The following is a 49909-nucleotide window of genomic DNA, read 5'->3' as shown; positions in this document are numbered from 1 at the left end:
GTACTGCAGGGGGGACCCTGTGGGAGAGTAGGACACCGCCGGACTTCCTTTAAACAAAGAAGCCACCCAACGTTGGGTGGCTTCTTTGCGTTAACCATCGGCCCTGAGTGCCGAGGCCCCGCGCGGGCGCACACATGGCATGCTCGGACGATGAGCAATGCACGTCTCGCCCGACCATCTCACTCCGGTGACCGACAAGGCATCGCGGTGACGCGGATTGCTGCGCGGTGGGTACTCGCGCTCCTCCTCGTGGCAGCAGGACTGTCTCATCTGACGTGGGGCCGGCGCGGATACCGAATCACCGTGCCGGACTGGGCGACCCGGCTGTTGCGCACGGACAAAGACATGATCGTCGTGGCATCCGGTGCTGTCGAAGTCATGCTGGGGGTCGCACTCGTCGCCTTGCCACGTGACCGGCCGAGAGTCGGTGGCATCGTTGCGGCGTTTTTCGTTGCCGTCCTTCCCGGGAACGTTCATCAGTGGCGCACGGGTCGTTCCGCACCGCTGCTCCGCACCGACGGCGCTCGGTTCATCCGGCTCTTCCTGCAGATCCCCTTGATCGCCTGGGCGCTGTGGTGCACTCGTCTTGACGCCTCGGATGAGTAGGATCGGCAACCGATGAACGACTTTCTTGCTGCCCTGGTCGATCGTGTAGATGCTGCTCGCATCATCACCGATGCTGAGGTGGTCACTCGCTACAGCCACGATGACGCCGAATGGGCGGACTATGTCTCGCCGAGCGCGGTCGTCTGCGCGGAGTCGTTGGACGATGTAGTGGCCACTGTTCGCTGCGCGGCTGAGTACGGCGTCGCGGTGGTGCCGCGCGGTGCAGGCACAGGACTGTCCGGTGGAGCGAACGCGGTCGCTGGGTGCGTCGTGCTGTCCCTCGAGCGTATGACGGCGATCACCGAGGTCAACCCTGATGAACGCTACGTCGTCGCTGAAGCTGGCGTGCTGAACGACGAGCTGCGGCGCCACGTCGCTGACTTTGGACTTTGGTACCCGCCAGACCCCGCCAGCTACCGGATCAGCACGATTGGTGGCAACGTGGCCACGAATGCGGGTGGCATCTGCTGTGTGAAGTACGGCGTGACCCGTGACTATGTTCTCGGCATGACCGTCGTGCTCGCTGACGGTCGTGTCGCGAGGCTGGGCCGAAAGACTGCGAAGGGGGTTACCGGTTTCGACCTCACGGGTCTCATGGTCGGTTCGGAGGGTGCGCTCGGGGTCATCGTGGACGTCACGCTGTCGCTCCGTCCGCTTTCGGGCCGGGAAGAGCGGGGGGTCGTCGGCTACTTCAGTTCTCTCACGGATGCCGGCGCAGCAGTGTCTGCTGTGTCGAAAGCGGGAATTGTGCCGTCGGCGCTCGAACTCATCGACCGCACATGTCTTCGCGCGGTCGCACAATGGCAGGAATGGGATGTGCCCGCGGATGCCGCGGCGTTGCTCCTGGCCGCGGTAGACGAACCCGGCGCTATCGGAGCGGGGCATGCCTCGGTTATCGCTCGGCTGTTCGGCGATGCGGGAGCTACCCGTGTCGAGCGCGCCGACGACGCGGCAGCGATGGAACAACTCTTCCTCGCGCGACGGCTCGCGTACCCCGCTCTCGAACGGTTGGGGCCTGTTCTTACGGAAGATGTGTGTGTTCCGCGTGCCGCTGTGCCCGAAATGCTCGCCCGAATCGAGGCGACAGCGATGGAGCACGAGGTGACGATCGCGAACATCGCGCACGCCGGGGACGGCAACCTCCACCCACTGATCATCGCACCAGTCGGCGATGACGCGGCGAAAGCGCGAGCCATGCGGGCCTTTGACCGTATTGTTTCCGACTGCCGTGAGCTCGGCGGGACAGTCACCGGTGAGCACGGTGTGGGCCTTCTCAAACTCGACGGCGCCCGCGAGGAGCTCAGCGAGGTCGTGCTCGATATGCATGGCGCCATCAAACATGCGCTCGATCCGCGGGATCTTATGAACCCGGGGAAGGCATTCCCCCGCGACAAGAAGGTGAGCCATCAGTGACGGCACTCACGACCAGTGATGGTGTGCGCATCGACTATCAGGAATCGGGCGACGCGACAGGTCGACCCGTCGTGCTGCTGGCAGGTTTCAAGGCCGCGGCCACGACATGGTCCGCACAAGTACCGGCCTTGGTGCAACATGGCTACCGCGTGATTTCCGTCGACCTTCGAGGGCACGGTGCGGCGGAGCACCCGGAGTCCGGCGTCGACATGAAACGTCGGGGCGCTGACCTACATGACCTGCTCGACGCTCTCGATCTGACCGACGTTGCTCTCGTGGGTGGATCGATGGGCGGGAACACCATTTGGGCATACATCGCCGACAACGGCGATGAACGACTCCGCTCCGTCGCGATCGTGGATCAGACGCCGAAGATGCTCAATACGGCCGACTGGCCTCATGGCTTCTATGGCTATGACGAGTCAAACCGTGACTCCTTTTTTGCCGAGCGGATCCCCGATACGGGTCGGGGCACGCCGATCTGGCGGCGCGGCCGGCGCCTGGTGCGGTTGTTGCGCGCGATGCGCGGCGCGGATCACGCTTTGTCGACGGGTGAACTCGCGCTGCTTCACGACCACGCCATCGCCGATTGGCGACCGGTGATTGCGAAGACCACAGTGCCGACCATCTTCATCGCAGGGGCAGACAGTGAGTTCTGGCCGAGTTCGCACGCGGCGGCGGCGGCCTCGTTGGCGCCGCGTGGCGAATCCAGCGTGATTCGCCACGACGGCCACGCGGCGAACATCGAGCAACCCCGGGCATTCAACACCGGGTTGCTCGCTTTTCTCGCTCGCACGTGACGAGCGCGCCGATGTCGGCGGAGTGTCGCACGTGCACGCTCGACACTCCGCCGACATGAAATGGCGCCGGCTATGTTCGTACGCCGCCGCCAGATCGTAGGCGGGAGACGGCGTCGACCGAAGCCGCGAGGATCAGCACAGCTCCGGTGACGAGCAGGTTGATGCCGGCCGGCAGATTGAGCAGGCCGAGCCCGTTGGTGATGACCGCGATGACCATCGCACCGATCGCAGCGTGCACCAGACGCCCGCGACCACCGAAGAGGCTCACCCCGCCGACGACGGCGGCTGCCACGCCGCTCAGGACGATGTCGCGCCCGACCGTGGCATCCACTGACCCCACGCGTGCGACGCTCAGGAGCGCCGACATCACCGCGAGTGCGGAACAGATGACGAAGGCCCACCACTTGATCCATCGCACCTTCACACCCGATCGGCGTGCGGCTTCGGCATTGCCACCGATGGCGTAGATGTAGCGACCGAATTTGGTGCGGTCGAGAACGAACGTGCCGACCCAGAGGATCAACAGCACCACGGGAACAATAATCGGCACACCCGCGACGACGTTTGCTGCGGATTGCCCACGGTTCTGGTTGAGGACGAACACGAACCCCCCGCCGAGCACGGCGATGACGCCGAGCTTGATCCACACCAGCGAGATCGCGCGGTTCGGCACGCCAGCCCGTGTTCGGCGCGAGCGATCCCAGAACGACGTCCCTGCCGAGATCAGGAGCATGACGGCGAGCATCGTCCACCCCGCCCAGACAGGCAGGTTGCCGTTCTGCAGAGCGATCAGTTCGGGAACCTCGAGGCGGTACAGGCCGCCGGGGCCGATGATGACCAGCGCCAGACCCTGGAACCCGAGAAAGAGACCGAGGGTCACCACGAATGAGGGAATTCCGACACGGGCGACGAAGAAGCCGATCAATGCGCCGGTGGCGAATCCGAAACCGAACCCGATCAAGAGGGCGAGTGGCCACGGGATGTTGAACTGAGAGGCGAGCACGACGAACAGGGCCATGCCGACTCCGCCGGTGACCCCGGCAGAAAGATCGATCTCGCCGAGGAGGAGGACGAAGACGAGTGCCATGCCGAGAATCACGAGGCTCGCACCCTGATTGAGCAGGTTTGCGAAGTTCCGCTCGGTCAGGAAGTACGGGCTCAGAATCGAGAACAGAAGTGCCAGGACGACCAGTCCGCCGATGGCGGGAAGTGCGCCCATGTCGCCGCTGCGTACGCGTTGCCACCATGCCTGAACTTGGTCGACGAGTCCGCCCTCGACGCCGCTGCCGATCAGGTCTGCTGCGACGGGGTCGGGAGCGGCGTCGGTACGGGGTGCGTTGCTGCTCATTCGTCGCCTCCGGTGCGAATCGTGGACGTGTTGATGATCTCCACGTCTCCGAGGGTCTTGGTGCCGGTGATGTAGCCCACGACATCGTCGCGAGTTGTCTCCGACGTGGCGATCTGCGCGACCATCTGGCCGAGGTACAGCACCGCGATGTCGTCGGCGACGGAAAACACATCTGCCAGGTTGTGACTGATGAGCACCACGGCGACACCCTGATCTGACAGCCGGCGCACCAGGTTGAGCACTTGCTCGGTCTGGGCGACGCCGAGCGCTGCTGTGGGCTCGTCGAGGATGACCACGCGTGCGTTCTTGAGTACGGCGCGCGCGATAGCGACCGTCTGACGTTGTCCGCCGGAGAGCGACGACACCTTCTGGCGCACCGACTTCACGGTGCGCACTGACAGCGAGCGCAGCGTATCGGACGCATCCTTTTCCATGCGGCCTTCGTCGAAGGTACCGTGGGAGAGCTCTTCGCGTCCGAGGAACATGTTCTGAACGATGTCGAGGTTGTCGCACAGAGCGAGGTCCTGGTACACGACCTCGATACCGAGGCTCGCAGCGTCTCGAGGTGCGTGCAGATCTCGGTGCTTTCCATCGATCAGCACCTCACCCGAGTCATAGGGCTGCACACCGGCCAGCCCCTTGATGAGTGTGGACTTTCCGGCTCCGTTATCGCCGACAAGGGCGGTGACCCGACCCGGGTAGACGTTGAGGTCGACGCCCTTGAGGACGCTCACCGGTCCGAAGGACTTCTTGACACCGACCAGCTGGATGATCGGCTCTGGGGGAGTGATGGTTTCTGACATACTCGCTTCCTCGCGATGCGTCGGGTCGCGCGCAGGGGGCGTCGCGCCAGGTGGCGTGACGCCCTCTGCGGCTGATGCCCGAATCGTTACTGGGTGACGCCGAACTCTTCGCACGCAGCCATCACGTCGGCGGTGCACACCTCGTCGTACGAGGCGTCGCCGGCAGCGATGACGTCCTTGACCTCGTTGGGTCCGACGAGGATGGGCGTGACCTGGATGTACGGCGTGCCGTCCTCCAGCGAAGCGTCCGTCGACACGGTCTCGCCATTGAGGAGCGCAATCGCCGTCTCCACCGCGGCGGCGGCCTCGTCAGCAACGGGCTTGTAGACGGTCGCCGTCTGCCAACCGAGGAGGATGTTCTGCAGACCTGCGACGTTGGCGTCCTGGCCTGAGACAGCGACACCCTCGAGGTTGTTGTCCTGCAGCACCTTGATGACGCCGGCGGCGTTGGTGTCGTTGGCAACCCACACGCCGTCAACCTGGCCATCGAGCGCCGTGAGGGCCTGCTCGAAGTTCGTCTGCGACTTGGCCTGGTCCCACGCCCCCGGGGGCTCGGCTGCGGGCTCGATACCGGCCGCTTCCATGACCTCGACGGCACCGTCGTGGAACATTGCCGCGTTGCCGTCCGTGGGGTCGCCGCCAATGTAGACAACGACGGCCTCGGCCGGATCGACGCCGGCCGCCTCGAGCCCGTTCAGCACCGTCTGGCCCTCCATGCGACCCACCTCGACGTTGTCGAAGGACACGTAGTAGTCCGCACCGGCGAAGGGGCGGTCGTACGCGATCACCGGGATGCCCTCGGCCTTGGCCTTCGTCGCCACCGTTTCGGCTGCGCCCTGGTAGTCCACCAGCAGCATCACGCCGCAGCCCTGAGTGAGCTGCTGGTCGGCGATCGTCGAGTACTGGTTGACGTCACCCTGCGCGTTCTGGATGTCGACCTCAAACCCGGCGCCTTCGAGTCCTTCCTGAAGGTACTTGCGGTCGAAGTTCTCCCAGCGCGGTGACGAGGCCGCGTCGGGAAGAATCACGCATGCGCGCCCCGCATCGGCGGTGGAGCCGTCGCCACCATCCGTCGTGGTGTCCGTGTCGCTCGAACCCGAGCATCCGGCAAGCAGCACAGCGCCGGCGCCCACGAGGGCAATCGTCGCTGCGAGAGATGACTTCTTCATCGTTCGCCTTTCATCATTGAAACCGACGAGAGCGCGGCATCCGTGCCGACTCTCTTGCGTTGTGTCGATCAAACTCTTTCCGCGCATTGGCGTCAAGTCTTGAACGTAACGCTTTTGCAACGCGCTGTGCTGTGCGTGATCGATGGCGCGAAGTGCGCATAATGCTGCGCAAATGTACGCGAGGATTAAGTAAATGCTCAGTGGTGGGGCGACTGTCGCGATTCCCGGCTTTTCCGTATGAATGAATACCAGCGCGGTAGTGTCAGGCTCTACCGTGTGATGCGCGCGTTCGGCGCGACATTGAGTCGACGATCACAGCGAGTACCAACACGGTGCCCGTCACGATGAAACGGATCGACGAGTCGAGATTGAGCAACGTGAGCCCAGACGAGATCGATTGGATGACGACGATCCCCAGGAGCGCGGAGAACGCGGAACCTCGGCCGCCGAACAAGCTCGCGCCGCCGATCACTGCCGCCGCGATCGCATTGAGATTCGTGTCGGCCGCGCCCGAACTCTGGTTCGCCGCGGCGAGTCGCCCTGCCGCGAGGATCCCACCCGCGGCGGCGAGTGTCGCGCACAGGCAGAACGCTGAGAGATAAATGCGATTCACGCGGATGCCGGCGCGGCGTGCGGCCTCTGACGAGCCGCCCACGGCGTAGACCGCGCGACCCCAGCGCGTGCGGGTGAGGGCGTAGTTCATCACCACCACGAGTAGGACGAATGACAGGAACATGACTCCCACGCCGCGTGACAGATTCAGGTACCACGAGACACCGAGGAGAAATACGAGCAACAGGATGGTGCGCAGGGCGATTGCGCGGTACCCCTCGCTGAGAAGATTCGCAGCGGTGCGGCGGCGGGCACGCGAGACGTGGACCCAGGCGAATCCTGCTGCGGCCGCGACCGACGCGGCGTATGCCATCCACGGGGGGAGGAACATCTGCTGCGCGAACTGAACCAGCCACGAGTCGAACGGAATGTTGATGGAGCCGGAGTCGCCCAACACCCATAGCTGCACGCCGAGGAATCCGAGGAGCCCCGCCAGGGTGATCACGAAGCTGGGCAACCCGAAGCGCGCAAAGAGCATGCCGTAGAGCGCGCCGATCAGGCATCCCACGATCAGTGCGACGAGGATCGCAACGGCGAGGGGCCAGCCCTGCTCGACGAACCCGACCGCGACGATTGCCGCGGCGAGCCCCGAAACGGATCCCACTGAGAGGTCGATCTCTCCGACGAGGAGAACGACGACGATGCCGAGTGCGATGGTGCCGATCGCGGCGCACTGCATGGTGAGGTTCACCAGGTTCACCGGTGACAGGAACACGGGATTGAGGATCTGGAACACGGTGCAGATCAGCACCAAGCCGATGATCACGGGCAGCGATCCCAGGTCGCCACCGCGGATGCGTTCCCAGAGGGAAGACGCGGCTTCGCCAACGACGGCTGATGCCCCGGTAGCGGGTGTAGATTCGACGGCGCTCGGGCGTTGAGAAGGGCGATCGGATGCCGTCATCGGGTGCCTCCGGTCGAGCCTCGCCGACCGCGACCGCGACCGACGAGCGAGACGATTCCTTCGGGCGGAGGCGTGTCATCCGGCGTTGCCGGAGTGCGGTCCGTGTGAGGCGTCGCCGGCATGGGCGGCGACAGGCTTGCCCCCGTGATAGCGGCGATGAGCGTCTCGCTCGTGACGTCGGCAACGTTGAAGATGCCGTTGTTGCGGCCGAGCCGGAGCACCACGACCCGGTCGGCGACAGCCATGACATCGGCCATGTTGTGACTGATCAGCACCACACCGTGTCCCCGCTCTCGCAACCGCACGATCAGATTCAGAACCTCGGCGGTCTGCGCGACACCCAGCGCTGCTGTCGGCTCGTCGAGGATCACCACACGAGGGTCGCCGATGAGCGATCGTGCGATCGCTACGGTTTGGCGTTGCCCACCCGACAGTGACGCGACGGGTGTGCGCACCGATGGCAGCTTCGCGGACAGTTCGCGCAACAGCATCCACGTGCGCTCTTCCATCTCGACTTCGTCGAGGCTGAGCCCATTGCGAAGCTCTTGACCTAGCCACAGGTTCTCGACCACATCGAGGTTGTCGCACAGCGCGAGATCCTGGAATACCGTGGCGATACCGAGGGCGTGCGAGTCGGCCGGACTCGGAATGTCGACGTCGACACCATCGAACTGGATGCGTCCTGCGTCGGGTGCGTGCACGCCAGCGAGGAGCTTCACCAGCGTGGATTTTCCGGCGCCGTTGTCGCCGATCAACGCCACCACCTCGCCTTCGTTGACCCAGAAGTCGACGTTGGTGAGGGCCTTGACGGCGCCGAAATGCTTGCCGATGTTCGACATCGTGAGGATGGGCTCGCGAGTGCGGCCCTTACGGACGGCGGTTGTGCGTGGGGTCGGCATTATTCGCTCAGCAATCCTGCCGTCACACAGGCCTCGCGGTACGCCGGCGTGCAGATGTCATCCAGCGTCCAGAACCCGTCCGCGACGACCGTGTCGGCGATGTCTTCCACCCGCACGGCGACGGGATCCAAGAGAGTGGTCGGGATGCCGTTGACCTGCATCGGCGCGTCCACAGCCTCCCCGCGCATGAGCGCGACCGCAACATCGGCGGCGAGTTCTGCCTGGGGACGGATTGCCTTGTACACCGTCATGTATTGGTCGCCGGCGACGATGCGCTGGATTGCGGCGAGGTCGGCATCCTGTCCGGTGACCGGGGGGAGTGGCGTGACATTTGCGGCGCGCAGGGCAGAGATGGCTCCGCCCGCGGTGGCATCGTTGGCCGCATACACGCCGACGATGTCGTCGCCGTATTGGGTGATCTGCCCTGCGACCCACTCTTGTGCGCGCTCGGGGCTCCACCCCGGCGTGTCGAACTCGGCAAGGATCGGCACGCCCGCGGCATCGATCACTTCGTGGGCGCCTTCGCGGAACAGTCGCGCGTTGTTGTCGGTGGGGGAGCCATGCACCATGAGGATCCCCTCGGCGCCACTCATCGTTCCGAGACGATCGAGAAACGCACTGGCTTGCAATTGACCCACCTTCTCGTTGTCGAAGGACACATAGTAGGCGATGTCGCCGCCGAGGATCAGACGATCGTAAGCGATCACTGGGACACCCTGCGCGTTGGCCGACAGCACGATCGACGCGGCGGCGGTCGAGTCGACAGGGTCCAGGACGAGTACGTCGGCTCCCGCCGTGATCGCCGATTCCGCTTGCTGTTGCTGCTGCGCGGCATCCTGATCCGCGTTCGAATACATCACGTCGTAGTCGCCCAGTTGCGCGACGCGCTCCTCGAAGATCGGGCGATCGAAGGTCTCATACCGCGCGGTCTTCGCATCGGGCAGAAGGAGGGCGATGCTGCCCGCGGTGGCGTCGCTCGTTGACGCGCAGCCGCTTGTGATGCTGCACGAAATCGCGAGAACCGCAACCACGAGAGTCACGCGCAACCCACGAGTGCCGCGCCGTCGCGGAATGAGATCAGGCATCGGGTCAGGCGGTGATCTCGAGGGCGTCTGCGTCGACCGTCACATGGTCCAGGGCGATGGCAATCGCGCCGCGGGTCTCGGCCCACTCGCCGAAGGATGCGCCGACAATTTCGGGGAGTCCATTTGCCGATCCCAGAGCGGTGCGCTCGAGGGAGTGCCGCATCGGCGCCATCAGAATCTCACCCGCTGCCGAGAGTTCGCCACCCACGATGATCAGCTCAGGATCGAACAGATTGCACAAGCTCGCAGTGGCAATGCCGATGTGGCGGCCCGCATCGGCGATCACACGGCGCGCGCTGCCGTCGCCGTCTTCGGCCGCCTGCAGCAGATCGCTCAGGCGTTGCATCCCCTCGCCGGCAGGGAAAAGAGAAAGCAACGCCGGTCCGCCCGCGTACGTCTCGAGACACCCGCGATTGCTGCACCGGCAGATGGGGCCGTTCTCGTCGATGGTGACGTGGCCGATCTGCCCTGACTTGCCGTTCACGCCGCGAAAGAGATCCCCGCCGACGATGAGCCCGGCGCTGATCGTGTGTCCGATGCGGATGAAGACGGATGCCGCGGCCTCACGCCCTTCGCCTTCGCGGGCTTCAGCCAGACCGCCGAGGTTTGCCTCGCTGTCGACGTAGACCGGCCGGCCGATACGTGCGGACATGGCCGTGGCGATGTCGACGCCTTCCCACCCGCGAAGGAGCCCCGGCGTCGAAACCATCCCGGTGTGGATGTCAATCGGCGCGGGGAGAGCGATCCCCACAGCCAGCAAGTCGGCAACCGTTCCGCCGAGGGTCTCCATCATGTCGCTGAGGAGCATAGACAACCGGTCGAGTTCGGCGTCATGGCGATGGTCGAGCGCGAGAGGTAGCGATGTCTGCGACACGACGGTTCGCGTGGCATCGGCGATGGCGATACGCAGTTGGCGTGAGCTGAAGTGGACTCCGGCGACGAGTCCCACCTGGCGTGCGAGTGAGACGAGCGTGGCGCGACGACCGCTGCGCGAGGTGAACGATGTGTGCAGGATGCCCGACGCGGTGAGCTCTTTGACGATGTTCGACACCGTCGCGGGCGACAGACCCGTGCTCCCGGCCAGTTCGACCTGCGTCAAACGCCCGTGCCGCTTCAGGGAATCCAGCAGGCGCGCGCGATTGGCTTCGCGAAGCGACGTCTGGGACCCCGGTGGGGCGATTCTGCGGACCACAGGCCCACTGTACCCGCGCGGGGCGTGCGAAGGGGAGAGCGCTCAGCGGCTATCGCTGATCAGGCGGATCTGCACGATGTTGCCGGATTCATCCATCTCGGCGACTTTCGGATGGGCTTTGACGAAGTCGGTGAAGCTCTTGAACCCGAGTGCCTTCTCGCTGAAAGCGGGGTCGAGACGCTTGATCAAGCTCTTCACCGCGGAGGCGTGTTGCCAGTCGATCCCACCCTTGTCGCTTTCCAGGCGCAGCGCACGCTGCAAGAGGTCGGCACCCGGGTCAGTCGATGTCTTCTTGCGCCGCGAGCGTGACGGTGCTTCCTGCTTCTTGTCAGGCTCGGGTTCGGGCGGGGTCACACCGGGGAGCGCGTCGTAGGAGTCGAACTGGTCGCATGCGGCGGCGAGGGACTTGGCCGTCGACCCGGCCACGCCTACACCGACGACAAATCGCCCCAGCCGCTTGCAGCGCTGGGCGAGAGGGACATAGTCGGAGTCACCGGCGACGATCACGACGTGCGTGAGGTCGGGGAGTCGGAACATGTCCTCCACCGTGTCGACGGCGAGGCGGATATCGGCGCCGTTTTTGGCATACGCGGCCGCGGGAAAAAGCTGCACGAGATCGACCGCACGGGCGACGAGCTGAGAGCGGTAGATCGCATTGACCGGGGAAGACCAGTCCGCGTACGCCCGCGTGAGAACGAGTGTGCCGAAAGACGTCGCGTAGTCGATGATCGCCCCGACATCGATCGTGGCCGCGGCGAGTCGCTCGGCGATCTCGGGATCGGTCGGGTCGGCCGAGATCTTCTGCCGGTCGCGAGAGTACGAGTTTCGACCGTGCACCCGGTCGTACCAACTCATGACGATGTTGTCGAAGTCGAGGTACACCGCCACGCGAGCGTCTTGCACGTCAGCCATCATTCTTCTCCGGGGTAGCGCACGCCGATCATTTCGCGAACTTCGTCGAGCGTTTCCATGATGGCGACGCTCTCGGCGATCGGAAGGAGGTCGCTGTCCAGCGCGCCCGATGCCACATACCGCTCGGCGGCGAGGGCTTGGAACTGCATGCCGCGCCCCTCGATGTCAGACACGAAGGTTTCGATCACTGTGCCGTCGGCGGCAACCACACGGAACGACGACGGGGTGTACCAGACGCGATCGATGTCGATGCGGGCATCCGTGCCGATGACCGAGGCGACGTTGGGTCCCGCCGACCGCGAGGCGGAGAGCGACGTGGAGAGAGCCCCGTTCATGTGGGTCATGATGGTGGCGACCTCGGCGTCGGCTCCGGTTTCACTCAGCCGTGCGGCAGCGGCGATGCCGACCGGCTCGCCGAGGATGTCCCACGCGAAGGAGATCGGGTAGATTCCGAGATCGAGCAGGGCCCCGCCGCCGAGTTCGAGAGCGTTGAGGCGGTGCGACGGATCACTGGAAATCTTCTGCGTGTGGTCCGCGACCACTGCGCGAATCTCGCCGAGCGTTCCGTCCTCGATGATCTCGCGGATGCGGATCATGTGCGGAAGATAGCGCGTCCACATCGCTTCCATGGCCAACAGTCCGCGCTCTGCCGCAGCGGCGCGGATCTCTTCGGCCTCCTCGGCGTTCAAGGCGAAGGGCTTTTCCACCAAGACGTGCTTCCCGTGGGTAAGGGCGAGGAGCGCGTGTTCTTTGTGCATCGGATGCGGCGTCGCCACATAGATGATGTCGACGTCGGGGTCGCCTGCGAGCTCTTCGTACGAGCCATACGAACGCGCGATGTCGAAGTGCGAGGCGAATGTTGCGGCAGCCTCGGCGCGGCGCGAACCGACCGCGACGACCTCTCGCCCCGCCGTGCGCAGATCAGAGGCGAACGCGTGCGCGATTCCTCCCGTGGCCAGGATTCCCCAGCGCAGGCCGGGCGAAGAAGGTGTCGTCATTGTTCGAGCGTACCGATCTCCCGGGCAAGGACGACGTGTGTGTGCACGGGTAGGCTCGCGGGGTGAGTTCCTCTGTCGACAGATTCCGTGAGATCCTGCGCATCCCTACGGTGTCGCACGCTGACGAAGGCCAGACCGACTGGGCGCCCTTCGCACTCTTCATGACGACCATCGAGAGGCTCTACCCGGCGACGCATGAGACCCTCGAGCGCGAGGTGATCGATTCTCACTCTTTGCTGTACCGGTGGCGCGGAAAAGAGAAAGCCGGCGCCACCGTCCTCATGGCACACATCGACGTCGTCGACGTTGTGCCAGGCGAATGGGAACACCCGCCGTTCGAGGCGCACGTGCTCGGGGAGGGGGTGGATGCCACGATCCACGCGCGTGGCGCGATCGATGACAAGGGCTCACTCGTCGCCATTCTCGAAGCAGTTGAAGAGTTGGCGGCGAGGGGCTTCGTCCCCGCGCGTGACGTGTACCTCGCATTCGGTCACAACGAAGAGGTCGCTGGCAGTGGCGCACGGCGGATCGTCGACGCCCTGCGCGAGCGCGGCATCCGACCCGACCTGGTGCTCGACGAAGGCGGCGCCGTTGTCGACGGCGTCGTTCCCGGGGTCACGGTTCCCACCGCGATGGTCGGTGTCGCCGAGCGGGGAGTCATGACGCTGCTGCTCACAGCCCGCGAGAACGGTGGGCACGCCTCGACTCCGCCAGCGATGCCCGCGACCGCCCGGCTCGCCCGTGCGATCGATCGTCTGCGACGCCGGCCGTTCCCGACGCGCATGGTTGCGCCCGTGCGAGCCATGCTCACCACGCTTGCGCCGCACACGCCTCAGCCATTGCGCACGTTGTTCGGCTCGCTCGCTCTCACCGGCCCGCTCGTCGCCGCGGTGTTCTCCCGTATGGGGCCTGAGATGAATGCGATCGTTCGGACCACCGCGGTGGCGACCGAGCTACAGGGGGCGCCGGGGGAGAACGTCCTGGCGACGACCGCGCGCGCGAGTGTCAACATTCGTTTGCTGACCGGCGACACCGTTCGCAGTGCCACGCAGCGCGTGCGGCGTGTCATTGCCGATCCGCTTGTGGAGGTTGAGGTGCGTCACGCATCGGATCCTTCGGCTGTGTCGCCGTGGCGAGGGGCGCAATGGCGCAGGATCGCCCAGGCCGTGACATCGACCCTCGGAGAAGACGTGGTCACAACGCCTTACCTACAGCTGGGGGCGAGCGACAGCCGATGGTTCACCGCGATCAGCGCGCACGTCTACCGGTTCACGCCGTTTCATCTCACTCGCGCAGAGCGTGATGCGTTGCACTCGCACAACGAGCGGATTCGCGTGGATGTGTGGCTGCGCGGCATCACCTTTTACCGTGCGTTGATCGAGAAGAGCTGACGACGCGAGCCGACGCGGGTGGTCAGCCGGCGGCGACGGAATCTCGGACGGCCACGGGAACAGCACGCAGGGCGCGGTCAAGGTCGGCGATGATGTCAGCCGGGTCTTCAAGGCCGATCGACAATCGTACGGTGGTCCAGCCGATGCGCGCCTCACCCAGTTGATCGGCAGACATGTGGCTGTGCGTCATCGACGCGGGGTGCGCGGCGAGGCTTCGTGCGTCGCCGATATTGGCGACCAGGTGCACCACTTCGAGGTGAGAGATGAACTCTTCCACGCGTGCGAAGTCCTCTTCGTCGTCACCGCTGGAGTGGAGGTCGAACGAGAACACCGAGCCCGCGCCGCGGGGCAAGTAACGTTCAGCGAGGTCATGCCAGGGGCTGCCCGCAAGAGCGGGGTGGTGCACGTGAGCGACGGCCGGATGCTCGGAGAGGAACTCGGCGATCGCGTGTGCGGACTGTGTGTGGCGGGCCATGCGCAGATCCAGCGTCTCGATGCCCTGCAACAGCTGGAAAGCGTTGAACGCCGACAATGACGGGCCCAGATCGTGGACGTACTTCGTCTTCACCAGCGTGATGTACGGCGAGCCGGTGGCGCCGAACCGTTCGACGAGGCTCTCCCCGTGCACGCGCGCGTACGGCTCGTTCAACTGCGGCCATCGGTCGGGCTCGGCGCCGAAGTCGTACGTGCCGAGGTCGACGACGACCCCACCCAGGGAGGTGCCGTGGCCGCCGAGGAACTTCGTCGCGGAGTGCACGACGATGTCGGCACCGACGTCCTTCGCGCGCTGTAGGTACGGCGTGGCCACGGTGTTGTCGATGACGAGCGGCACCCGCGCAGCATGAGCGATGTCGGCGACCGCCTGCACATCGAGCACCTGGGCAATGGGGTTGGTGATCGACTCGGCGAACAGTGCACGCGTATTCGGCCGCACCGCGGCCCGCCACGCGTCGAGGTCATCCTGGTCGACGAACGTGACCTCGATACCCCAATCCGCGAACGTGTCTTGCAGCAGATCGACCGTGCCGCCGTAGAGCTGGCGGGCGGCGACGATGTGCTCACCGCTCTTCGCGAGCGCGAGGAGTGCGACCGCGACCGCGGCCTGCCCCGACGCGACACCGGCCGCCGCGATCCCGCCTTCGAGCTCAGCGACGCGGCGCTCGAACACGATGACCGTGGGGTTGGCGGCACGGCTGTAGATGTTGCCGTCGCGCTTGAGGGCGAACAACTCGCGTGCCTGGGTGAGTGAAGAGAATTCGAACGCGTTCGACTGATGGATCGGGGGGATGGCGGTGTTCTCGGCGGCGCTGGGAACATAGCCAGCCTGCACCTGAGCGGTGGCGAAGGCGCGCGAAGTCTCGGACATGGCTCCATTGTCGGACGAGCACGCGCCCGCGCGTGCGGGTGTGTCGAACTGTTGCGCGAAGGAGAAGCTCAGCGCAACTGAGCGAAGTGCTCTGCCGCGCGCGTTTTTCCGACGACAAGGATGGTGTCCCCCTCGTGGAGCACCGTGACGTTGTCGGCGTTGTCCCAGACATCGTCGTGCTGAAAAGCAGCCACCGTGACTCCGTGGGTGCGACGAAGCTTCGTGTCGCCCAGGGGGATGCCCTGGATCGAGGAGGGGACGGGCGCCTTCACCATGGCGTAGCCCGGCGCGATCTCGATGAAGTCAAGGGCTGCGCCTCGCACCAAGTGGGCAACGCGACGCCCCATGTCCTTCTCGGGATAGATGACCTTGTGCACGCCGAGTTGCTCGAGGATACGCCTTCGCCGGGGTCAGGGACGCAGGATGATTTTCCCGCGTGTTCCCGACTCCACGAGCCGGTGTGCCTCCGCTGCTTCCGCGAGGGGGAGACTCGGCCCCAACTCCACCGTGAATGCGCCACGGGCGAGTAGCGCGAGCGTGACGGGCACGGCTTCCGAGCGCCAACGCAGCTCGTCGTCGGATAGCGCGCGTGCGGACCCGCCACTGTATGCCTGAATGCCGAATCCGGGAGCATCCGCCCCCCGCACCAGCGTTGCAATGCGGGAACGATCGCTCACGAGCGCCAGCGATGTCACGATCGCCTCGTCGGTGCCCGCGGCATCCAGGGCGACCGTGATCGGCCGAGGAGTGGCCGATCGCACGCGTTCTTCGAGGCCGGGTCCGTACTCGACAGGAGTCGCGCCGAGCGCGCGCACCTCATCGAAGCGGGCGGGGGAGGCCGTGGCGATCACGTCAGCGCCCCAAAGGCCGGCGAACTGGATTGCCGCTTGCCCGACGGCACCTGAGCCGCCGTGGAGGAGCAGCACGTCGCCGGCGCCGACAGCAAGGGAGCGCAGAGCCTGGTATGCCGTTCCCGCAGGAATCCCGATGGCCGCCGCCTGAGCGGGCGTCACCCCCGCCGGGAGGGGAAAGACCTGTGACGCGGGCACGGGGACGTGCGTGGCATAGGCGCCCTGGGCGCCGATGAACGCGACTGACTGGCCGACGCGAAAGCCGTTCACTTCGCTGCCGACGTGGATGATCTCGCCGGCACCGTCGGCGCCGACGCGACGCGGGGATGTGATGGCAGGTGTCGGGCGAATCCCGGACCGCAGCTTCGCGTCGATCGGGTTGACGCCCGCGGCCTGGACGGCGATGACGACCTCGTCGGGCCCGCCGATGACATCGGGAATGTCGATGATCTCCAGCACCTCGGGGGCGCCGATTTCACGGTATGCGATCGCTTGTGCCATGCAGGTTCCCAACACGCTCGGGCGGGTTCTATTCCTTCAGCGCGCGCGTGATTCGCTGAATCGAGACGGATTCGGCCGTACCCAATTGCTGCGCGAACAAGCTGATTCGGTACTCCTCGAGAAGCCAGCGGGCGTGCACGAGTCGGGCGGGAGCGCCTGCGGGTAGTGGGATGCTGCCGCCGGCCTCCTGGTAGAGGTTCGCGGCCCGTTCGAACTCGCTCATGCGCTGGCGATCCCGGCCAGGGTGATCGGCGAGCGCCCGCACGCGCTCATGCGCACCACGCAGGTACCGATGCACGTTCGGTAGTTGCTGTGTTCCGGTCCGCACGATGAAGCCCGGAAACAGCAACCCGGCGAGCTGCCCTTTGACGTCATTCAGCGCTCCGAGCAGAGTCAGCGAGTTCTGGTCACGCACGGCGCGTTCAACCTCGCGTGCGGCGGTGAGGATCTTCGCCGAGAGTGACACGGTTTCGAACAGGGTGTCGACGATGATGCGCGAGAGCTCATCTCGCACGGCCTCGAACTGCTGCTGCGTACGAACGCCGTCAGGGGTGACGCGCGCCATGACTGCGTCCGCGACGGCTGCGCGGGCGTCTTCGATCAGCGCCTTCGCCGACGGATATGGAGACGAAGCCAGCGCGAGCTTCTCGGGCGCCGTGAGGTGGTCGAGCACGTACGCGACGGGGGAAGGTACTGCGAGCAGGAGCAGGCGGCGAACGCCTGTTCGGGATGCCGCGAGGGCGGCATCCGGTGTGGACTCGATGCGCAGCGCGACCGAGTCAGCCGTATCGACGATTGCGGGGTAGCCGCGCACCACGCCACCGGCGACGCGTGTGTCGACGACGGCGGGGAGGTCGCCGAACGTCCACGACGTGAGCCCCGAGCGCTCGGAGAACGCCGAGTCGACCGCGCCCTCAGCGGGAGCGGCGGGCAGGCGAGGGCCGCGTTGTGCGGGCGGGCGCGAGAGCGACTTCGCCACCGAAGTGCGCGCTTTGGCGGCTAGACGTTGCTGGAGCGCGCTCAGGTCGCGGTCCGAACCGACGGTACGACCTCGCTCATCGACGGCCCGAAATGAGATCAGTAGGTGCGCTGGTACGCGTTCCATCTCGAAGTCCGCGGCCGTGACCGGGGTGCTCGCCAGTCGCTGGATGCGCGCAGCGAGGGCGTCTCGCAGGGTGAGGTCGGGTTTGCCCGCGTGCGATTCGGGACCCGAGTCTGCGAGCTCGGCGGAGAACTTCGCGGCCCAATCGGCGGCGGGCACGACGTGACGCCGCAGCGCCTTGGGGAGTGCACGCAGCAACGCGGTGATCAATTCGTCGCGCATGCCCGGAACCTGCCAGTCGAACCCGGTCGATGTGACCTGCGCGAGGAGTGCGAGCGGGACGATGGCGGTGACACCGTCGTCGGCTGCCCCAGGTTCGAACCGATACGCGAGGGAGAGGACCTGGTCGCCCTGATGCCAGCGGGCGGGAAAGTCCGCCGCATCCGATCGGGCGGTGTCATCGAGGAGGTCTGCTTCGCGCATGTCGAGCAGGCGCGGCGTGCGGTTCTGTGCGTTGCGCCACCAGGTCTCGAACGAACGGACATCGAACACATCGTGCGGGATGCGCGTGTCGTAGAAGCGGTAGACCGCTTCGTCGCCAGCGAGAATGTCGCGTCGGCGTTCGCGTTCCTCGATTTTCTCGAGGCGTCTTCGCAGTTCGAGGTTGCGCCGCTCGAACGCCGAGAGGCGCTTGTCCAGATGAGCGATGTCCCAATCGCCGTCGACCAGTGCGTGTCGCAGGAACAGCTCTCGTGCGAGGGGCCGGTCGAACCGCGCCAGTTGGACCCGCCGCTTCGGGATGATTTCCACCCCGAACAAAGTGACTTTCTCGTAGGCGGATGCCGCACCCGCGGTCTTGGACCAGTGCGGCTCGCTCAGCTGGCGCTTGGCGAGATCGCCGGCGAGTTCCTCGGCCCACGCCGGGTCGATCGCCGCGACCGTGCGTGCGAATAGGCGCGAGGTCTCGACGAGCTCGGCCGCCATGACCGCCTGCGGGCGCTTCTTCTTCAGGCCCGAGCCGGGGAAGATCGCGAAACGGGTACCGCGTGCCCCGAGATACTCGGCCCCGCGGCGGGCATCCGCCTTTGCCGACCCCGCGCGCGAAGCGGATGCCCGGTCGTCGATGATTCCGATCTGCGAGAGCAGCCCGGACATCAGCGCCTTGTGGATTGCATCCGGGTCGTGGGCGTCACCGGGCGCTCGGTCTCTCACGCGCATCAGGCTGGTCAGCTGCCGTTGCACGTCAGCCCATTCGCGCACGCGCACATAGTTCAGGTGCTCTGACCGGCAGAGGCGGCGGAACGCGCTTGATCCGAGTTCGTCCTGCTTTGCTCGCAGGTACGTCCAGAGACCGAGCAGGGACATGAAGTCGCTCGTCGGGTCGGCGAAGCGTGCGTGCAGACGATCGGCTGCCTCGCGATGCTCTTCGGGGCGCTCTCGGACGTCCTGAATCGACATCCCGGCGACGATGGGCAGCACATCACCCAGGACCCCGGTTCGCCGTGCCTCGATGAGCATGCGTGCGAAGCGCGGATCGATCGGTAGGCGCGAGAGTTCGCGTCCGATGTCGGTGAGAGACGGATGCCCGCCACGACCCGGTGACGTCGATACCGCTCCGAGTTCTCGCAGCAGGTCGAACGCGGCTCGCACACCGCGGGAATCGGGCGGCGTGAGAAAGGGGAACGACGCGATGTCGCCGAACCCCAGCGAGAGCATCTGCAAGATCACCGAGGCGAGGGAGGTGCGAAGAATTTCGGGCGTGGTGAATTCATCTCGCGTGGTGAAGTCGTCTTCGGCGTACAGGCGGATGGCGATGCCTGGGCTGGTGCGACCGGCACGACCCGAGCGCTGTTGCGCAGAGGCTTGAGAAATGGCTTCGATCGGGAGTCGCTGCACCTTGCTGCGGGTGCTGTAGCGCGAAATTCGCGCAGTGCCGGTGTCGATGACGTAGCGGATTCCCGGAACGGTCAGGCTCGTTTCGGCGACGTTCGTCGCAAGGATCACGCGGCGCCGCACGCCCGCCACCTGGGAGCGCTCGAACACGCGGTGTTGCTCGGCCGCGGAGAGGCGCCCATACAACGGAAGCACTTCCGTCGGGGCGGCATCCTTCGCGTACATGCCGCGCACGGCATCCGTTGCGTCTTTGATCTCGGCTTCACCGGGGAGGAACACCAAGACATCGCCAGCGGGTTCGCGATCGAGTTCGCGCAACGCGGCGGTGATGCCGTCGACATCGTCCTCGGCATCGTCGGTGCGGGGGCGGTAGCGCACCTCGACCGGGAACGTGCGCCCGGACACCTCGATGATCGGGGCAGGTTCATCGGGTGTACCGAAGTGTGCGGCGAAGCTCTCGGGGTCGATCGTGGCGCTGGTGATGATCACCTTGAGGTCGGGGCGTCGCGGAAGGATGCGCTTCAGATAGCCGAGGAGGAAGTCGACGTTGAGGGAGCGCTCGTGGGCCTCGTCGACGATGATCGTGTCGTAGCGGCGCAGGAGGCGGTCACGGTGGATCTCATTGAGCAGGATGCCGTCAGTCACCAGTGCCACTTTGGTGTCGGCCGACACCTTGTCGGTGAAGCGCACCTTGTAGCCGACCGCAGAACCCAGAGGGACCTGCATCTCGTCGGCGATGCGCTCGGCGATCGTGCGCGCCGCGATGCGACGGGGCTGAGTGTGCGCGATGGAGGTGCGGCCGAGCTCGAGACAGATCTTCGGCAGCTGGGTGGTCTTGCCCGATCCGGTGGCGCCGGCGACGATCACCACTTGATGCGTCTTGATGGCGTGCGCGATCTCGTCACGGGCCGCGCTGACGGGCAGCTCGGCCGGATAGACGATCACCGGTTCGATCTCGGGCATAGCCTTCGATCTTAACCGGCTTACGCTGGAGGGGTGATGATTCCACGCGTGACTCTCAACGACGGCCACTCGATTCCCGCCTTCGGCTACGGCGTCTTCAAGGTGCCCGCCGACGACACCGAGCGCGCCGTGAGCGAAGCCCTCGAGCTGGGGTACCGACACATCGACACCGCTGCGATCTACGGCAACGAATCCGGTGTCGGCGCGGCAGTGAAGGCATCCGGCATCCCTCGGGACGAGCTCTTCATCACGACCAAGCTCTGGAACGACCGCCACGACGGCGAAGAGCCTCACGCTGCGATCGCGGAGAGCCTGGAGAAGCTCGGTCTGGACCGCGTGGACCTGTATCTCGTCCACTGGCCGACGCCCGCGCGCGACAACTACGTTCACGCGTGGGAGAAGATGATCGAGATCCGCGAAGCGGGCTTGGCAACCAGCATCGGCGTATCGAACCACCTGGTGGAGTACCTGGACCGACTGGTGGAGGCGACCGGGGTCGTGCCCGCCGTCAACCAGATCGAACTGCACCCGGCCTACCAGCAGCGGGACATCACGCACTGGGCCGGTGAACACGGCATGAAGATCGAGTCATGGGGGCCGCTGGGTCAGGGGAAGTACGACCTGTTTGGCGCTGCGCCGGTCGTCGCGGCCGCTGAAGCTCACGGAAAGACTCCCGCCCAGACCGTCATTCGCTGGCACCTGGACAAGGGATACATCGTGTTCCCGAAGTCCGTGCGGCGCGAACGTCTGCAAGAGAACCTCGACGTGTTCGACTTCTCGCTCACAGCTGACCAGATCGCGGCGATCGACGCGATGGATCCCGGTGACGGCTCGGGTCGCGTGTCGGCGCACCCGACCGAACTGAACTGACCTCGCCTTTCGACTGGGTCTGTCGCTGCGTTGAGTGCAGCGTCAGACCCAGTCGAAGAAGGCGTCAGTGTGTAGGCGCCAGAAGTCATACGGAACAGACATCGCGGTGGCGAGCGGATACCAGAACGCCGCGACGGCGAGGCTGACCCAGAGGAAGACCCATACGAGCCGTTGACCCGTGAGCCGCCGGTAGCGGTCGGCATCGGGTGGACCCTTGATATCGCGCAGCGCCGTCGTCAGGGCGATGAGCACGAACGGGAGCATCAGCACCGTGTAGAACTGGAAGATCGTTCGGTCGGTGTAGAACAACCACGGCACGTATGTCATCGCCAGGGCCGAGAGGACAAGGGCGTCCTGCCATTGCCGCTTCACGATGAACCGGTAGATCAGATACAGCACGGCGAGTACGCCGGCGTACCAGACGAGTGGGTTGGGTGTGCTCAACACCGCCTGGGCGCAGCCGTTCGCCACCTCGCAGCCGTCCTCGCCGAACGCGTCCTGGTGGTAGTACATCGACGTCGGGCGCAGGAGCAACGGCCATTGCCACGCCGGGCTCGCATACGCGTGCGGCGAGGAGATGCCCGCCGCGGAGTTGTACATCGCGACGTGATCCAGCCACAGGCTCTGCAGGGGGAGCGGCACCCACGACCACACACCCTCGGCGGGGCTCGCGTCCGCTGCGTGCCGGTTGTAGCCGCCGTCGGTCACGAGCCACCCTGTCCACGACGCCAGGTACACGCCGAACGCCACGGGCACGAGCAGCGTGAAGGTCGCAACGCCCTGGCGCACGGCATCCGTCGGCCAGAACAGCACCCCCGCGTGCCGCCGCGCCAGAGCGTCGGTGACGACGAGGTAGATGCCGACACCGGCGAGTACCCACGCCCCGGACCACTTGACCGCGGTTGCCGCACCGAGGGTGGCACCGGCCGCGATGATCCATGGCCGGTTCCACAGCATCGGACCCCACGCCGGGGGGCTCGCGTCGTCGCACAGGGCGGCGAAGTGCGTGATGCGTTCCATCGTGCGTGTGCGATCGACGACGACGAAGAGGAAAGCCAGCAGCACGAAGAACGTGAGCGTCATGTCGAGCAGGGCGAGGCGGCTCATCGATATCGCGAGGGAATCCACCGCCATCAGCAAGCCTGCGACCACCGCAAACGTCGTCGAGCGGGTCATGCGTCGCGCGAGGAGCATCAGCACGAGTACCGTCGCGGTACCCAGTAGTGCGGTGGTGAAACGCCAACCGAACCCGTTGTCGGAGCCGAACAGCAGCATGCCGACGCCGATGATCCACTTGCCCAACGGTGGGTGGATCACGAAACTCGGATCGGTGAGGAAGACATCGGTCGCGCCTGCGAGGAACTGCTCATTCGCGCCCTCGGGCCACGCTGCTTCGTAGCCCAACTGCGTGAGCGTCCAGCCGTCCTTCACGTAGTAGGTTTCGTCGAACTGGTTCATCGCATCGTGCGGATGCGCCAGATTCACGAAGCGCAGCACGCCCGCAAGGAGCGTCACCAGCGCGGGGGCGAGCCATGAGTACAGGCGCGCGAACCGGGAGTCGGTGGCTATGCGTGCGACGAGCCTGTCGTACAGGCTCGGGCGACCGTCCTCGCGTGGAAGCAGCGTCGACCCGCTCGAATCGAGCGCGTCATCGGAAGGCCGGGGGGCATCGGTCACGGCCCAAGTTTAGGGTGGGGGAGTGATCATCCTCGCGGCGACCCCGATCGGAAACCTCGGCGATGCGACGCGTCGCCTCGTCGAGGCCTTGGAGAACGCGAGCGTCATCGCGGCGGAAGACACCCGGACCACCCAGAGACTGTTGGCGGCTCTCGGCATCTCTCATCGTCCGCGCCTGATCGCATTGCACGATCACAACGAGAAGGCGAAGGCGGGCGAGATCGTCGACCTTGCGCGCGAGCAGGACGTCTTGGTGCTGAGTGATGCGGGCATGCCCACCGTCAGCGACCCCGGCTACGGACTGGTTGCGGCAGCCGTGGAGGCGGGGGTGGCGGTCACCGCGCTCCCCGGCCCGAGCGCAGTGCTCACCGCGCTCGCCGTGTCGGGTCTACCCACCGACCGGTTCACCTTCGAGGGGTTCGTCCCCCGCAAACAAGGAGAGCGGCGCAGCGCCTTCGGAGCCCTCACGAACGAACCCCGCACCATGGTCTTCTTCGACGCCCCCTCGCGCGTGGCGGCGACCCTGCAGGACATGGCTCACGTGTTCGGAGCCGACCGCAGAGCCGCCGTCTGTCGCGAACTGACCAAGCTGCACGAAGAGACAGTGAGGGGCGGTCTCGCTGCGCTCGCGGAATGGGCGGCGGAAGGAGTCCGCGGCGAGTTGGTGATTGTTGTCGAGGGCGCCCCGCAGCAGAGCATCGACTTCGACACCGCGGTTGCGCAGGTCGGGGCGTTGGTCACTGCCGGCGCGCGCTTGAAGGATGCCGCCGGCGAGGTGTCAGCCCAGACAGGGCATTCGTCGCGGGAGCTGTATCAGGCTTCCCTCGCCGCGCGAGGGAAGCCTGATACAGCGGGGTAGGGCTCAGCCGCGCACCTTCACGGCGAGCTCCTTGCTCAGGGTGCTGCCCACTGAGTTGGAGAACTCCACGCGGTAGCGGTGCGTGCCCAGCGGGGCATCCGTCACTGTCACCGTCGCGCGCTGTGCGCCGGGCGTCTGCGCCGTCAGGGTGCCTTCGGCGATGACAGTGTTGCCCTCGAAGAACCGGTACGTCGTCGCGTTCGTACCCCACCACAGGTTGGCCGTGAGCGTGTAGGTGCCGTCCCCGTCATAGTTGTCGTGGCTGAGCACCGGCGTGCCGGGGTTCGCGTCCGTGACCTTCACCCGCATCGTCGAGGTCCGCGTTTCGCCCCGCGAGTTCACCAAGACTCCGGTGTACTCGTAGGTGCCGTTCTTCTTGCCGGCGATCGCCACCGATGCTGCCTGAGGGCTGAGCCCACCGAAGGTCAACGGCACGCGTGCGATGAGCTCGCCATCCTCGTACAGTCGCCACACGGTGGCGTTCTGACCCCACCAGAGGTTCATCGACACCGTGTAGGCGCCATCCGCAAGGCCGGTGTCGTGACCGTTGTCGTTCGACAGCACACCTCGTGCGGGCGCGGTCGATGCGGCGTCAGTGACGATCAGATCGGCCAGGGCTTCCTCGAGCGCTTCGGCTGCGGCATCCACCACCGCCTGCGAAGGCGACGACGCCTGTGCGACGATGTCCGCGCGCGCCGCCGCACGGTCGGCCGCCGCCAGCGACGTGGCCGTGAAGCCGTCGCGCGCGAGGTCAGCGACGCGATCCCGCGCCTCGGTCAGCGCCGAGGCATCGACGTCGCCGGACCCGCCACGCACCAGTCGGAAGTCGTCGACGGTGCCCCAGGCCCCGGCGCCCAGCGCGAAGCTCGCGCGCACCGTCACCGCGCCATCCGCCGCCACGGTGATGGGCGCGGCCACCGCCGTGCGGAACTCTTGCCAGTCGACCAGTTCGAGCGTGGCTTCGGCGGTGGAGTCGCCTGACGTGCCGCGCAAGGTCGCGGTGTACTCGCCCATCCCATCACCTTGCGTGGTCGCCTCGAGCGTGTAGTCGCCAGCCGGCAAACCATCGACGGTCTGCGAAACCTCGAAGGCGTAGTCCGCGTCAGCCCAGAACTCCACGGCTCGTGTCCCATCGGACGCGTTGCTGCTCGCAACGGCGGCAGCACCTGTACCGGTGATGCTCCACGCCGACGAATCGGCGTCTTCGAAGCTGGGGTTTGCGAGCCAATTGCGCTCCGTGACGGTGATCGTGGCGGTCGTCTTTACGCCCGTCGCGGTGTGGCCATCGATGCGGTAAGTCCCTGCTCCGGGGATCCACTCCATGCCCGGTGCCCACTCGATGTCGACCTGCTCACTGATGCCGTTGAAGGAATCTACTCGCACGCGCTCGGGGAGAGCGATCGGGTCGCCATCGGTCACCGTGATTGCCACCGGCGAGACTCGAATGGTCTCGACTCCCTCGCGGGCTTGCAAGGAGTCGAGGGCTGCGATGAGGAGGGATGCCGCTTCGTCGACCTTCTGCGCGGTCGGCGACACAGCGCCAGACACGATGCGCGCGATCTCGAGAGCATCGTCGAGCACCGCGAGAGTCGAGGGGGTGATGGCATCGCGGTCGACTCGCTCGGCACGCTCGAGGGCGTCGTCCAGCGCAGCGGTATCGGCCGGTGTGGCGTCGACGGAGATGAGCGCGATGTCGTCGATTGTTCCCCACGCCCCGGCGGGGAGCGTGGCGGAAACCGTCACGGTAATGGTGCCGCCTTCCCCGACAGTGACCGCTGACGTGCGGGGGGTCGACCAGTTGCGCCACCCGGTCATCGCGAACGCGGCGGACTGTTCGTCCGCGGCGGATGCCGCAACAATGCGCACGGTTCCGGTGTCGCCTTCGTCGTCACCCTGCAGTGCACCCGTGGCGACGTACTGCCCTGCCGGAAGAGCGGCAGACGTCTGCGACAGCGTGAACGAGAAGTTGGATCCGTCCCAGAAGTGCGCGGAGCGCGCCCCGGTGCGCGGGTCGTCTGTCGCGCGCAACGTGAGCGCGCTGCCGGAGCGCTGCCACATGCTGACATCGTCGTCTTCAAACCCGCCGTTACGGAGGAAGTTCCGCTGGGCAACGGTGATCTGAGCGCTCGTTGTCAGGCCCGAGGCAGTGGTGCCGGTGAGCGTGTACGTGCCTGCTCCGCTGATCCACTCGGCACCCTGCGACCAGGTAACCGGCTGCTCTTCGGTGGAGCCGTCGTTGTACGAAACCGTCACCGTGGCCGGCAGCGTGATGTCATCACCCTCGGTGAAGGTGAGCGCCGGGGTGGCAACACTGGTGACCTCGCGGGGCGCCACGGCACCGGTGCGAACGTACGAGAAGACGTTCAGTGACTCCAACGGTGTGCCGTCGAATGCGAAGAGTGCCTGGTTGTCCCACGCCGAACCGCCGAACCAATGGCCCGCGTCTTCGGGGTCGTACTCGCCGGCGAAACTCGACGCCCAACCTGAGCCGTCGCGCTCCCACAATGCCTTGTTCGCTTCGAGCGTGCTCGGGGGCCCGACGGGCAACCACGCGGGCTCCCAGTAGAAGACGCCGATGCCCGCGTCGCCGATGTCAGACACCGCCTGGATCACGTCGCGCACCGCGGTGGCCTGGCCCTGCACGCTCACGGGGTACTGCGTTGCTTCGCTGGGCAGGTCGATGACGTTGCCGTGGCCGTCCCCGTCTTCGAGCGTGTACGCCCACGAGGTCTCCGCGACCATCACGTCCTTTTGGTAGGTGTCTGCCACGCCCTTGAGTACGGAGGTGAGGTTTGCGGTCGAGCCGTGCCAGAACGGGTAGTAGCTCGAGGCGAACACGTCATAGTCGACACCGCGCACATCGAGTTCGCGCGCGTAGCCCGCGTAGCGGCCGGGCGTCTCGGGGTTTGTGAAGTGCACGGCGACGGCGGCATCCGGCAGGACATCACGCACGGCCGCCGAGCCTGCGGAGAAGATTTGCGCCATTCCTGTCCAGCCGGTCACTCCGGCCACGGCGTTGTTCGTCTCGTTGCCGATCTGCACCATCTCGACGTCGACACCGGCGGCAACGAACTGTTCGAGGGCCTCGGTCGTGTATTCGGTCACCGCTTCTGCCTTCTCGCTGACGGTGAACGATGCCCACGCCTTCGGGGCCTTCTGCTTCGCGGGGTCGGCCCAGAAGTCCGAGTAGTGGAAGTCGACCAGGACGCCGAAGCCGGCGTCCGTCGCCCGCTCGCCGATCTCGACGGCACGCTCCACGTCGTTGTTCCCACCGCCGTAGCCTTCGCCGGCGGCGGTGAACGGGTCGTTCCACACCCGGACCCGCACGTCGGTGACGCCCGACTCAGCCAGCACGGTGAAGAGGTCGGATGCTTCGCCCGTGGCATCCCGGAAGATCACCCCGGAGTCTTCGAGCGCGAGAGCGGAAGACACGTCTGCGCCCATGATGAAGTCGCCAGCGAGGCCCTCGACTTTCTGCACCACGATTCCGGCTTCGACGGGCTCGGTCTCATCTGCGTGGGCAGGGGAGGCGAGTGTGGTGACGGCTAGCGCGGCGACAATGCCGACTGTGACCGGTCTCAGGTTGCGGTATGAGGACATGGTCGATCTCTCCGATCAGCGTTGATGGGGATAGGGAAGGGGGGAAAGGATGTGGCGGATCAGCCCTTGACGGCGCCGCTCGTGAGGCCTCCGACGATGTATCGCTGAAGCGTCAGGGTGAGGATGAGGATGGGGATGGCGCCCAGCACGGCCCCGGCGGTGAACAAGCCCCAGTTGGACTGCAGCTGGTTCGAGACCCAGCCGTACATGCCCACCGCGAGCGTCCAGTTGTCTTCGCTGGTCATCACAATGCGGGCGATGAGGAACTCGGAGTAGGTGGCGATGAACGACAGGAGTGCCACGACAGCGAGGATCGGGGTGACCAACGGCATGATCAGACGCCAGAAGATCTGAGCGTGCGAAGCGCCGTCGATCTTCGCCGACTCATCGATCTCGATGGGAATCGTGTTGAAGAATCCGTAGAGCAGGAATGTGTTCGCGCCAAGGACTCCGCCGAAGTAGATGCAGATGAGCCCGATCTTCGAGTTGAAGCCGAGCGCCGGCACCACTTCGCCCAGGGCGAGGAGCATCAGGAAGATCGCTACGAAGGCGAGCGCCTGCGGGAACATCTGGATGATGAGCAGGCCCGTGAGGCTCGCCCGGCGCCCCGAGAATCGGAAGCGCGAAAACGCGTATGCGGCGCACGCGCCCATGATCACGGCGCCCACCGAGGTGGCGATTGAGATCACGAGCGAGTTGCCCATCCACGTCCAGTAGGCGGTGCTCGAAAGCGCGGCGAAGTTGCTGAACGTGATGTCGGAGAACAGGCCGGTCGCTGCGGACAGGCTGCCGCGCGGGTTGAGCGCGGCCGACAAGGTGTAGATGAGCGGGAAAGCGGCGTAGATGATGATCGCCACCGCGACGATGTACTTCCACCCGACTTCGAGCCACCAGCGGCGTCGACGCGCGCGCGTGCGGTCAGGGGTGGTCTCGTTCGGGCCGCCGGCGCCGGTGCCGCCGCGGGTGAGCGTGGGTGCGGTCTGCTCGGTCATCTCTAGAACTCCTCGAGTCGGCGGGTCTGGCGGAACGAGATCGCCGCGATGATGCCGACGATGATGAACACGATGATGGCCAGGGCGCTGGCTAGTCCGAAGTCGGCGGCGCCGCCGGACACCCCGGAGATGTCGTAGATCGCCGAAATCAGGATGTCGGTGTACCCGAGCGCGTACGGGGCGCCGGGGATCGCCGGTCCGCCGTTGTTGAACAGGTAGATGATCGTGAAGTTATTGAACCCGACGGCGAACGAAGAGATCGCCAGGGGCGCGGTGGACACGAGCAGGAGCGGCAGCACGATCGATCGGAAGCGACGGAACCTGCTCGCACCATCAATCTCGGCCGCCTCGAGAGCATCGGAGGGAATCGACTGCAAGGCTCCCGTGCACACCAAGAACCAGTAGGGGTAGCTCAGCCAGATGTTGACCCACAGCAATGACAGACGCGCGAGCCACGGGTCACCCAGCCAGTTGATGTTGGCGCCGAAGAAGAACAGGTCGTTGATCACACCGAACTCGGCGTTGAACATGCCGCGGAAGACGAGCGCCGACAGGAAGACAGGGAAGGCGTACGGGAGGATGAACAGCGTGCGGAGGGTCTTGCGGGCGCGGACGCGCGGATCGTTGTAGATCATCGCGAAGAGCAAGCCCAGGCCGAACGGGATTAGTACCGACAGGATCGCGAACGTGAAAGTCCACCCCGCGACGATGAGCAACGGCTCGGCGAGGTCGGGATTGGTGAAGATCTCGAGGAAGTTCGCGAACCCGACATTCACGTACCACCCGGCGGGAAGACTGCTGCCGTCGGCGGCGGTAAATGTGCCCTGGTCGGTCGCCTCATACACGGTGCCGGTGGTCGTATCGGTGATGGTTTGGTTGGTTTCGTCCCACACGAGCGTGGAGGTGTAGATGGCGCCGCTGCTGCCATCGCGCGTGCGGATCGAGCCGTCGTTCGGGTCGTCCGAGACGGGCACCCGCAGATCGATCACGGCTTGCTGGAGTTCTTGATCCGACAGCAGGCGAGCGCGATCGACGATCTGCCAGCCCGCGACTTCGGTCGGGGCCCCCGCCGAGACCTGGCCCGCTTCCGACAGCGGCTCGATCTCCGAGCCGACCATCACGGTGCCCTCATCGTTGATGGCGAAGCCGAGCTCGCCGATGCGCTCGACGACAGTGAGGGGATACGTGGGGGAGCCCTCGACGCGCCGCTCACCCTGGATGAGTGCGGCTTCGACGGCTTGTTCCTGCGTTCCGGCGTGACCGGTGCCGTAGTTCGTAAAGGCGATGTACGCGGTGTAGCCGAAGATGAAGATCTGGAAGGTGAAAAGGAAGATCAGACCCGGGAGAAGGTACTTCATCGGCAGCGCGCGCCGCGAGAAGTAGACGATGTCGGCCGCGATGACCAAGACGATCATCCCGCCGAAGATGAGCCACGATTCGGCCCGCCACGCGGAGAGGATCACCATGATTCCGAAGGCGTTGACAAGCGCCATCAGGATCAGCTTGACGATGAAGCCCCATCCGCGGCCGCTCCACCGGCGTGCGTGTGACTCGCGCGGGGCGCGGCCTCCATTCGCCGCGGGTGGCGGTGTCTCGGCGGTATCGAGGTTCGCAGACATGTGGTTCCTTCGTCGCCCGTGGAGTTATGGGCAGGTGTGTGCGGGACGTGGTGTCGTGCGGGCGGGGCCGTGAAGCGCCCGCCCGCACGAGAGTGTCAGCCGTTGAGGGCTGCGGTGAGGTCGTCGATCATGGTGTTCCACGTCGACACGGGGTCAGCACCGGTGATGATCTGCACCTCGGCGGCGTTCCAGTAGTCCCACACCGAACCCATCTCAGGGATGCTGGGCATCGGGACACCGTTCTGCGACGATGCGAGGAATCCGGCCGTGATCGGGTCGGACGCAGCCTTCTCAGCGACCGTGGACCACGCGGGGATGCGCGGGTCCTGGTCGTACAGAGCCTGCTGTGCTTCCTCGGTGCCGATGTAGTTCACGAGGAACTCGTTGGCCAGAAGCGTGTTCTCGCTCTGCGAGCTGAGGTAGAAGCCCTGCACGCCCACGAAAGGTGCAGCGGGCTCGCCGCCGGCCGACGGGATCGGGTTGACCTTGACGTTCACGTCGGGGAATGACGCGATCGCCCACGGGCCCTGGATCGTGTAGGCGGCCTGACCGGAGTTGAACAGCTCGTTGTTGGTGTCGTAGTCGATCGTGGTCGAGATGTAGCCGGTACCCGACTCGCCGTTCTCGCCGAGCCACGTGGCGAAGGCATCGCCTGCTTCGCCGCCCATGCCGATCTCGTTGGTGTACGAGCCCGAAGCATCCTGCACGAAGACAGGCGCGCCGAACGAGGTCTGCAGACCGTACATGGTGTAGCCGTCACCGGTTTGGCCGGCGGTGTTGATCACGACGGGGCGCTCGGCACCCGAGTCCAGACCCGCCTGGATCATGTCGTCCCACGTGGCGGGGGCGTCCTCGCCGACCAGGTCGACATTCTGGATCAGTGCGACGGTCTCGAGCGAGTAGGGCAGGGCGTAGAGCTGGCCGTCGTAGGTCATGGCGTCGAGGGCCACCTGTTCGAACTCGCTGGCCTTGTCGCCGAGGTCGACGGTGTTCACCACGCCGCCGGCGACGAGCGCGCCCAGCCAGTCGTGGGCGCCGACAGTGATGTCGGGACCCTCGCCGGTCGGGACCTGTGCGAGGAAGTCCGCGCGGATGTCTTCGAAGTTCTTCTCAACGAGAGTGATCGTGGCACCGGTCTCGTCTTCGAAGGTGGCCGCGGCGGCTTCGACGGCGGGCTTGCGGTTGGCGTCGACCCAGATGGTCAGTTCCTGGCCGCTGCCGTCGATGGGAGCGGCCTCGGTCGGTTCGGTGCTCTCGCCGCCGCTGCAGCCGGCGAGGGCGACGGCGCTCGCCAGGGCGATGGCGCCGAATGCGATTTTCTTACGCATGTCGTTTTCCTTTCAGAGTGTGGTCTCTTCGATGAGGCCTCTGAGTCGAGGTCACGGCGATGGGACCGGAGGGGAGTTCGACCAGGCAACGCGCCTGATCACAGGGTAGTGAGGTGTGAACCCGCGGCCTAGCCCCGGGCACAAGCGGCGGTCAGCGACCACCTCCTTCTGCGGTGTGCGGGCTGCGCACCACGGCGACACCACCGGGGAGAACCGTCAGGGTCTCCGCGATCGTCTCGCCGGTGAGAAGTTCTATTCCCGAGGCGGGAAGCTGTGCGTTGTCGTCGCGGTGGTTGATCGCCACCGTGTAGCGCGCATCGTCGCCGTGGCGGGTAATCACCTCGAGGCCCGAGGGTAGATCGGATGCCACGACACCGGCATCCCGATACACATCGGCCATCACGGTGGCAAGGCTGTCTGCGTCCAGCCGCGTGCTGAGGTACCACCCCGTGCCCGCGCCGTACGTGTTGCGCGTAATCGCGGGTCGTGCGCCGCCGAGCGCACCCGGGCCATCGACGTACGTTGCGACCGATTGGGCGGTCGTGAGACTCAGGTCTTCGTGCCACGCGTCCGCGCGGAGCGAGGATCCGTCATGCCATGTCACCGTGGACTTCTCGCCCTCGCGGAGCGGGAGGAACTCGTCCACCGTGACGCCGAGCGCGTCCTTCAATGGCGCACCGTACCCGCCCGGGTGTACCGCGTCATTTTCATCGACGATGGCCGAGAAGAACGACACGAGCAATGTTCCGCCGTTCTCGACGAAACGCGTGAGGTTTGCGGCGTCGGCGGCGGTGAGCAGGTACTGGGCAGGAGCGATCACCAGCTTGTAGGCCGACAGGTCGTGCCCGGGGAGAGCGAAATCAATCGTGATGTTGTCGCGCCACAGTCGCTCATAGAAGGCGCGGATCCGCTCGGCGTGCGTGATGTCTTCGGACGGGCGCCATTCGAGGTCCTGCGCCCAGAAAGACTCGAAATCCCAGAGAATTGCGACGTCGGCCTGCACGCGGGAGCCGCGAATAGCGTCGATCTTTTCCAGCGCGCCACCGAGCTGCACGACTTCTTTCCACACCCGCGACGACGTGCCTGCGTGAGGGAGCATCGCCGAGTGGAACTTCTCCGCTCCCGAGCGGGAGGCGCGCCACTGGAAGAACAGCACGGCATCGGCACCGCGCCCGACGTGTGCGAGCGAGTTGCGTGCCATTTCGCCGGGCCGCTTGGCGATGTTTCTCGGTTGCCAGTTGACGGCAGACGTGGAGTGCTCCATGAGGATCCACGGCTTGTTCCGGCCCACCGAGCGCGTCAGATCGGCGGCGATGGCCAGGCCGATTTCGCCCTCGGGATCGGCGGCCCACAGGTAGTGGTCGTCTGAGACGATGTCGACCAACTCTGCCCATGCCCAGAGGTCGGTCGTCCAACTCTGATTGGCCATGAAGTTCGTAGTGATCGGCTGGTCGCCGTGCGCGCGGATCGCGTCTCGTTCGAGCGTGAAGCACTCGCGCAACTGGTGGTCGGTGAACCGGGCGAAGTCGAGTCGCTGTGCGGGGTTGACGACGCTGGGCGCGGCGGCGGGGGCGCCGACGTGCTCCCAGTCGGTGTAATGCTGACCCCAGAAGGCGGTTCCCCAGGCCGCGTTGAGCCCGTCGAGGGTGCTGTACCGGTTCTTGAGCCATTCGCGCCATGCGCGGACCGACTGAGGGGAGTAGTCCTCGCCGACCGGAACTCCGTACTCGTTGTGGACATGCCACATCACGACGGCCGGGTGCGACGCGTATCGTTCGGCAAGCCGGGAGGCGTAGCGGACGATCGCCTCGCGGTAGGCGGGAGAGGACGGGGAAGCCATGCCTCGGGCGCCGAATCCCATGGTTACGCCGTCGCGAGTGATCACGCGCGCTTCGGGATACTTCGCGAAGAACCAGGCCGGAGGAGACGCTGTCGGCGTGCCGAGGTCTGCAGCAATGCCGTTCTCGTGCAGCAGGTCGAGCAGCTCGTCGAGCCACGAGAAGTCGAACACACCCTCGGCGGTCTCGATCAACGCCCACGAGAAAATGCCGACGCTCACCATGTTGACACCGGCCTCGCGCATGAGGGCGACGTCCTCCCGCCACACCTCGCGGGGCCACTGCTCGGGCGAGTAGTCGCCTCCGTAGGCGATCTTCGAGATCGCTGGCCAGGAGTACGGCGAGGGCATTGACGCTCCTTCGAGTCGGTGGTTCGGGGCCACAATCACTCTGTGACCGGTCACAGTATGACTCAGAAAAGAGGTGCATTCACTGTGGCATTCGGTAACCGTTATCGAACTGTGACCGGTTACAGATTACTCACAGGGGACATCGAGAACGGCAGCCGACCCGGTAGAGTCACTCGACGTGGAAGGTGTTCCCGGGCGGCGCAAGCCGACGATTCGCGATGTGGCGGCTGCCGCCGGAGTCTCGCATGGCACGGTGTCGCGAGTGATGAACGGGGGCCACTGGGTCTCGGCCGAGGCGCGAGAAGCCGTCGAGGATGCCATTCGCCGCACGGGCTACACCGCGAACCACCACGCGCGCAGCCTCGCCACGGGGCGTGCGAACTCGGTCGCGTTCCTGCTGACCGAGCCGCAGCACCTGCTGTTCGCCGATCCCACGTTCGCCCTTCTCCTTCGCGGCGCCGCAGAAGCGCTCGCGCAGCGATCGATGACGCTTGTGCTCCTCGTGGCGGGTACGCCCACGGAGCGAGCGAGTGTGGCCCAGTTCGTGCGAGGCGGCCACGTCGACGGGGTGATGCTCATCTCATCGCACGAAGCTGACCCCCTGTTGGAGGAGTTGGTGACGGCCGGTGTCCCGACAGTCAGTTGTGGCATTCCCCTCGGTCACGACATCGAAGTCCCCACTGTCTCTGTCGATGAAGAGGGCTCGGCGCGCACCATGACGGAATTCCTCCGGGGCAAGGGACATCGGCGCATCGCGATGATCGCGGGCCCGCGGGATACCCCGGGCGGCAGATATCGGCTGGTCGGCTACCGCGACGCCCTCGGGGAAGACTTCGATGAGGCGCTGGTCGAAGAAGGCGACTACAGCCAAGAGTCGGGTACCGCTGCGATGGCGCGCCTGATGGCTCGTGCCGATGACATCGACGCGGTCTTCGCCGCCAGCGACCTGATGGCCGCCGGCGCGATCGCCGCGATCCGCAAGTCAGGGCTGCGCGTTCCCGAAGACATCGCCGTTGCGGGGTTTGACGACTCAGGCCTCGCCGCCACGCACGAGCCCGGACTGACCACGATGCGTCAGCCGTGGGATCGGATCAGTGCAGAAATGGTGTCGTTGCTGCTCGCCACGATTGCGGGCGAGCGGGCAGACCCGATCACGCTCCCGACGACACTGATCGAGCGCGGCAGCGCCTAGCGTCGTCATACGCTCGGAGGTGGCATCCGGTCGAACTAGAATCTTCGAGTGACTTCCGGCAGTTCTTTCTACATCACGACGCCGATCTACTACCCCTCCGATGTCCCGCACATCGGACACGGGTACACGACCGTGGCCGTCGACACGCTCGCGCGCTGGCATCGCCAGGCGGGGGATGACACCTGGATGCTCACGGGCACCGACGAGCACGGCCAGAAGATGATGCGGGCTGCCTCAGCCAACGGAGCGACCCCGCAGGAATGGGTCGACCGCCTCGTCGGCGAGTCGTGGTACCCGCTGCTCGAGCGGCTCGACGTCGCTAACGACGACTTCATCCGCACGACCCAGCCGCGACACGAAGAGCGCGTCAAGGCCTTCGTGCAGGCGATCTACGACCGCGGCTACATTTACGCGGGCGAGTTCGAGGCGCTGTATTGCGTCGGCTGCGAGGAGTTCAAGACCGAGGCCGAAATCATTGACGGTACCGGCCCGTTCGAAGGACTCAAGGTCTGTGCAATCCACTCGAAGCCGCTGGAGCTGCTTCAGGAGAAGAACTACTTCTTCAAGCTGAGTGAGTTTCAGGATGCCCTCCTCGACCTGTACTCGACGGTGCCGGACTTCATCCGCCCCGAGTCTGCGCGCAACGAGGTCCGCTCGTTCGTCAAGCAGGGTTTGAAAGACCTGTCGATCTCACGATCGACCTTCGACTGGGGTATCCAAGTGCCGTGGGACCCGAGCCACGTAATCTACGTGTGGGTCGACGCACTGCTCAACTACGCCACCGCCGTGGGTTACAGCTCCGACCCCGACGAGTTTGCGCGCCGCTGGCCCGCCTACCACGTCGTCGGCAAGGACATCCTGCGCTTTCACGCCGTGATCTGGCCCGCCATGCTGATGGCGGCCGGGCTTGAGGTTCCGCGGGGTGTGTTCGCGCACGGCTGGCTGCTCGTCGGCGGCGAGAAGATGTCGAAGTCGAAGTTGACCGGAATTGCGCCGAGCGAGATCACCGACGTGTTCGGCTCGGACGCCTACCGCTTCTACTTCCTGTCTGCGATCGCGTTCGGACAGGATGGATCCTTCTCATGGGAGGACCTGTCGGCGCGGTACCAGGCCGAACTCGCCAACGGATTCGGCAACCTCGCCTCCCGCACTGTGGCCATGATCGACCGTTACTTCGGTGGTGTGATCCCCGAGCCTGCCGAGTATTCGGACGCTGATGAGGCGGTACAGAGGGTCGTGTCGGATGCCGCGACTGCTGCCGACGCGGCGATCGAACGTTTCCGCATAGACGAGGCCATCGCTGCGATCTGGACGATCGTCGATGCTCTCAACGGCTACATCACGGAGAACGAGCCGTGGGCACTCGCCAAGGATGACGCGCAGCGCGAGCGGCTCGGCACCGTGCTGTATACCGCCGCAGAAGGACTTCGTGCGCTGGCTGTCTTGCTCTCGCCCGTGATGCCGTCTTCCACGCAGAAGCTGTGGGAATCGCTCGGTGCCGCTGACGCCCTGGGTGATCTGACGTCACAGCCCATCCGCGACGCCGGGCACTGGGGTCAGCTCCCGACGGGTACGACGGTGCAGCCCCTGACGCCGCTGTTCCCGCGCGTGGAGCAGTCGGTGTGAGCGACCCGAGCTCGTACGTGCGCGAACGTCACAACGACGGCTCGCGTGATGTGCGGTGGCCGCAGGCGCCTGAGCCGCTTGCGGTCGCGGTGTACGACAACCACTGCCACCTCGAAATCGCTGACGGCGATGCGCCGCTGACGCTGGGCGAACAATTGGATCGCGCCGCGGCTGTCGGTGTGATCGGGGTTGTTCAAGCCGGTGGTGATATCGAGTCGAGCCGCTGGTCTGCGTGGGCTGCGGCATCCGATCCTCGTGTTCTCGCGGCCGTCGCCATTCACCCCAATGAAGCGCCCGTGTACGCCGAGGTGGGCAAGCTCGACGAAGCGATTGCCGTCATCGACGAGCTGGCAGCGCAGCCGCGCGTGCGCGCCATCGGTGAGACGGGGCTCGACTTCTTCCGTACGAGTGGTGAGGCGCTGGCGCCCCAGCACGAAAGCTTTGAAGCGCACATCGCGCTGGCGAAGAAACACGCCATCGCCATGCAGATCCATGATCGCGACGCGCACGACGCCGTGCTCGAAACGCTCGAGCGGGTCGGCGCACCCGAGCGCACGGTTTTCCATTGCTTCTCCGGTGGTGCCGACATGGCACGGTACTCGGCCGATCGCGGGTACTACCTGTCGTTCGCTGGCAACGTGACCTTCAAGAACGCGCAAAACCTCCGTGACGCCCTAGCGGTCACCCCGCTGGAGAGAGTGCTGGTGGAGACGGATGCGCCGTTCCTGACTCCGACCCCGCACCGCGGCCGCCCCAACGCGCCGTACCTGATCCCGCTCACGGTGCGCTTCATCGCGGCCGAGCTCGGCCTCGAGGTCGATGAGGTGTGCGCACAGATCGCGTCGAACACGCTCGCCGTCTACGGACAGTTCTCGGATCGACCCGCCTCATGAGTACGGATCCCGCCGTCGCGGTGATCGACACGGTCGAGGGGTTGCGTACCCGGATGGCCTCTCAGCGCGCAGCCGGGTCGCGGGTGGCGCTGGTTCCGACGATGGGAGCGCTACACGAGGGGCATCTGGCTCTGATCCGCGCAGCGGCGGCTGATGCCGAGGAAGTCGTCGTGTCAGTCTTCGTGAACCCGACTCAATTCACTCAGGCGAGCGACCTCGACACGTACCCGCGCGACCTCGATCGCGACATCGAGCTGGCCGCTTCGGCCGGCGCGACGACCGTGTTCGCCCCGGCGGTTTCGCAGGTGTACCCCGAAGGGTTTTCGACTTCGGTGCGCATCGGGGGAGTGACCGAGCGCTGGGAGGGGGCGACGCGTGGTGCGGCGCACTTCGACGGCGTCGCGCTCGTGGTCACGAAGCTGTTCGGAATGGTCGGGCCCGACACAGCCTGGTTTGGCCGGAAGGACGCGCAACAAATCGCGGTCGTCCGTCGACTCGTCGCCGATCTCGACCTTCCCGTGCGAATCCGCACCGTGGAAACCATCCGGGACCATGACGGATTGGCGTTGTCGAGCCGCAACGTGCGGCTGCGGCCGAAAGACCGCCAGCGCGCCGTCGCTGTGCATGCGAGTCTGCAATCGGCGCGAGAACTCGTCAGCTCCGGGGAGACGGATGCCGCGCAACTGGCGCACGCCGCGCGGCAGGTACTCGCGCAAGAGGGGATTGAGCCCGAGTACTGGGCTGTCGTTGACCCGCAGACGTTCGAAGAACTCGAATCGGTCGCGGACGGCGCTCTCGCCATTGTCGCGGCGTACGTCGGCGACGTACGTCTGATCGACAATCTCGTGCTGAGCTGATCTCGCGTCAGAGTTTGCGCAGTTCCACCGTGTCGACGGTGTGGTCGCCGCGCTTGGCGAGCACGAGGTCGGCGCGATGCCGCGTCGGCAGGATGTTTTCCCGCAGATTGGGCAGGTTGATTCCGTGCCACAGTTCACGGGCGCGCTCGTCTGCTTGAGCATCCGTCAACGTGGTGTACCGGTGGAAGTGCGAGGCCGGGTTCGCGAAAGCAGTGTCACGCAGAGTCAACCAGCGTGACACGTACCAGCGCTCCAGGTCGTCGGGCTCGGCGTGCACGTACACCGCGAAGTCGAACAGATCGCTGACGGCGACGTCGTGCGGCCCGGGCGGGGGCTGCAACACGTTGAGCCCCTCGACGATCACGACGTCGGGCTGCTCGACCCAGATGCGTTCTCCGGTCACGCGGTCGTACGTGAGATGTGAGTACACCGGAGCCGGAACGCGGGGCACTCCGCGCTTGATTGCCGACACGAAGTCGAGCAAGGATCGTCGGTCGTAGGACTCCGGAAATCCCTTCCGGTTCATCAGGCCGCGCCGCTCGAGTTCGGCGTTCGGCCACAGGAAACCATCGGTGGAGACGAGGGCGACGCGAGGGGTATCGGGCCACCGTCGGATCAGTTCTTGGAGCACGCGGGCCACCGTCGACTTTCCGACGGCGACCGAGCCACCGATGCCGATGACGAACGGAGTGATGCGCTCGGCACGATTCAGGAACGCATCCGTCGCGCTTCCGAGGTTCTGAAGCGAGGCCGCGTGCAGACTGAGCAGGCGACTGACGGGCAGGTAAATGTCGGCGACCTCCTCGACGTCGAGCCGGTCGCCGAGGCCGCGGAGTCGTTCGATCTCGTCGGGGCGCAAGGGCATGTGCGCATCGGGTGCCCGCAGGGCCCAGTCGGGCCGCCGGAACACGCGATATCGTGACCGCTGATCGATCGCGTCGAGCATCAGAACAGTACCGAGAGGCCACCGTCGACGACGATGGTTTGGCCGGTGATGAAGGACGACTCGTCGCCGGCGAGGAACGCCACGGTCGACGCGACCTCTTCCGGCTGGCCCCAGCGCCCCAGAGCGGTACGCGTGCGTACGACGTCGTTGATGCGTGCATCCGTGAGGAGATCGGCGTTGGATTCGGTGACGATCGTCCCGGGCGCCACGGAGTTCACCCGGCATCCTTGCGGTCCGAGTTCTGCGGCGAGGGAGCGTGTCATTCCGTCGATTCCGGCCTTCGCCGCCGCATATCCGACGTCCCCGGCGCGTCCGCGCAGCGCAGCGACCGAGGAGACGGTCACGATGGTGCGTGGGGTGACCCCCGCTGCGGTAGCCCCGCGGAGAAAACCGCGCGTCACGTCGTAGACCGACGTGAGATCCGCATGGACGAGGCGCGCGAAGGCCTCAGTGTCGAGATCAGCGATGCCTCGACGATCCCGCACGCCGACATTGTTGACCAAGACGTCGGGGACATGGCCCTGGTCCCGCGCTCGGCGAAACGCGAGGTCTATCGCATCGGCATCGGTGACGTCCGCGGCGAAGGCCGAGACCCCCGGCCCGAGTTCTGCCGCGCGGTCCGCAAGGGCTTCCGCGTCGCGTCCGCCGATGAGTACGTGCGCTCCGCGGGCGCGCAGCGCGTCGACGATGGCTCGTCCAATCCCGTTGCGCCCGCCCGTTACGAGTGCCGTGCGGCCCGTAAGCGAGGATGCCGGTGCGCTCACTCCGGCTCGCTCAACGCGAGGGCCACGGCAGCGGCGTCCCACGACGATGCGTGCTCAGGCCCGGGAAATGCGCCGGTGCGGACGTGCTCGGTGTATTCGTCCAAGGCCGCTGCCGCATCTGCTGCGAAGGTGCGGTACTGCCGAGCGTGCCGGGGAACGAACTCGTCGTAGAGCCCGAGGATGTCATGCCACACCTGAACCTGACCGGTGCACCCGGGGCCGGCTCCGATGCCGATGGTGGGGATCTCCAAGCGATCCGTGATCGCCTGGGCCAACTCTGCGGGAACCAACTCGAGGACGATCGCCCACGCGCCAGCCTCTTGCAGAGCGAGGGCGTCGTCCAACAACCGTCGCGCCTGTAGGGCGCCACGGCCCTGCACCCGCAGGCCGATCGCGTGCACCGACTGGGGAGTGAATCCCAAATGACCCATCACCGGAATGCCCAGGGACACGAGGCGACGCACGGTCTCCGCGACCGCTGTGCCGCCTTCGAGCTTGACCGATTGGCACCCGCCTTCGGCCATCAAACGGGTGGCCGCGCGCACGGCATCCTCTTCGATCGCGTAGCTGCCGAACGGCAGATCAGCGACCACCAGAGGGTGCTCGGCTCCGCGCATCACGGCGCGCGTGTGGTAGATCATCTCGTCGAGCGTCACCGGAAGAGTCGAGTCATGGCCCTGGACCACCATGCCCAGTGAGTCGCCCACCAGAATCGCCGAGACGTTCGACCGATCGACAATGCGAGCACTGGTGTAGTCATAGGCGGTGACCATCGTGAAACGCTCGCCGCGCTCAGCCGTTCGGCTGATGGTCTCGATCGTCGTGCGCACGCCGCCTCCTCTTCGAGCGCACCGCGGTCACAGCACGCCCTCACAAGGATGCCAGAAGTGGGTCAGCCCTTCGCCGGCCGAGCGAACAGCGTCTCGGTCTGCTCGAGTTCCATGCCCTTGGTTTCGGGGATGCGTAGCAGGACGAACACGAACGACAGTCCCGCGAACAGCGCATACATTCCGTAGGTGATCGGCAGCGACCAGTTCGACATCACCGGGAAGGTCATGGTGATCGTGAAGTTCGCGAGCCACTGCGCACCGGCGGCCACGCCCAGCGCCTTCGCGCGGATGCGGCTGGGGAAGATCTCGCCGAGCAGCACCCACACCAGGGGGCCCCACGACGCGCCGAATCCGATCACGAAGAGGTTGGCTGCGACGATCGCGATCGGCGCCCACACACCGGGCAGTACGAGGGAATCGCCCGATCCTTCAGCAAACGCGAACGACAGCGCCATCGCACCCAGCGAAAGTGTCATGATCACCGAGCCGGTGAGCAGGATGGGCTTGCGTCCGACGCGGTCCACAAGGAAGATCGCCACCAGCGTCACGAGCACGTTCGTCACACTCGTGACCACGCTGATCAGCGGAGCATTCGTCAGGCCGACCGAGTTCCACAGGCTCGTGGAGTAGTAGAAGATCACATTGATGCCGACGAACTGCTGGAACACCGACAGGATGATGCCGATCCAGACGATCGGCTGAAGTCCGAGTGCCTTACCTCGCAGCGAGACTCCCGCGAGCTTACGGTCTGTCTCGATGGCGTTGACGAGCTCGTTCATCGTCTTGTCGAGATCGACGGCGGGGACGAGTCGGGTGATGATGGTGCGCGCTTCGTCGCTGCGCCCCTTGGCAATGAGATAGCGGGGCGACTCGGGGAGAGTGAAGGCCAGGACGCCGTAGACCACGGCGGGCACGACACCCACGAGGAACATCCAACGCCACGCTTCCAAGCCCCACCACAGCACGTTGTCCGCGCCCCCGGCCGCGGCCTCGAGCCAGAAGTCGCTGAGCAGCGCCGCGAAGATACCGAGGGTGATCGCGAGCTGCTGGAGCGAGGCGAGACCGCCGCGGATCTGGCGCGGTGCGACTTCGGCGATGTATGCCGGGGCGATCACGGATGCGATGCCGATGCCCAAACCGCCCACGACGCGCCACAGTGCGAGATCCCAGACGCTGAACGCGTATGCGGCGCCGATCGAGTTCACGAAGAACAGGATCGCGCCGAGGAACATCACCCGCAGGCGGCCCCACTTGTCGGCGAGGCTTCCCGCGATCATGGCGCCCGCCGCGCACCCCAGGAGGGCGACCGCGACGACAAGCCCGGTGACGAAGTCGTTGAGGGCGAAGTCACCCTGGATCGATTCGACGGCTCCGTTGATCACCGAAGAGTCGAAACCGAACAGGAAGCCGCCCACCGCGGCCGCGACGGCGAGCGCAATAGCTCGCTTTCCGTACGGGCTTCTCAGAGAGAACGCGTCCGCGGGCACCGCACTGCTGGAATTCATGATCGTCACGTTAGCGCTCTGTGAGTCTCTTTGGGCGGTGCGACGCGATCACAGCGCTGCGCGTATCATCCGTGCGCTGGAATACAGTGAAAGCATGCCCGTACAGCTTCTCGGTGCCGCGGAGATTCGCGCACTTGCCGCCGAACTCGACGTCACGCCGACGAAGAAGCTCGGGCAGAACTTCGTGGTGGATGCCAACACGGTGCGCAAGATCGTTCATGTCGCTCGTGTCGTCGAGGGCGAACGCGTCGTCGAGGTAGGCCCGGGGCTGGGCTCGCTCACACTCGCGATTCTGGAGACCGGTGCTCTCGTCACGGCCGTCGAGATCGATCATCGTCTTGCGGCCCGGCTGGCAGCTACGGCCGCAGGGCACGGCGTCGCCCCCGGTGCGCTCACTGTCGTCGACGCCGACGCTCTGCGGGTGACCGAGCTTCCCGGCGATCCCACCGTTCTGGTGGCAAACCTGCCGTACAACGTCTCCGTTCCCGTGTTGCTTCACTTCCTTGAAACATTCGACAACCTCCAGCGCGGTGTCGTGATGGTGCAATCCGAAGTGGGGGAGAGGTTGGCTGCTCCTCCCGGGTCCAAGACGTACGGAGCGCCAAGTGCGAAGGCGGCGTGGTACGGACCCTGGCGGCTGGCAGGGACAGTGTCGCGGCAGGTGTTCTGGCCCGTGCCCAATGTCGACAGCGTCCTCGTCGCGTTCGAGCGCGACGCTCAGCCGCGGGGGAGTGAAGAGGAACGTCGCGCGACCTTCCGCATCATCGATGCGGCGTTCCAGCAACGTCGCAAAATGCTGCGCCAGGCGCTGGCAGCCACTCTGGGTGGCACGGCGGGCGAAGCATCCGAGATTCTGGAATCTGCGGGCGTCGCACCGACCGCACGCGGCGAAGAGCTCTCGATCGACGACTTCGTGCGCATCGCCCGAGCGCTCGGATAGGTGGCCGCGGCGGTCCTGCTATGCGGGTGCGCGCTAGCCTGAACGGGTGACCGACGAATCGCGCTACCTCTCTCGCGGGGGCGACCTCAACCGTCCCTATTCCGCTGCGTCCGACCGTTACGACGGCTCAGAGTATCGCCGCGTGGGCGGGTCGGGGCTGACTCTCCCGCCCATTTCGCTCGGCCTGTGGTGGAACTTCGGCGACAACATTCCGTTCGACAATCAGCGCGCGCTGCTGCGCCACGCATTCGACCGGGGCATCACCCATTTCGACTTGGCGAACAATTACGGCCCGCCGTATGGATCAGCCGAGATCAACTTCGGCCGCATGATGCGTGAAGACTTCGCGCCCTATCGCGACGAGCTCATCCTGTCGTCGAAGGCCGGCTACGACATGTGGCACGGTCCGTACGGCAACGGCGGATCGCGAAAGTACGTGATTGCCAGCGCAGAGCGTTCGCTGCGGAACATGAGTGTCGACTATGTCGATATCTTCTACTCGCATCGCTTCGATCCCGATGTCCCGCTGGAAGAGACGATCGGCGCACTCGACACGCTCGTACGGCAGGGCAAGGCCCTGTATGTCGGTATCTCGTCGTACACAGCAGAGCAGTCCGCGAAAGCTGCGGAGATCGCGCGCACGATGGGCACACCGCTGGTGATCCACCAGCCGTCGTACTCGATAGCCAACCGTTGGATCGAAGACGGACTCACGGACACGCTGCGGACGGAAGAGATGGGGGCGATCGTGTTCACGCCCCTCGCTCAGGGCCTGCTGACCGACAAGTACCTGGGCGACGGTGATGCTCAGCGCGCGCAGCAGCGATGGTCGATGCCCGGCAAGCGCCTCACGCCGCGTGGGCGCGAGCGCGTGCAGGGCCTGAACGACGTGGCGGCACAGCGCGGTCAGAGCCTGGCGCAGATGGCATTGCAGTGGGTGCTCCGTGACAGCGTCGTGGCCTCGGCGCTGATCGGCGCCTCGCGCCCTGAGCAGATCGACGAGAACGTCTCGGCCCTCCAGGGAGCACCATTCACCGACGATGAGCTCTCTCGCATCGACGCGCTGTCGGACGGTATCGACGTCGGCCTCTGGGCGGACTCGGATCCGTCATGAGCCAGGCGATGCCCACCACGGGCGTGCACGTTCGTGCTCCCGGCAAGCTGAACCTCTTCTTCGAGGTCGGTCCGCTCGGGGACGACGGCTACCACGATGTCGCCTCGGCCTACCAGGCGGTCTCACTGTACGAAGACGTGTGGGCAGAGCCATCCGATGCGTTCACGATCGCCGTCTCGGGCAGTGTCGATGTCTCCACAGTTCCGTGCGATGACCGGAACCTCGCCGTTCGCGCGGCACGGATGGTCGCGCGCGAAGTGGGCTACCGCGGCGGGGTGCACCTCGACATCGTCAAGAACGTTCCCGTCGCGGGCGGAATGGGCGGAGGATCTGCGGATGCCGCCGCCGCCCTCGTGGCGGTAGATGCGCTCTTAGGCGCTGACCTGGGTACAGCCCGTCTGCTGGCGATGGGCGCGAAGCTCGGCGCCGACGTGCCCTTCGCGCTGATGGGGGGAACCGCCATAGGCACCGGACGCGGCGACGAGCTGCGCCCGGCTCTGGCGCAGGGCAGGTTCGAATGGGTCATCGTGACCACCGGAGACGGCTTGTCAACTCCCGAGGTATACGGCCATCTGGATGCACAGCGTGACGACGGTCTGGCGCCCGAGGGGCGGGAAGACATTCGCGATGTCGAACCCGGCGTCCTGCACGCTCTCCGCGCGGGGGATGCACGCGCGCTCGCCGAGCATATGCGCAACGACCTGCAAGTAGCAGCGCTCGCCTTGCGTCCCGAGCTGCGGACCACGATCGAGTTGGGCGAGCGATCCGGTGCGCTGGCTGGCATCGTGTCGGGCTCTGGGCCGACCATCGCCTTCCTCGCGGAGGATCGCGATGCGGCCCTGGATCTGCAGATCTCGTTGGCTGCGTCGGGGTACGCAGCACTGCACGTGCACGGGCCTGTGCACGGAGCGCGCGTGCTCGCTTAGCACACTTCGGCCGTCCGGCTCCAGGGTCGCAGGCGTCCGATACGCTCGAATTCGACCCAGTGGGGGTGGACCACATGATCGAGTTCGAACACGTAGATAAGAAATTCCCGGACGGCACCGCCGCGGTATCGGACTTCAGCCTGGTCATGCCCGCGCATAAGACCACGGTGCTCGTTGGGTCGTCGGGGTGCGGCAAGACCACGTTGTTGCGAATGATCAACCGCATGGTGGATGCGACGTCGGGTGTGATCCGCATCGACGGCGACGACATCGCCACACGCGAGCCCGTCGCACTGCGCCGCAGCATCGGCTATGTCATGCAGAATTCGGGGCTTCTTCCGCACTTCACCGTGCTCGACAACGTGGCGACCGTCCCCGTGTTGCGAGGGACGTCGCGGCGCGAGGCACGCAACCGGGCGCTCGAGCTGATGGAGACGGTGGGGTTGGATGCCGCGATGGCGGGCAAGTACCCGCACCAGCTTTCCGGTGGGCAACAGCAACGCGTCGGCGTGGCTCGGGGACTGGCCGCAGACCCCAACATCCTGTTGATGGACGAACCGTTCGGTGCCGTCGACCCGATCGTGCGCGCCGAACTGCAGGAAGAATTGCTGCGTCTGCAGCGCGAGATCGGAAAGACGATCGTCTTCGTCACACACGACATCGACGAAGCGTTCCTTCTCGGCGACCAGGTGGTCATCCTGCAACGCGGGGCGCAGATCGCACAGTCGGGTACGCCCGACGAGATCATCGAGGCGCCGGCGAACGATTTCGTGGCCAAGTTCATCGGAGCACAGGACGGCAAACGTGCGCTGGCGCTGCGATCCACACCGCATGGCGACGCGGTCGTCGATGCCGAGGGGCGTGTGCGCGGGATGCTGGTGAAGGACGGCACGTGACGTGCAGTGGATCTTCGACAACCTCGGGCTGATCCTCACACTCTCCGCTGATCACCTGCGGCAGAGCGTGATCGCAGTGCTCGTGGGCCTGGTGCTCTCGGTGCCGTTGGGCTGGGTGGCGTGGCGCTACCGGCTCTTGCGCGGATGGGTGATCACCATTACGGGGCTGCTCTACACCATCCCTTCCCTCGCGCTGTTGATTCTGCTTCCCACGCTGGTGGGGTATCGGGTGACGAGCGAACTCAACCTGATCGTCGCGCTCACGATCTACGTGGTGGCGATCCTCGTCCGTTCGGTGGCTGACGGACTCGATTCCGTTGACGAGTCTGTGCGACAGTCGGCCACAGCGATGGGGTTCGGTTCAACGCGTCGATTCTGGCGTGTTGATCTTCCCTTGGCGGGACCGGTCATTCTCGCCGGGCTCCGCGTAGCCACCGTGAGCACGATCTCGCTTGCGACGGTAGGCATCTTGGTGGGCGTGACCAACCTGGGTTACCTGTTCACGAATGGTCTGCAGCGCCGCATCATCGCGGAGGTCCTGGCCGGGATTATTGCGGTCGTGGTTATTGCGTTGATCCTCGACGCGCTGTTGGTTCTTCTCTCGCGGATTGTGCTCCCCTGGACGCGCAAGACCACGCCCGGCGTTGCGACGGCAAAGGGTTCGCCTGACGCGAGAGGTGCTCGGGGGGACGCGGCCGGGGTGTCGGGACCTGACCAGGTCGCGACCGCCGCAAGCCCCGCGGGGGTGCAGCGATGAACCTGATCGCGGAGGCCTTCGCCTGGCTGTTCTCACCCGAGCGACTGCAAGGTCCGTACTCGCTGCAGATCCTGCTCGCGCAGCAACTGTTTTACACGGTCGTCTCCGTGGTCATCGCTGCGGTCGTCGCGATCCCGCTCGGCTGGTGGATCGGTCACACCGGCCGCGGGCGCGAGGCGGCCGTGGCCCTCTCCGGGGCGGCACGCGCGATTCCCGCGTTCGGTCTGCTCATACTTCTCGTGCTCGTGTTCGGGGTTCTCCACAAGCCCGAGGCGGCGTTCGTCACTTTCGTCGTCCTTGCGATCCCGTCCCTGTTGGCCGGTGCCTACTCGGGGTTCGAAGCGATCGACCGCCGCGTCGTCGACGCGGCGCGGGCCATGGGCATGACCGAGTGGCAGATCCTCTTCAAAGTCGAAGTGCCCCTGGGGCTGCCGCTCCTGATTGGCGGGCTGAGATCGGCCACCCTTCAGGTCGTGTCGACGGTGACGATCGCGGCCTACGTGAATCTGGGCGGACTCGGCTGGCCCATCATCCAGGGCATTCCGCTCCAGCGATTCGATCAGGTGCTCGGAGGTGCGCTGTTGGTTGCCGCGCTTGCTCTCGTTCTCGACGCTCTTCTCGCCCTTGCCCAGCATGCCGCGGTGCCGCGCGGAGTGCGCGTCACCCCGGCCGACATCGTTTCCACCACGCGTTAGTTACGTCCCTCAAGAAAGGAAGCAGTCACCATGTCCACAGCACGACACTCACGACTTCGCCTCGTCCGGACCGCCGCGATCCTCGCTGGTGCGAGCCTTGCGTTAGCAGGATGCGCGTCCAGCAACCCGCTGGAGAGCGAGCCTGACGACGGCGATTCCTCGACGACGACCGACACGATCGTCGTTGGCTCACAGGCCTACTACTCGAACGAGATCATCGCCGAGATCTACGCGCAAGCGCTGGAGAACGCCGGCTTCGACGTCGAGCGCCAGTTCCAGATCGGTCAGCGCGACGCCTACATGCCCTCGATCGAGAGCGGCGACATCACGCTGTTCCCCGAGTACACCGGAAACCTGCTGCAGTACTTCGACCCCGAGACTGACGCCCGATCTGCGGAAGATGTCAACGCGGCTCTTGCGGATGCGCTGCCCGATGGCATTACGGTGCTCGATGTGTCCAGCGCGAGCGATCAGGACTCGTACACCGTGACGGCAGAGTTCGCCGAGGCGAACTCCTTGACCACGATCGCCGATCTCGCGAACGTCAGCGAGGAGTTGGTTCTCGGCGGACCGCCCGAGCTGGAGGCGCGGGAGTACGGCCCCGAAGGGCTGCTCAGCGTCTACGGGATCGAGGTTGGATTCCAGGCCACGGGTGACACCACGTTCGAAGACCTGGTCGCTGGCACGGTCAATCTCGCGAACATCTACACGGCCGACCCGCGCATCGAGACCTCAGGCCTCGTGGTGCTTGAAGACCCCGAAGGGCTGTTCCTCGCCTCGAATGTGGTGCCGGTCGTGAATGCCGACATCGCCGATGAGATCGCTGATGTCATCAACCCCGTGAGCGCGGCGCTGACACCGGAAGGTCTGGTTGCGCTCAACGTCCAGAGCACCGAGGAGCAGATGTCGTCCGCCGACATCGCCGCGGCATGGTTGGAGGAACAGGGCCTCTGACCCGTGCACAGGCGAGGGCGTGCGCGAGTGCGCACGCCCTCGCCTAGCCTGGAGGGAACATGGCACATCTTCTCGGCGCGGAAGCGCTTCACCTCGAGTTCCCCACCAAGGTCGTCTTCGACGGCGTTTCCCTCGGCATTGACGAGGGAGATCGCATCGGAATCGTCGGCCGCAACGGCGACGGCAAGTCCAGCCTCATGGCTATGCTCGCCGGTCGACTCGCGCCCGATTCCGGGCGGGTGACAGTCCGCGGGGGAGTGCGGGTCGGCGTGCTCGACCAACAGGACACCCTCGACGACACCCGCACCGTCGCAGCGAGCGTCGTCGGAGACCGTGACGAGCACGAATGGGCGGGCGACGCACGTACGCGCGACGTGATCTCAGGACTCCTCGCCGACATTCCCTGGGAGGGTCCGGTCACGGGACTCTCCGGTGGCCAGCGACGACGTGTCGCCCTGGCGGCCCTCCTCGTTGAGGATCACGATGTCGTGTTCCTCGACGAGCCCACGAACCACCTCGACGTCGAGGCGATCGCGTGGCTGGCCGACCATCTCAAGCGGCGGTGGTCGCCTTCCAGCGGTGGCCTGCTCGTCGTGACTCACGACCGGTGGTTCCTCGACGAAGTGTGCACCAAGACGTGGGAGGTCCACGACCGTATCGTCGAGCCCTTCGACGGGGGCTATGCGGCGTACATCCTGCAACGGGTGGAGCGCGATCGCCAAGCCGCCGTCGTCGAGCAGCGTCGTCAGAACCTCGCACGCAAAGAACTCGCGTGGCTGCGTCGTGGCGCCCCCGCACGCACGTCGAAACCCAAGTTCCGAATCGACGCCGCGAACGAACTCATCGCAGATGTCCCCGAGATCCGCGACGCAGTCTCGTTGCAGTCACTCGCTGTTTCACGACTGGGCAAGGACGTCGTCGACCTCCTCGATACCGGGGTGAGCTACGGCGAGCGTCAGGTGCTCTCGCCCTTCGAGTGGCGTGTTGCACCGGGAGAGCGCACCGGGATTCTCGGTGTCAACGGAGCAGGAAAGTCGACCCTTCTCGGGCTGATCTCGGGCGAGGTGGCGCCGACCACGGGGCGCATCAAGCGCGGGAAGACGGTAAAGATCGCCACCCTGACACAGCGCCTC

41 protein-coding genes (1 of these 41 cut by a window edge) are annotated in these 49909 nt (G+C 65.7%); 18 read left to right on the top strand and 23 right to left on the bottom strand.

Features of this window, described 5'->3' with window-relative positions; all coding sequences use genetic code 11:
• Nucleotides 1-150 precede the first annotated feature (150 nt).
• Genes ON062_RS04195 through ON062_RS04185 form a run of 3 tightly spaced genes read left to right on the top strand, consistent with a single transcriptional unit; the run spans nucleotide 151 to nucleotide 2819 of the window.
• Nucleotides 151-606, top strand: a complete 456-nt coding sequence (locus ON062_RS04195; protein ID WP_274645864.1) for a hypothetical protein — start codon at nucleotides 151-153, stop codon at nucleotides 604-606.
• 12 nt (nucleotides 607-618) lie between these two features.
• Nucleotides 619-2019, top strand: a complete 1401-nt coding sequence (locus tag ON062_RS04190) for an FAD-binding oxidoreductase (protein WP_274645863.1) — start codon at nucleotides 619-621, stop codon at nucleotides 2017-2019.
• Nucleotides 2016-2819, top strand: a complete 804-nt coding sequence (locus tag ON062_RS04185; protein WP_274645862.1) for an alpha/beta fold hydrolase — start codon at nucleotides 2016-2018, stop codon at nucleotides 2817-2819. The genes ON062_RS04190 and ON062_RS04185 overlap by 4 nt, the downstream gene beginning before the upstream one ends.
• A 70-nt stretch (nucleotides 2820-2889) precedes the next feature.
• Here ON062_RS04185 and ON062_RS04180 read toward each other — a convergent pair whose 3' ends face one another.
• From ON062_RS04180 to ON062_RS04140, 9 genes are all read right to left on the bottom strand, one after another.
• On the bottom strand, nucleotides 2890-4167 hold the full coding sequence (locus ON062_RS04180) for a sugar ABC transporter permease (RefSeq protein WP_274645861.1): 1278 nt from the start codon (nucleotides 4165-4167) through the stop codon (nucleotides 2890-2892).
• Nucleotides 4164-4970, bottom strand: coding sequence for an ATP-binding cassette domain-containing protein (locus ON062_RS04175; RefSeq protein WP_274645860.1), 807 nt, complete (start codon nucleotides 4968-4970; stop codon nucleotides 4164-4166). Before ON062_RS04175 ends, ON062_RS04180 begins: the two co-directional genes overlap by 4 nt.
• A gap of 86 nt (nucleotides 4971-5056) precedes the next feature.
• Nucleotides 5057-6139, bottom strand: a complete 1083-nt coding sequence (locus ON062_RS04170; RefSeq protein ID WP_274645859.1) for a substrate-binding domain-containing protein — start codon at nucleotides 6137-6139, stop codon at nucleotides 5057-5059.
• Nucleotides 6140-6401: 262 nt separating this feature from the next.
• On the bottom strand, nucleotides 6402-7655 hold the full coding sequence (locus tag ON062_RS04165) for a sugar ABC transporter permease (protein WP_274645858.1): 1254 nt from the start codon (nucleotides 7653-7655) through the stop codon (nucleotides 6402-6404).
• Nucleotides 7652-8554: an ATP-binding cassette domain-containing protein gene (locus ON062_RS04160; RefSeq protein ID WP_274645857.1), complete on the bottom strand. Its 903-nt coding sequence runs from the start codon at nucleotides 8552-8554 to the stop codon at nucleotides 7652-7654. Before ON062_RS04160 ends, ON062_RS04165 begins: the two co-directional genes overlap by 4 nt.
• Nucleotides 8554-9639 carry a sugar ABC transporter substrate-binding protein gene (locus ON062_RS04155; RefSeq protein WP_274645856.1) on the bottom strand — a complete coding sequence of 362 codons (1086 nt, stop codon included), beginning with the start codon at nucleotides 9637-9639 and terminating at the stop codon, nucleotides 8554-8556. The genes ON062_RS04160 and ON062_RS04155 overlap by 1 nt, the downstream gene beginning before the upstream one ends.
• Before the next feature lie 4 nt (nucleotides 9640-9643).
• Nucleotides 9644-10831, bottom strand: coding sequence for an ROK family transcriptional regulator (locus ON062_RS04150; protein ID WP_274645855.1), 1188 nt, complete (start codon nucleotides 10829-10831; stop codon nucleotides 9644-9646).
• Nucleotides 10832-10873: 42 nt separating this feature from the next.
• Nucleotides 10874-11743 carry an NYN domain-containing protein gene (locus tag ON062_RS04145; RefSeq protein ID WP_274645854.1) on the bottom strand — a complete coding sequence of 290 codons (870 nt, stop codon included), beginning with the start codon at nucleotides 11741-11743 and terminating at the stop codon, nucleotides 10874-10876.
• Nucleotides 11743-12741 (bottom strand): Gfo/Idh/MocA family protein, encoded by a 999-nt coding sequence (locus ON062_RS04140; RefSeq protein ID WP_274645853.1) that lies wholly within the window; start codon nucleotides 12739-12741, stop codon nucleotides 11743-11745. Before ON062_RS04140 ends, ON062_RS04145 begins: the two co-directional genes overlap by 1 nt.
• A gap of 62 nt (nucleotides 12742-12803) precedes the next feature.
• Here ON062_RS04140 and ON062_RS04135 point away from each other — a divergent pair, with 62 nt between their 5' ends.
• The gene (locus tag ON062_RS04135; RefSeq protein WP_274645852.1) at nucleotides 12804-14132 is read left to right on the top strand and encodes a M20/M25/M40 family metallo-hydrolase; all 1329 of its coding nucleotides are present in this window, start codon (nucleotides 12804-12806) and stop codon (nucleotides 14130-14132) included.
• A 22-nt stretch (nucleotides 14133-14154) separates the two neighbouring features.
• On the opposite strand, the gene ON062_RS04130 is transcribed toward ON062_RS04135, so the two are convergent.
• The 4 genes from ON062_RS04130 to hrpA form a co-directional block, all read right to left on the bottom strand.
• On the bottom strand, nucleotides 14155-15498 hold the full coding sequence (locus ON062_RS04130) for an aminotransferase class V-fold PLP-dependent enzyme (protein ID WP_274645851.1): 1344 nt from the start codon (nucleotides 15496-15498) through the stop codon (nucleotides 14155-14157).
• A 68-nt stretch (nucleotides 15499-15566) separates the two neighbouring features.
• The gene (locus ON062_RS04125; RefSeq protein ID WP_274645850.1) at nucleotides 15567-15875 is read right to left on the bottom strand and encodes a TrkA C-terminal domain-containing protein; all 309 of its coding nucleotides are present in this window, start codon (nucleotides 15873-15875) and stop codon (nucleotides 15567-15569) included.
• A gap of 33 nt (nucleotides 15876-15908) precedes the next feature.
• Nucleotides 15909-16850 (bottom strand): NADP-dependent oxidoreductase, encoded by a 942-nt coding sequence (locus ON062_RS04120; RefSeq protein WP_274645849.1) that lies wholly within the window; start codon nucleotides 16848-16850, stop codon nucleotides 15909-15911.
• 28 nt (nucleotides 16851-16878) lie between these two features.
• Nucleotides 16879-20748, bottom strand: a complete 3870-nt coding sequence (hrpA, locus tag ON062_RS04115) for an ATP-dependent RNA helicase HrpA (RefSeq protein WP_274645848.1) — start codon at nucleotides 20746-20748, stop codon at nucleotides 16879-16881.
• A 33-nt stretch (nucleotides 20749-20781) separates the two neighbouring features.
• Between hrpA and ON062_RS04110 the strand changes: the two genes are divergently transcribed.
• Entirely contained in the window at nucleotides 20782-21618 is an 837-nt protein-coding gene (locus ON062_RS04110) for an aldo/keto reductase (RefSeq protein ID WP_274645847.1), read from the top strand.
• Nucleotides 21619-21660: 42 nt separating this feature from the next.
• On the opposite strand, the gene ON062_RS04105 is transcribed toward ON062_RS04110, so the two are convergent.
• On the bottom strand, nucleotides 21661-23295 hold the full coding sequence (locus ON062_RS04105) for a dolichyl-phosphate-mannose--protein mannosyltransferase (RefSeq protein ID WP_274645846.1): 1635 nt from the start codon (nucleotides 23293-23295) through the stop codon (nucleotides 21661-21663).
• A 22-nt stretch (nucleotides 23296-23317) separates the two neighbouring features.
• On the opposite strand from ON062_RS04105, the gene rsmI reads away from it, so the two are divergent.
• Nucleotides 23318-24154: a 16S rRNA (cytidine(1402)-2'-O)-methyltransferase gene (gene rsmI / locus ON062_RS04100; RefSeq protein WP_274645845.1), complete on the top strand. Its 837-nt coding sequence runs from the start codon at nucleotides 23318-23320 to the stop codon at nucleotides 24152-24154.
• 3 nt (nucleotides 24155-24157) lie between these two features.
• On the opposite strand, the gene ON062_RS04095 is transcribed toward rsmI, so the two are convergent.
• The 5 genes from ON062_RS04095 to ON062_RS04075 form a co-directional block, all read right to left on the bottom strand.
• Complete coding sequence (locus ON062_RS04095; protein ID WP_274645844.1) at nucleotides 24158-27754, bottom strand: glycosyl hydrolase 53 family protein; 3597 nt, start codon at nucleotides 27752-27754, stop codon at nucleotides 24158-24160.
• 59 nt (nucleotides 27755-27813) lie between these two features.
• The gene (locus tag ON062_RS04090; protein WP_274645843.1) at nucleotides 27814-28746 is read right to left on the bottom strand and encodes a sugar ABC transporter permease; all 933 of its coding nucleotides are present in this window, start codon (nucleotides 28744-28746) and stop codon (nucleotides 27814-27816) included.
• 2 nt (nucleotides 28747-28748) lie between these two features.
• Nucleotides 28749-30365 (bottom strand): ABC transporter permease subunit, encoded by a 1617-nt coding sequence (locus ON062_RS04085; RefSeq protein ID WP_274645842.1) that lies wholly within the window; start codon nucleotides 30363-30365, stop codon nucleotides 28749-28751.
• Between the two features lie 95 nt (nucleotides 30366-30460).
• Nucleotides 30461-31693, bottom strand: coding sequence for an extracellular solute-binding protein (locus ON062_RS04080; RefSeq protein ID WP_274645841.1), 1233 nt, complete (start codon nucleotides 31691-31693; stop codon nucleotides 30461-30463).
• A 151-nt stretch (nucleotides 31694-31844) separates the two neighbouring features.
• Nucleotides 31845-33881, bottom strand: coding sequence for a beta-galactosidase (locus ON062_RS04075; protein ID WP_274645840.1), 2037 nt, complete (start codon nucleotides 33879-33881; stop codon nucleotides 31845-31847).
• A gap of 178 nt (nucleotides 33882-34059) precedes the next feature.
• Here ON062_RS04075 and ON062_RS04070 point away from each other — a divergent pair, with 178 nt between their 5' ends.
• The 4 genes from ON062_RS04070 to panC are packed head-to-tail and all read left to right on the top strand — an operon-like array spanning nucleotide 34060 to nucleotide 38449.
• Entirely contained in the window at nucleotides 34060-35073 is a 1014-nt protein-coding gene (locus ON062_RS04070) for a LacI family DNA-binding transcriptional regulator (protein WP_274645839.1), read from the top strand.
• Between the two features lie 48 nt (nucleotides 35074-35121).
• A complete protein-coding gene (gene metG, locus ON062_RS04065; RefSeq protein ID WP_274645838.1) occupies nucleotides 35122-36699 on the top strand; it encodes a methionine--tRNA ligase in 1578 nt (525 codons plus the stop codon).
• Nucleotides 36696-37592 (top strand): TatD family hydrolase, encoded by an 897-nt coding sequence (locus ON062_RS04060; RefSeq protein WP_274645837.1) that lies wholly within the window; start codon nucleotides 36696-36698, stop codon nucleotides 37590-37592. Before metG ends, ON062_RS04060 begins: the two co-directional genes overlap by 4 nt.
• Nucleotides 37589-38449 (top strand): pantoate--beta-alanine ligase, encoded by an 861-nt coding sequence (gene panC, locus ON062_RS04055; protein ID WP_274645836.1) that lies wholly within the window; start codon nucleotides 37589-37591, stop codon nucleotides 38447-38449. Before ON062_RS04060 ends, panC begins: the two co-directional genes overlap by 4 nt.
• 7 nt (nucleotides 38450-38456) lie before the next feature.
• On the opposite strand, the gene coaA is transcribed toward panC, so the two are convergent.
• The 4 genes from coaA to ON062_RS04035 form a co-directional block, all read right to left on the bottom strand.
• On the bottom strand, nucleotides 38457-39395 hold the full coding sequence (gene coaA, locus ON062_RS04050; protein WP_274645835.1) for a type I pantothenate kinase: 939 nt from the start codon (nucleotides 39393-39395) through the stop codon (nucleotides 38457-38459).
• A complete protein-coding gene (locus ON062_RS04045) occupies nucleotides 39395-40159 on the bottom strand; it encodes an SDR family NAD(P)-dependent oxidoreductase (protein WP_274645834.1) in 765 nt (254 codons plus the stop codon). Before ON062_RS04045 ends, coaA begins: the two co-directional genes overlap by 1 nt.
• Entirely contained in the window at nucleotides 40156-40989 is an 834-nt protein-coding gene (gene panB / locus ON062_RS04040; RefSeq protein ID WP_274645833.1) for a 3-methyl-2-oxobutanoate hydroxymethyltransferase, read from the bottom strand. Before panB ends, ON062_RS04045 begins: the two co-directional genes overlap by 4 nt.
• A 62-nt stretch (nucleotides 40990-41051) precedes the next feature.
• Nucleotides 41052-42494 (bottom strand): sugar porter family MFS transporter, encoded by a 1443-nt coding sequence (locus ON062_RS04035; protein WP_274645832.1) that lies wholly within the window; start codon nucleotides 42492-42494, stop codon nucleotides 41052-41054.
• Between the two features lie 94 nt (nucleotides 42495-42588).
• On the opposite strand from ON062_RS04035, the gene rsmA reads away from it, so the two are divergent.
• The 8 genes from rsmA to ON062_RS03995 form a co-directional block, all read left to right on the top strand.
• Nucleotides 42589-43434, top strand: a complete 846-nt coding sequence (rsmA, locus tag ON062_RS04030) for a 16S rRNA (adenine(1518)-N(6)/adenine(1519)-N(6))-dimethyltransferase RsmA (protein ID WP_274645831.1) — start codon at nucleotides 42589-42591, stop codon at nucleotides 43432-43434.
• A gap of 46 nt (nucleotides 43435-43480) precedes the next feature.
• A complete protein-coding gene (locus tag ON062_RS04025) occupies nucleotides 43481-44548 on the top strand; it encodes an aldo/keto reductase (RefSeq protein WP_274645830.1) in 1068 nt (355 codons plus the stop codon).
• Nucleotides 44545-45474, top strand: a complete 930-nt coding sequence (locus tag ON062_RS04020) for a 4-(cytidine 5'-diphospho)-2-C-methyl-D-erythritol kinase (RefSeq protein WP_274645829.1) — start codon at nucleotides 44545-44547, stop codon at nucleotides 45472-45474. The genes ON062_RS04025 and ON062_RS04020 overlap by 4 nt, the downstream gene beginning before the upstream one ends.
• Before the next feature lie 74 nt (nucleotides 45475-45548).
• Nucleotides 45549-46370, top strand: coding sequence for an ABC transporter ATP-binding protein (locus ON062_RS04015; RefSeq protein WP_274645828.1), 822 nt, complete (start codon nucleotides 45549-45551; stop codon nucleotides 46368-46370).
• Between the two features lies 1 nt (nucleotide 46371).
• Entirely contained in the window at nucleotides 46372-47127 is a 756-nt protein-coding gene (locus ON062_RS04010; protein ID WP_274645827.1) for an ABC transporter permease, read from the top strand.
• Nucleotides 47124-47822 carry an ABC transporter permease gene (locus ON062_RS04005; protein WP_274645826.1) on the top strand — a complete coding sequence of 233 codons (699 nt, stop codon included), beginning with the start codon at nucleotides 47124-47126 and terminating at the stop codon, nucleotides 47820-47822. The genes ON062_RS04010 and ON062_RS04005 overlap by 4 nt, the downstream gene beginning before the upstream one ends.
• Before the next feature lie 30 nt (nucleotides 47823-47852).
• Nucleotides 47853-48776, top strand: coding sequence for an ABC transporter substrate-binding protein (locus ON062_RS04000; RefSeq protein ID WP_274645825.1), 924 nt, complete (start codon nucleotides 47853-47855; stop codon nucleotides 48774-48776).
• A 59-nt stretch (nucleotides 48777-48835) separates the two neighbouring features.
• Nucleotides 48836-49909 carry the 5' portion of an ABC-F family ATP-binding cassette domain-containing protein gene (locus ON062_RS03995; RefSeq protein ID WP_274645824.1) on the top strand. Its footprint extends 729 nt past the window's final position, so the window shows 1074 of its 1803 coding nt (coding positions 1-1074); it begins with the start codon at nucleotides 48836-48838; the stop codon falls past the right edge of the window.

The sequence above is a fragment of the Microbacterium sp. C7(2022) genome, assembly GCF_028823665.1.
GTDB lineage: Bacteria > Actinomycetota > Actinomycetes > Actinomycetales > Microbacteriaceae > Microbacterium.
This window is presented reverse-complemented; position numbering and strand designations above follow the sequence as displayed.

Coding starts and splice junctions, on each gene's coding strand:
- ON062_RS04085 (WP_274645842.1), bottom strand. CDS start 30,365: ATGTCTGCGAACCTCGATACCGCCGAGACACCGCCACCCGCGGCGAAT.
- ON062_RS04095 (WP_274645844.1), bottom strand. CDS start 27,754: ATGTCCTCATACCGCAACCTGAGACCGGTCACAGTCGGCATTGTCGCC.
- hrpA (WP_274645848.1), bottom strand. CDS start 20,748: ATGCCCGAGATCGAACCGGTGATCGTCTATCCGGCCGAGCTGCCCGTC.
- ON062_RS04075 (WP_274645840.1), bottom strand. CDS start 33,881: ATGCCCTCGCCGTACTCCTGGCCAGCGATCTCGAAGATCGCCTACGGA.
- ON062_RS04145 (WP_274645854.1), bottom strand. CDS start 11,743: ATGGCTGACGTGCAAGACGCTCGCGTGGCGGTGTACCTCGACTTCGAC.
- ON062_RS04090 (WP_274645843.1), bottom strand. CDS start 28,746: ATGACCGAGCAGACCGCACCCACGCTCACCCGCGGCGGCACCGGCGCC.
- panC (WP_274645836.1), top strand. CDS start 37,589: ATGAGTACGGATCCCGCCGTCGCGGTGATCGACACGGTCGAGGGGTTG.
- ON062_RS04020 (WP_274645829.1), top strand. CDS start 44,545: ATGAGCCAGGCGATGCCCACCACGGGCGTGCACGTTCGTGCTCCCGGC.
- ON062_RS04195 (WP_274645864.1), top strand. CDS start 151: ATGAGCAATGCACGTCTCGCCCGACCATCTCACTCCGGTGACCGACAA.
- ON062_RS04190 (WP_274645863.1), top strand. CDS start 619: ATGAACGACTTTCTTGCTGCCCTGGTCGATCGTGTAGATGCTGCTCGC.
- ON062_RS04120 (WP_274645849.1), bottom strand. CDS start 16,850: ATGGCACAAGCGATCGCATACCGTGAAATCGGCGCCCCCGAGGTGCTG.
- ON062_RS04170 (WP_274645859.1), bottom strand. CDS start 6,139: ATGAAGAAGTCATCTCTCGCAGCGACGATTGCCCTCGTGGGCGCCGGC.
- ON062_RS04035 (WP_274645832.1), bottom strand. CDS start 42,494: ATGAATTCCAGCAGTGCGGTGCCCGCGGACGCGTTCTCTCTGAGAAGC.
- ON062_RS04130 (WP_274645851.1), bottom strand. CDS start 15,498: ATGTCCGAGACTTCGCGCGCCTTCGCCACCGCTCAGGTGCAGGCTGGC.
- ON062_RS04000 (WP_274645825.1), top strand. CDS start 47,853: ATGTCCACAGCACGACACTCACGACTTCGCCTCGTCCGGACCGCCGCG.
- coaA (WP_274645835.1), bottom strand. CDS start 39,395: ATGCTCGACGCGATCGATCAGCGGTCACGATATCGCGTGTTCCGGCGG.
- ON062_RS04160 (WP_274645857.1), bottom strand. CDS start 8,554: ATGCCGACCCCACGCACAACCGCCGTCCGTAAGGGCCGCACTCGCGAG.
- ON062_RS04155 (WP_274645856.1), bottom strand. CDS start 9,639: ATGCCTGATCTCATTCCGCGACGGCGCGGCACTCGTGGGTTGCGCGTG.
- ON062_RS04005 (WP_274645826.1), top strand. CDS start 47,124: ATGAACCTGATCGCGGAGGCCTTCGCCTGGCTGTTCTCACCCGAGCGA.
- rsmA (WP_274645831.1), top strand. CDS start 42,589: ATGCCCGTACAGCTTCTCGGTGCCGCGGAGATTCGCGCACTTGCCGCC.
- ON062_RS04180 (WP_274645861.1), bottom strand. CDS start 4,167: ATGAGCAGCAACGCACCCCGTACCGACGCCGCTCCCGACCCCGTCGCA.
- ON062_RS04165 (WP_274645858.1), bottom strand. CDS start 7,655: ATGACGGCATCCGATCGCCCTTCTCAACGCCCGAGCGCCGTCGAATCT.
- ON062_RS04140 (WP_274645853.1), bottom strand. CDS start 12,741: ATGACGACACCTTCTTCGCCCGGCCTGCGCTGGGGAATCCTGGCCACG.
- ON062_RS04015 (WP_274645828.1), top strand. CDS start 45,549: ATGATCGAGTTCGAACACGTAGATAAGAAATTCCCGGACGGCACCGCC.
- ON062_RS04080 (WP_274645841.1), bottom strand. CDS start 31,693: ATGCGTAAGAAAATCGCATTCGGCGCCATCGCCCTGGCGAGCGCCGTC.
- ON062_RS04175 (WP_274645860.1), bottom strand. CDS start 4,970: ATGTCAGAAACCATCACTCCCCCAGAGCCGATCATCCAGCTGGTCGGT.